Annotated in this window: 45 protein-coding genes; 38 read left to right on the forward strand and 7 right to left on the reverse strand. The window is 29.5% G+C overall.

Annotated features, from left to right (window positions below; translation table 11 throughout):
• The coding region (locus tag ACHZC3_RS03350) for a peptidase domain-containing ABC transporter (protein WP_394758463.1) at positions 1-2,073 on the reverse strand (2,073 nt) is incomplete at its 3' end.
• A gap of 38 nt (positions 2,074-2,111) precedes the next feature.
• On the opposite strand from ACHZC3_RS03350, the gene ACHZC3_RS03355 reads away from it, so the two are divergent.
• From ACHZC3_RS03355 to ACHZC3_RS03390, 8 genes are all read left to right on the forward strand, one after another.
• Entirely contained in the window at positions 2,112-3,428 is a 1,317-nt protein-coding gene (locus ACHZC3_RS03355; RefSeq protein ID WP_394758464.1) for a radical SAM protein, read from the forward strand.
• Positions 3,428-4,399 (forward strand): hypothetical protein, encoded by a 972-nt coding sequence (locus ACHZC3_RS03360; RefSeq protein ID WP_394758465.1) that lies wholly within the window; start codon positions 3,428-3,430, stop codon positions 4,397-4,399. The genes ACHZC3_RS03355 and ACHZC3_RS03360 overlap by 1 nt, the downstream gene beginning before the upstream one ends.
• 235 nt (positions 4,400-4,634) lie before the next feature.
• Positions 4,635-4,877 carry a hypothetical protein gene (locus tag ACHZC3_RS03365; RefSeq protein WP_394758466.1) on the forward strand — a complete coding sequence of 81 codons (243 nt, stop codon included), beginning with the start codon at positions 4,635-4,637 and terminating at the stop codon, positions 4,875-4,877.
• A gap of 137 nt (positions 4,878-5,014) precedes the next feature.
• The gene (locus tag ACHZC3_RS03370) at positions 5,015-6,775 is read left to right on the forward strand and encodes a hypothetical protein (protein ID WP_394758467.1); all 1,761 of its coding nucleotides are present in this window, start codon (positions 5,015-5,017) and stop codon (positions 6,773-6,775) included.
• Between the two features lie 5 nt (positions 6,776-6,780).
• Positions 6,781-8,550: a M1 family aminopeptidase gene (locus ACHZC3_RS03375; RefSeq protein ID WP_394758468.1), complete on the forward strand. Its 1,770-nt coding sequence runs from the start codon at positions 6,781-6,783 to the stop codon at positions 8,548-8,550.
• 577 nt (positions 8,551-9,127) lie between these two features.
• Positions 9,128-10,243, forward strand: a complete 1,116-nt coding sequence (locus tag ACHZC3_RS03380; protein WP_394758469.1) for an RNA ligase — start codon at positions 9,128-9,130, stop codon at positions 10,241-10,243.
• A gap of 995 nt (positions 10,244-11,238) precedes the next feature.
• Positions 11,239-11,661 carry a DUF6943 family protein gene (locus tag ACHZC3_RS03385; protein ID WP_394758470.1) on the forward strand — a complete coding sequence of 141 codons (423 nt, stop codon included), beginning with the start codon at positions 11,239-11,241 and terminating at the stop codon, positions 11,659-11,661.
• A 16-nt stretch (positions 11,662-11,677) separates the two neighbouring features.
• Complete coding sequence (locus ACHZC3_RS03390) at positions 11,678-11,857, forward strand: hypothetical protein (RefSeq protein WP_394758471.1); 180 nt, start codon at positions 11,678-11,680, stop codon at positions 11,855-11,857.
• Between the two features lie 237 nt (positions 11,858-12,094).
• Here ACHZC3_RS03390 and ACHZC3_RS03395 read toward each other — a convergent pair whose 3' ends face one another.
• Genes ACHZC3_RS03395 through ACHZC3_RS03405 form a run of 3 tightly spaced genes read right to left on the reverse strand, consistent with a single transcriptional unit; the run spans position 12,095 to position 13,483 of the window.
• Entirely contained in the window at positions 12,095-12,319 is a 225-nt protein-coding gene (locus tag ACHZC3_RS03395; RefSeq protein WP_394758472.1) for a hypothetical protein, read from the reverse strand.
• An 11-nt stretch (positions 12,320-12,330) separates the two neighbouring features.
• Positions 12,331-12,726, reverse strand: a complete 396-nt coding sequence (locus ACHZC3_RS03400; protein WP_394758473.1) for a DUF5675 family protein — start codon at positions 12,724-12,726, stop codon at positions 12,331-12,333.
• A 1-nt stretch (position 12,727) separates the two neighbouring features.
• The gene (locus ACHZC3_RS03405) at positions 12,728-13,483 is read right to left on the reverse strand and encodes a hypothetical protein (RefSeq protein WP_394758474.1); all 756 of its coding nucleotides are present in this window, start codon (positions 13,481-13,483) and stop codon (positions 12,728-12,730) included.
• 298 nt (positions 13,484-13,781) lie between these two features.
• On the opposite strand from ACHZC3_RS03405, the gene ACHZC3_RS03410 reads away from it, so the two are divergent.
• The 17 genes from ACHZC3_RS03410 (at position 13,782) to ACHZC3_RS03490 (ending at position 30,771) form a co-directional block, all read left to right on the forward strand.
• On the forward strand, positions 13,782-13,985 hold the full coding sequence (locus ACHZC3_RS03410) for a hypothetical protein (protein WP_394758475.1): 204 nt from the start codon (positions 13,782-13,784) through the stop codon (positions 13,983-13,985).
• Positions 13,986-14,512: 527 nt separating this feature from the next.
• Positions 14,513-15,052: a helix-turn-helix domain-containing protein gene (locus ACHZC3_RS03415; RefSeq protein ID WP_394758507.1), complete on the forward strand. Its 540-nt coding sequence runs from the start codon at positions 14,513-14,515 to the stop codon at positions 15,050-15,052.
• Positions 15,053-15,076: 24 nt separating this feature from the next.
• Entirely contained in the window at positions 15,077-15,271 is a 195-nt protein-coding gene (locus tag ACHZC3_RS03420; protein WP_394758476.1) for a hypothetical protein, read from the forward strand.
• Positions 15,272-15,288: 17 nt separating this feature from the next.
• Positions 15,289-18,555, forward strand: coding sequence for a CHASE3 domain-containing protein (locus ACHZC3_RS03425; RefSeq protein ID WP_394758477.1), 3,267 nt, complete (start codon positions 15,289-15,291; stop codon positions 18,553-18,555).
• A gap of 4 nt (positions 18,556-18,559) precedes the next feature.
• Entirely contained in the window at positions 18,560-18,994 is a 435-nt protein-coding gene (locus ACHZC3_RS03430) for a response regulator (protein ID WP_394758478.1), read from the forward strand.
• Between the two features lie 258 nt (positions 18,995-19,252).
• Positions 19,253-20,509, forward strand: coding sequence for an NAD(P)/FAD-dependent oxidoreductase (locus tag ACHZC3_RS03435; protein WP_394758479.1), 1,257 nt, complete (start codon positions 19,253-19,255; stop codon positions 20,507-20,509).
• A gap of 10 nt (positions 20,510-20,519) precedes the next feature.
• Entirely contained in the window at positions 20,520-23,021 is a 2,502-nt protein-coding gene (locus tag ACHZC3_RS03440) for a cation-translocating P-type ATPase (RefSeq protein WP_394758480.1), read from the forward strand.
• A 49-nt stretch (positions 23,022-23,070) separates the two neighbouring features.
• Positions 23,071-23,997: a 1-phosphofructokinase family hexose kinase gene (locus ACHZC3_RS03445; RefSeq protein ID WP_394758481.1), complete on the forward strand. Its 927-nt coding sequence runs from the start codon at positions 23,071-23,073 to the stop codon at positions 23,995-23,997.
• A gap of 5 nt (positions 23,998-24,002) precedes the next feature.
• Positions 24,003-25,088: an AI-2E family transporter gene (locus ACHZC3_RS03450; RefSeq protein ID WP_394758482.1), complete on the forward strand. Its 1,086-nt coding sequence runs from the start codon at positions 24,003-24,005 to the stop codon at positions 25,086-25,088.
• Positions 25,085-25,993, forward strand: a complete 909-nt coding sequence (locus ACHZC3_RS03455) for a YihY/virulence factor BrkB family protein (protein ID WP_394758483.1) — start codon at positions 25,085-25,087, stop codon at positions 25,991-25,993. Before ACHZC3_RS03450 ends, ACHZC3_RS03455 begins: the two co-directional genes overlap by 4 nt.
• A 115-nt stretch (positions 25,994-26,108) precedes the next feature.
• Positions 26,109-26,879: a hypothetical protein gene (locus ACHZC3_RS03460; protein ID WP_394758484.1), complete on the forward strand. Its 771-nt coding sequence runs from the start codon at positions 26,109-26,111 to the stop codon at positions 26,877-26,879.
• A 25-nt stretch (positions 26,880-26,904) separates the two neighbouring features.
• Positions 26,905-27,744, forward strand: a complete 840-nt coding sequence (locus tag ACHZC3_RS03465; protein WP_394758485.1) for an NAD(P)H-hydrate dehydratase — start codon at positions 26,905-26,907, stop codon at positions 27,742-27,744.
• Between the two features lie 136 nt (positions 27,745-27,880).
• A complete protein-coding gene (locus tag ACHZC3_RS03470) occupies positions 27,881-28,063 on the forward strand; it encodes a DUF6496 domain-containing protein (RefSeq protein ID WP_394758486.1) in 183 nt (60 codons plus the stop codon).
• Positions 28,064-28,069: 6 nt separating this feature from the next.
• The gene (locus tag ACHZC3_RS03475) at positions 28,070-28,963 is read left to right on the forward strand and encodes an alpha/beta fold hydrolase (RefSeq protein WP_394758487.1); all 894 of its coding nucleotides are present in this window, start codon (positions 28,070-28,072) and stop codon (positions 28,961-28,963) included.
• Positions 28,964-29,001: 38 nt separating this feature from the next.
• A complete protein-coding gene (locus ACHZC3_RS03480; RefSeq protein ID WP_394758488.1) occupies positions 29,002-29,238 on the forward strand; it encodes a 4a-hydroxytetrahydrobiopterin dehydratase in 237 nt (78 codons plus the stop codon).
• Positions 29,239-29,261: 23 nt separating this feature from the next.
• On the forward strand, positions 29,262-29,753 hold the full coding sequence (locus ACHZC3_RS03485) for a VOC family protein (protein WP_394758489.1): 492 nt from the start codon (positions 29,262-29,264) through the stop codon (positions 29,751-29,753).
• A gap of 7 nt (positions 29,754-29,760) precedes the next feature.
• Positions 29,761-30,771 carry a metal-dependent hydrolase gene (locus tag ACHZC3_RS03490; RefSeq protein WP_394758490.1) on the forward strand — a complete coding sequence of 337 codons (1,011 nt, stop codon included), beginning with the start codon at positions 29,761-29,763 and terminating at the stop codon, positions 30,769-30,771.
• A gap of 14 nt (positions 30,772-30,785) precedes the next feature.
• Here the strand turns inward: ACHZC3_RS03490 and ACHZC3_RS03495 are convergent, their stop codons facing one another.
• The 3 genes from ACHZC3_RS03495 to ACHZC3_RS03505 are packed head-to-tail and all read right to left on the reverse strand — an operon-like array spanning position 30,786 to position 32,349.
• On the reverse strand, positions 30,786-31,955 hold the full coding sequence (locus tag ACHZC3_RS03495; protein ID WP_394758491.1) for a phosphatidylserine/phosphatidylglycerophosphate/cardiolipin synthase family protein: 1,170 nt from the start codon (positions 31,953-31,955) through the stop codon (positions 30,786-30,788).
• A 19-nt stretch (positions 31,956-31,974) separates the two neighbouring features.
• Positions 31,975-32,142 (reverse strand): hypothetical protein, encoded by a 168-nt coding sequence (locus tag ACHZC3_RS03500; RefSeq protein ID WP_394758492.1) that lies wholly within the window; start codon positions 32,140-32,142, stop codon positions 31,975-31,977.
• A 33-nt stretch (positions 32,143-32,175) separates the two neighbouring features.
• The gene (locus ACHZC3_RS03505; protein WP_394758493.1) at positions 32,176-32,349 is read right to left on the reverse strand and encodes a hypothetical protein; all 174 of its coding nucleotides are present in this window, start codon (positions 32,347-32,349) and stop codon (positions 32,176-32,178) included.
• Positions 32,350-32,558: 209 nt separating this feature from the next.
• Between ACHZC3_RS03505 and ACHZC3_RS03510 the strand changes: the two genes are divergently transcribed.
• The 13 genes from ACHZC3_RS03510 to ACHZC3_RS03570 form a co-directional block, all read left to right on the forward strand.
• On the forward strand, positions 32,559-33,368 hold the full coding sequence (locus ACHZC3_RS03510) for a DUF6544 family protein (RefSeq protein WP_394758494.1): 810 nt from the start codon (positions 32,559-32,561) through the stop codon (positions 33,366-33,368).
• A 218-nt stretch (positions 33,369-33,586) separates the two neighbouring features.
• Positions 33,587-35,059 (forward strand): thrombospondin type 3 repeat-containing protein, encoded by a 1,473-nt coding sequence (locus tag ACHZC3_RS03515; protein WP_394758495.1) that lies wholly within the window; start codon positions 33,587-33,589, stop codon positions 35,057-35,059.
• 183 nt (positions 35,060-35,242) lie between these two features.
• Positions 35,243-35,941, forward strand: coding sequence for a hypothetical protein (locus ACHZC3_RS03520; RefSeq protein ID WP_394758496.1), 699 nt, complete (start codon positions 35,243-35,245; stop codon positions 35,939-35,941).
• 185 nt (positions 35,942-36,126) lie between these two features.
• Positions 36,127-37,158: a pesticidal protein Cry7Aa gene (locus tag ACHZC3_RS03525; protein WP_394758497.1), complete on the forward strand. Its 1,032-nt coding sequence runs from the start codon at positions 36,127-36,129 to the stop codon at positions 37,156-37,158.
• 9 nt (positions 37,159-37,167) lie between these two features.
• Positions 37,168-39,465: a glycosyltransferase gene (locus tag ACHZC3_RS03530; protein ID WP_394758498.1), complete on the forward strand. Its 2,298-nt coding sequence runs from the start codon at positions 37,168-37,170 to the stop codon at positions 39,463-39,465.
• A gap of 11 nt (positions 39,466-39,476) precedes the next feature.
• Positions 39,477-39,626, forward strand: coding sequence for a hypothetical protein (locus tag ACHZC3_RS03535; protein ID WP_394758499.1), 150 nt, complete (start codon positions 39,477-39,479; stop codon positions 39,624-39,626).
• An 11-nt stretch (positions 39,627-39,637) separates the two neighbouring features.
• Positions 39,638-40,132: a response regulator gene (locus tag ACHZC3_RS03540; RefSeq protein ID WP_394758500.1), complete on the forward strand. Its 495-nt coding sequence runs from the start codon at positions 39,638-39,640 to the stop codon at positions 40,130-40,132.
• A gap of 101 nt (positions 40,133-40,233) precedes the next feature.
• The gene (locus ACHZC3_RS03545; protein ID WP_394758501.1) at positions 40,234-40,446 is read left to right on the forward strand and encodes a BON domain-containing protein; all 213 of its coding nucleotides are present in this window, start codon (positions 40,234-40,236) and stop codon (positions 40,444-40,446) included.
• A 5-nt stretch (positions 40,447-40,451) separates the two neighbouring features.
• Positions 40,452-40,706, forward strand: coding sequence for a DUF892 family protein (locus ACHZC3_RS03550; protein ID WP_394758502.1), 255 nt, complete (start codon positions 40,452-40,454; stop codon positions 40,704-40,706).
• A gap of 4 nt (positions 40,707-40,710) precedes the next feature.
• A complete protein-coding gene (locus ACHZC3_RS03555) occupies positions 40,711-41,184 on the forward strand; it encodes a Dps family protein (protein ID WP_394758503.1) in 474 nt (157 codons plus the stop codon).
• 32 nt (positions 41,185-41,216) lie between these two features.
• Positions 41,217-41,444, forward strand: a complete 228-nt coding sequence (locus ACHZC3_RS03560; protein ID WP_394758504.1) for a hypothetical protein — start codon at positions 41,217-41,219, stop codon at positions 41,442-41,444.
• Between the two features lie 13 nt (positions 41,445-41,457).
• Positions 41,458-41,802, forward strand: coding sequence for a hypothetical protein (locus tag ACHZC3_RS03565; RefSeq protein ID WP_394758505.1), 345 nt, complete (start codon positions 41,458-41,460; stop codon positions 41,800-41,802).
• A gap of 12 nt (positions 41,803-41,814) precedes the next feature.
• A partial coding sequence (locus tag ACHZC3_RS03570; RefSeq protein WP_394758506.1) for an OsmC family peroxiredoxin occupies positions 41,815-42,144 on the forward strand: 330 nt, incomplete at its 3' end.

Genomic DNA, 42,144 nt, shown 5'->3' on the forward strand with positions numbered 1-42,144 from the left:
ATTTAGCAACTCATCATGGCTACCTTGTTGAATAATTTTCCCATTGCTAATTAAAATAATTTTATCAGTATTAATAACTCTATTTAATTTATGTGTAATTATGACCACAGTTTTATCAATAAAAAACTCTTTTAAATTTTTTAGTATTTCGTACTCATTTGTAACATCTAAAGAACTTGTGGCTTCATCTAAAAACACAAATTTTGGATTCTTGTAAACTAATCGTGCTAATAATATTCTTTGTTTCTGTCCAGCACTTAAACCTTTGCCATTACCGTTAATAATTGTTTTAAGCCCATTCGGTAACGAGTCAATATAATCATGTATGTTCGTTATGTTAATTGAATAAACTAATCGTTCCATGTCAATATCAGTAGTTTCACCTACGATGTTTCGCAATATACTTTTATTAAAAAGATTACTATCTTGTAAGATAACTCCACAATTAGATCTCCACCATCTTGTGCTAATATTTTTTAGATTCATACCACCAATAGAAATTTTTCCATTATTTGGGTTTTGCAGTTTTAAAATTAATTTTAATATTGATGTTTTCCCACTTCCGCTACTTCCTATTATTGCAGTAACACTATTCTCAGAAATTTCAAAGCTAAGTTTGTCTAATCCAAATGTTTTTTTCCCATTGTCAGAATATCTATAACTGACATCATCAAAAATTATATTATTCTTTTCAGGAATTGAGGTAATAATTTCATGAATTTTTTCATGTTCATTATTTTCATCATGAATGGAAGTTAACCTTTTTACACTTATCAATGCCATTTGATAGTCTATGATAAATTTCGAGAAGTCTGAGATTGGTTTGTTAGTTTGCCCTATAATATATTGTATTGCAACCATTGATCCGAGGGTGATGTCCCCATTAATAACTGCTATTGCAGAAAAATACAGTATCAGTATATTCTTAAATTCATTAATAAAAACGGAACCTAAGGTATTAACCTGCTCATAAAATAAATTTTTTTTCTTTTCGTCAAATAATTTTACTTGTGTTCTTTCCCATTTCCAACGTTCTTGTTTTTCTAAATTTTCAAGCTTTATATCTTGCATATTTTGCAATATCTGAATCAGTACATTTTTATTAGTCGTAGTCAGTTTAAAAATATTAAAATCAAGCTTTTTCCTGGCATTCATGAAAAAAATATTCCATATCACATATAAAATACTTGATGATAAAAATATTAAGGAAATAGTATTGTCATAAAAGAACAGAATTATGGAAAATACAATAAATGTTAGTCCTGAAAATAAAACGTTTATCATAGACATCGTTAGAAAATTTTCAATTCTTCTTTGATCGTCTATTCTCTGAATGATGTCTCCTATTGATCTTGAGTTAAAAAAGCCAAGTGGAAGCTTGAATAATTTAGATAAAAAATCAGAAACTAAGGAAAGATTAATTCGAGAGCTTATATGTAAATAAATCCAGTTTCTTATAAACTCTGATATAACCTTACTCAATTGTAATACAATTAATGCAATCAAAATTACATGAACTAAGTCTAAATCTTTTCCGTTCACACCATTATCAATTAACATTTGTGTTAAAAATGGAGCAATAACTTGCAGTGTGGTAATTATTAATACACCTAAGAGTAGTTGAAAGAAATATTTTTTATAAGGCTTTAAATAAGAAATTAAAAATTTTAGTCCATCTTTTTTTTTGTCGCTTTTGGAAAAGAAAGTTGGTGTGGGTTCTAACGATAATATTCTAATTTTAAAATTATTAAAATCTAAACTGTTCCAGTTTTGAGAAGTTTCAACACCATTTTCAAACAATATAACATGGTTGTCTTTTTTTAAAACACCTATTAATCGATTATCTATTTCAATAACAAATGGTTTTTCAATATTTATTTTTTTGAAATCTTTGAAATCAATTCTATTTACTATTGTTCTAAATCCAAATGATTCTGAAACATCACTTATAAGCAATAGTGGTTCATCGTATGGAGAAGTTGTAAACTGCTCATTTAAATATTCATAAGTATATATTTTTTCATAATGCTTACATATCCATTTTAAAATAAGTATCTTCTCGTCGTTAATCATATTATTATATATATTTGCTCCAAATATAAATCAGTTTTATGAGATTTTTGAAATTAATTGAATTTGAGGGGGATTATTTTGTATATGATGTTGAAAATGTAAATTTGTATAAAATTGAGGAATCATTATTTCAATCAATCATAACAAATGAGATTTCTATAAATGATATAATTCCTTTAAAGGAAAATCTGGTATCTATCTCAAATGAAAGATTCTTGACTAATATTCACTTAAATGTTGCGCAAGTATGTAATTTAAGTTGTGGATATTGTTATGGAGTAGATGGAGAATATGGTTTAAAAGGGAAAATGAAGGAAGGGAATGCTCTAAAAGCAATTGATTATTTAATTGAAAATTCAGGCAGCGAGAGAACTCTTGAGGTAATCTTTTTTGGCGGTGAACCTTTACTAAATATCCCTATGATTAAAATTGTAGTAGATTATTGTAAGGAAAAAGAAAAAATAAATTCAAAAAAAATTAAGTTTGGTATTGTAACAAATGGTACTTTATTCAATAAGGAAATCAACAAATATTTAAACGATTATAATTTTAATGTTGTCATTAGTTTTGATGGTGATAAAGAAACCCAAGATAAAAATAGACCTTTTAGAGGCGGAAAAGGTTCTTATGACAGTATTTTGCCTAAAATCAAAACTTTTTTAGACAGCAGAGATGGTAATGCAACAGCAAGAGCTACAATAACCAATCATTCAAAAGAGCTATTGCATTACAGAAATAACTTAAAGGAAATGGGGTTTAAAAGTAGTTTTGTTCAACCAGTAACGTTATCTGATTACTCTAAAGAAAATTATGATATTGATGAAGTATCCGAAGAACAGAACCTAAAGCTAATAGAATATGATAAGAATGAGATTAAAGAGTTACTTTCTAAAGTTAAAAAAAGAGAGAATTTGGATGATTTTAAAGGTTCAAAATATGTTTTGTATTTAAAACAATTTTTAAGTAAAACTAAAAATACACAATATTGTGGAGTTTCAAGAAGTATGAGAGGAATTGCGGTCAATGGTGATATTTATCCTTGCCACAGGTTTGTCGGGGATAATAAATTTAAAATTGGACGAGTCGATACTAAAAATGATGGTGCCGAAGAAGAGTTCGATATTGATTTTGTAAATAATCATCCTCAATGTAAAGGTTGTTTTGCGAAATATTATTGTGGTGGTGGTGGCTGTATTCACAATAATTATGTTAAAAATGGAAATATAAAAGAGCTGGATCAGGAACATTGTATAAAAATGCATCATAAAATTAAATCGTTATTTAAATTTTATAGTGATTTAGACATTAATGATCGATTATATCTGGTAAACGAATTAAATTTTAAGTTTAGTTAATGAAAGTTATAGAATTAATACAAAAAGGCGAAATTTATGCTTTTGAAGAAGAAAAAAATTGTTTTTTGTTTTCAAGGTTTGATAATAATCTTTACAACATCAGTAATGAAACATATGAATATTTAAGCCAAAAATTAGATGATTTTGTTTTAAATAAGAACAATGAAGAAATAATATTTAAGCCTTTAAATACTACAAATAAAAAAATAAATAATAATCTTACTATTAATTTTTCAGTATATCAAAAAGACACATTATCTCTTGTTATCAAAAATATTTTGGATAATTATAACTTTTACAATATTGTTTATTTAGTCATTGAAATAAATAATGAGACAATTAATTTAATTGAGGAAATTATTAAATGGTTTAATGGTTATGAAAGAATAGTTATTGTTTGTAGAGTGAATATGGAAGAAAATTATTTTTTGAATGTTTTAAAATCTAATTTAAATAGACTTTCCAAAATAACGACTATAAAATTTATAATTGATAGTTACCATGTTTTATATAATCTTGACAATAATAATTCAGAAAATAAATCAATAAAAATTAGTCCTTTGCTATCTTCTAGAATACTAAATGATATTGAAAAGAAAATTGTTGTTGATTTAATGTTTAACACACCTGGAATAAAACAATATAATAAATCGTTACAATCTAATTTAAAAATAAGGCCTTTAGTAATACAAAGTATAAACGATAAAGAGTTACTAAGAACATGTAATGATACTAATAATTGCAACAGTTGTTGGGCAAAGAATGCTTGCTTTTCTAATAACCTTTATAATACATTTTCTTCTCACCCATATAGTTGTTCTTTAAACAAACAAAACTGTGATATTATAAAAGAAACATTAGAAAAAGTTTTTAATATTAACATTAGTAATAAAAAGAATCAACTAGAGGAAAAATTATCTAATAAAAGTATTATTTTTCAAAAATTTTCAATAATTCACTTAAATACTTAAAATAAATACTTTTATAACGACAACACTTAAAAAAGATTAAAAATAACATTCAAATTAACGTAAAAGCTAAAAATTCTCTTTTTGAAAAAAAAGATTTTTGTTTTTTCAAATAAGATTATTATGTTTGTAAAAAAAAGATATGAAAAAAATAAATTTAAATTTTAAAAAACCAAATTTAAAAGAGCTTGATTTAGTAAAGGGTTGTCCTCCCGATACCGACTTTAATCACAATGGGGTGGATGATGATGATTTTAATGGTGATGGTGAATATAATTCATTAGATGAAGCATATTGGGAGGGGTATGATGATGGATATAATGACGATGACAATATGATCGACATGGAAGGTTATTCCGAGGCTAATCCAGATTCTCCATATATAGAACATGATAATCCTTATGAACCTGGAACAATTGAGCACTTAATGTGGGAAGGTGGTCATAGAGAGGGTAGCAGAGATTGTGAAGGAGGATATTAAGACTGATTGTATTTAGGTATTATTAAAAAGGCAAAGAATATATTTTAGGAAAAATTTATAATAATTAAAAACACTTTTTTTAAAACAAAATATTTCTAACAAATTTAAGGTGATTATTTCACCTTTTTTTATTTACTATGAAAGCGATTATAAAATCATTTTTTATTTTTTTGTTTATTAACAATTCTTATTCACAATCTAAGGTTAAAGCGAGTATAATTGTTGATTCTTCAGGGAATATGTATGTTTCACAAAATTTAGTAAAAAAAGTAAATGATACTATTTTATTTAATGAAAAAATTAAACTTTATAATGAAAAAGTAACAAAGTTAGCTAAGCCTGTAAAAGTATTAGATAGGACTTTTTATCAGTTTTTAATAAATGATACTATAATTGAATATCCTTTTACCACTACTAAAAATAAATATGATGATTATACAATAGGAAAGAATTTTTTCTATACATCCTTAAATTATTTAGGATTGCACAAAAGTTTGTTAAATGAAAAGAAAAGATTTGATTTACATTTTGCATTCTCAAGAAGTTTTAGATTAGTCTACCCTACAAAAAAAGATTTAGAGGGCGATTTTAATTATATACCTATAATTATTGCTGGTAAGTACAAGGAAAACTTAATTAAAGGTTTTAAAATTTATAGCTTTGAAAACGAAAATATATATGATAGGAAAATTAAAAAAATCGCTCTTATTTTAGATAAATCATTTCAATTTTATAGAAGATATTATGGCGATAAAGTTAGGAAGCCGAAAATTGTTTTTCTCCCATTTGTAACTAGTTTACAAGGGAAAGTTGGAGAAAATATTATTTTACTAGATTATGAATTACTTAAAAAAAAAGAAATAAATACTCATGTAATTGTCCAAAATTTAGCAAGTTTATGGTGGAGTATAAATTCTACAAAATTCAAAAATTTTGTTTATAACGAATCAATTACTGAATTCATGAGTTTGCAATTTTTAAAAAGTAGTAACAATAAGAATGAACTACTTAATTCTCTAAATGTCAAAAACTATAATTGTGAAGGATTATTTAATTCTATGGGCGAACTTAAAAAAGATAGTTATTTGTTGTCTCATAATATACTACCATTGCTTTTTGTAAATGAGCAAAATAAGAATTCAGATTATTTTAAAGAAATTGCTAGTTTCCATAAGTTGAATGAAAATCGTATGGATATAGACAAGAAAGATTTGGATTTTTTCCTAAAAGCACATAAATTAGATTCTGTATTTGAAAATCTTGAGTTTATGGACTTTTCAATTGAGAAAAATATTGATAAACCAGAAATCATTATAAAATATGATAAAAATATTGAGGGATTGGTTACAGTGCCTCTGCAAATAATGGATTCAAATAATAAAGTTTATATTGAAAATTTAATCTTTTCAAATGAAAAACAGACTTTCACTAAATCGATTAAGAATATTAAAAAAATTATAATTGATCCTGAATTTACAATTCTACAATCTTCAAATTTAAATGATGTATGGATTGCTACTTCGGATTCTTATTTTTCAAAAAATAAGTATTTTGATTTTGAAAAACTTAACGCCAAAGCTTTACAAATAGGTAATATACTGATTGAGTATTTAATGAATCAAAATAATGATATATTTGGTTTAATAAATGATAATATTTCAAAAAATAAGGAAATAGTTTTAAATATTAAAAACGATTTGAAGTTGTCAGATGTTTCAAAAATAGAAGGAGCTTCAATTTTTCATGAAGAAGGAAAAAAAATTATAGAATTTAAAATACTAAAAAAAATAAATTCAAAAAATAAATTATTTGTTATTAGGTTATTTGTAAACGAAAGTCTAACCTCAATAACTAAAATAGTTTATAATGAACCTTTATTTGACTATAGGAAAAATTAATAATTATGATGAATTTTATATCAGATTTATTAGCCAAACTATTTAAAATTTTATTTTTATTTTTATCTAATTATTGTATTTCTCAAAGTACTATAAAAGCAGATATTAAAATAGATTATATGGGAGATATGTATGTTTCCCAAAAGTTAGATTTTGAAACATCTGATACTATTCTCTATAATCCAAGGGTTGATTTATTTGGTAAAAAAGCTAAAAAAATTGCCACTTCTATTAAATTTTCTAATCGTAATTATAATCAGTTTATAATTAAGGATAGTATTGTTAATTATGTTTTTAGTTCTGTCAAGAATAAATATGATGATTATACTATAACTAAGGACTTCTTTTATACTTCCTTAAATTACCTCGGAATAAACAAGAATATATTAAAAAAAAGAAAAATATTTCAACTTCAATTTAATCTACCTAAAAATTTCGAATTAGTTTATCCTACAAATAGTGATTTAGAAAACTCGTTTAGTACGACTCCATTTATCATTGCTGGAAAGTTTACAGAAAGTAAGATTAATGATTTTGAAGTGTATTACAATCCAAAAGATAGTATTTATATAACGAGAATTAATGAAATTATGGATTTTGTTAATAAATCCTTTGAATACTATAACAAATTGCAGAATACTAAATCAGTAAAACCTAAAATTATTTTCCTCCCTTTTGGAACTAATTTAGCTGGTAGAACAAGTCAATCTCTCATTATGTTTGATACTGGTTTGCTTCAAGATAAAGTATTAAATAAAAGATTGATTGCTCATGAAGTAGCTCATTCTTGGTGGGGACTTGATTGTGCGAAATTTAAAAACTTAGTTTATACAGAAGCTATTGCAGAGTTTATGGCTATGCAATTATTAGAAGATTTTAAAGATGTTGACTATTTAAATCAATTGTTAAACATGAAAAATTATAATTGTGAAGGTTTGATACAAATGGGTAAAGAGATCAAAACTGAACAAAACAATCATTCATTATCGTATAATCTATATCCTTTATTTTTTTATTATCAACAAAGTAATAATTCTAATCTTCTAAATAAAATTGTCGATTTCAATAAAGAGTATATTGACCAACAAGAAATCGAAATTCAAGAACTAAACCATTATTTAGAGAAGTTTAAATTAAAAAAAGTTATAGACAAATATGATTTAATAGATATATCAATTGAGGAGAATAATAAAAAAAATCAAGTTTTAATAAAATATAATGGAAACATAGAAAAGTTAGTTACAGTTCCAATTGAAATAATTGACATTAATGGAGGAAAAAGTATTGACTATTTAAATTTTTCAAAAGAAAAACTAGTTTTTAATAAATCCGTTGAAAATATTAAAAAAATAGTGATTGATCCAAAATTTACTGTTTTTCAATTAACTAATCTGAATGACGTTTGGCTTAATAATTCAGAATCATATTTTTCAAAAAATAAATATTCAGATTTTGAAAAAATAGAGCCTAGAATTATAGAAATTTCAACCATGTTTGTAGACTATTTAATCGATAGAAATAGAACAATATTATCATTTATTAATGATAATATTGAAATTAATAAATCAGTACTTTTAAAAATAAAGAAAGATTTGAATTATAATGTAAATACAAAAATTAATGGTGCTGTAACTTCTTATAATAAAGAAAGAAAGAATGTTGAAATAAAATTGCTTTCAGGAGATAAGGTACTTGTTTTTAATTTGAGTGTAAACGAAATGATAAATTCAATAAATTCAATAAATTATAAATCCTCTTTTAAAGAAGACGAATGAGATTTACATTTAAAGGGGTGTTTATTAAACTTTTAGAATTCTTAAAAAGCACTATTAATTTCAACACATCAATAGTACTGTTTTCATGCCTTTTATTGTGTGAAATCTTTTGTTTTAATCGTCTCTTTTATATTGAACTAGTAACTATTCCTTTCTCTATCTTTATATCATATTTTTACATAATCCTTTTTTATTTTATTTTAAATTCCAAAAAGGCTAAACAGCTATTAAAGTACAAAAAAATATTTAAGTATTATAAAACTAAGAACACCAACTATTTTGAAAAACAATTTAAAGATGTGTTTGTAGAAGAAATTGTTATACGGTATATGCCTTATTTAATGATGTTATACATCTATCCTTTTAATATATATTTAACCATTATTATAATAATTGTAATTACTTTTTTATTTACAATTATTCATGAATTTAATCATTGGTTTTTATTAATAGAATTCTTCTTGTTTTTTATATTTATTTTTATTCTTTTTGCCATCACAAAAAGTTTTAGTATTTTATTTTTCCCTCATTTAATAAGAAACTTACTTATACAGTATTTATTAAAAAACCAAAGAGCATGATTAAAAGCGGACATATAGATATTCCAGAATATAAAAAATATATAAAAAATGGTTATTTTACGATAGAAAAGCATCCTGATGCTGATTTATATATATATGGTTATTCAACAGGTCCATTGGCTTCTAAAAATTTAAAGTGGAATGTAGTTACTAGACAAATGCGTGGGCTGATAACTAACTCAAACGGTAAAATTTTATCAAGATCATTTGAAAAATTTTTTACATTTAACCAATATTTAAGCGAAAACAAAGTGCTTTTAAGCGATGGTCAAGTAACTAGCTTGCCATATTTACCTTACAAAATATATGAAAAATTAGATGGATCCTTAGCCGTATTATACTGGATTGAAGATACTCCTTATCTAGCTACACAAAGATCTTTTACAAGCTTGAAGGCTAAAAAAGCAACTGAAATTCTTCACAACAAATACTATAATCTATTTGATAAATTAAAAAAAGATAGAACATATATTTTTGAAGCTATTTATGCTGAATCTAAAGTACTTATTGACTATGGTAATGCTGAGGATTTAATTCTTCTTGGAATTATTGATAATGAAACGGGGAAAGATTATCCGTTAGAAGATATTGGTTTTCCAATTGCTAAGGACTGGACAGATGATTTGTCAAATATAAAATCACTTGAGGATTTAAAAGCTTTAAACATAGAGAATAAAGAAGGTTTAGTTATTGTTTATGAAAATGGTTTTAGAGTTAAAATTAAGTTTCCATGGTATAAAGAATCTCATTTACTTGTTAATAAAATTATTCAGTATGAATATTACATTGATCTTATTCAAAAACAATTAAAAGGATTATTAAATCTACCTGAAAATATCCCAAATACTGTCGATTTGTGGAAAAGATTTCAAAAAGAGGAGTCCATTTTTGAAATTTTAAAAGATTTCCCAAATCAATATAAATTTTTTGGAATTGATAATTGGGTTGAACAGGAGTATAATAAGTATATTGAAAAGGCTAAAAATTTAAATGATAAATTTGTTAATCCAGATGAAAATACGATTTTAGATATTAAGCAACTAATATTTAATCCCTCCAGTGAAAATATTATGTGGAATAGATGGAAACAGCTAGAAGATAAATATGATTAATAAAATATTAATTTCTAGATTTTTCCACCCAAAATAAATTTAAAAATACACAGAGCAATTTAGCGGTCTCTCTTCGGTCGTTCCCTTTGTTTCGTTCGGCTGTTTCAGTCGGTCGTACCTTCCTCCATTCCACAGGCACTCCAACAGCACAGAGAAATAACAGCTTTGAAAAAAAGCAGTTATTTCTCTGCGCCGTTTTCGTTCCTCATCTTCACACGGTCACTTCCTACGTTCGTCGGGACTACTACATCCACAATACAGCCTCATTTGTTACGCTCCGTAAACTACGCTTCTCGCCATTCGGCAGTATTGTGTCTGCCGTCCCTTGTTGTTTCAGCGGTTGCTCTTTCGCCCAGCCATTGGGGTTGGCTCCGTTAGCACTTTGCCCTAAATCAAGGAACGTCTCGTCCCAAAAGACGAGACTGACTTTTATTTTTCCCCCACCGTTTCACGCTCGCAGTGCTACTCTCCACTTCGTCTCGTCAAAAAAGACGAGACTACGTTTCGTTCCCACCCTGCGGTGGCTGTTCGATTGCCGCAACACCGCCACTTCGCTCCTCGCAAAAAAAAATCCGTAAAAACTCCATTTTTTTACTGCGGTGCTTGGGGGTGTTCTTTAACCCAGAACATTAGCTTTTAAAATCAACATTTTTCAGATCACATTTCATAAGAAATTTTTCGAAAGCGAGAAAAAATAAAAAATAAAAAATAAATAAAAAGAAAGTAAAGGTAAGTTCCAGTTTCAAGAAAAGAAAGTTCAAGCCCTTCGGGTTTTCAAAAAAATCTCCACCCTACATTTTCGTTCACATCAACATTTGACTAAAATCAAAATCTCACTTCTGCGCAATAGTATCTTAAAATTCCGGGTAGTATTTTTTTGAAAAAACTTGCTTTTCTTGAAACCTTCACTTGAAGTACGACTTTCTTTTTTTTTCTTTTTTCTTTTAAAAAAAATTAATAAAAAGTAGGTTATCGGAAATTTTAAATCTAAATATATGCCAAACTTTATCATTAATACTCACAGGAAAGACACTCATTATCAACAACCTCATCTGTTTATTTTGAACAAAGGATTGAATAGCGGAAAACCTAAAAAAGAGCCATTTACAAACAGTTTTGTTTTAATTTTTGAAAATGAAAACGATTGTGAGAATTACTTCTTTGTTGCTTATAGTTTATGGCAAACTAAATTTTGGCATTCCTTTTTGTATGGTTCGGTTATTCCGTTTTTACGAATTGATGATTTTAGAAAAGAGTTTAATAAAAAAGCGAATGTTATGATGGAAGAATATGAAACGCATCAAAAAAACATAACTGCTTTAAAACTTTTGGAGCAAAAAGAAAAATATTTAAATCAAAACTTGCTATTAATAAACGATTTACGAAAAGTAATTATTCATAACTATTGTAAAATATAATTTTAAAAACCATCATATGAAACTATTTATTTTATACCAAACTGACAATTGGAAATCCAAAGCATCAAGAGTATGTTTTGGTATTTTCGACACTAGAGCCAAAGCCATTGATAGTGCAAAATGGCAAGAATTGTACACTTATAACTCTGAAGTGATAGTTTTAGAAGTTACACTAAATCTTTTTGAAGAAATCTAAAAAAAAATGCCCAATCCTAGTAGGAGAGGGCATTTCTAAAATCTAATCCAAAGGTCACCACGACTAGAATTAGACTATTTTTTGTGCTTTCTTATTAAAATTTTGAGTAGTAAAGAAATTAAAAAACTGACTATCGCTCCAAGTGAAGCAAGAATTATAGTTTTCAACACATCTTCCGAATGTAAATTTGGTAAAATACTCAAAAATGTACCGCCAGCGGTACCAACTAACGTTGTGTTACTGTGTTGTAATTGCATCGTCTTTTGTAGTTGTTAGTTGGCTTACAGCCGATAAAACGCCACCAGCAACGGCTACATAACCGCCAACAGTAACAACAATTGCGGGCAAAGCAACTGGAGCTGCTAAAATTGTTCCGCCTACTGCTGCCAAAACCAATCCAATGTTTCGAAGCACTTTAAAAAACTTCGGAGTGGAGGACTTTACTCTTTTTATGATATTCATAATCAATGAATTTAAGATTTGATAATTAATTCAACACTTTCGTTTTTATCTAAAATTGGATAAACTAAATTTTTCAATTTAGTAAATGCTTTTCGAGACATTAGACCCAAACCTGGTCCAGAAAGTTTTGTTACTGGAGCAATACAACCGTTTAATTCTTGCAAAGCATTGTTAGCAGGATGAAACAAAATTAAACTTCTGTTTTTTACATCTAAAACCTCCAAATGCCATTGAAATTTCTTGCTGTATCTCTTTTTTATAAAATATTTCCCTTCAGGAATACAGGAAACTTTCGTTTCGTTATTCTTGTATGGCAATTCAATTGTCGAACAAATAAGTTTGCCTTCGCATTCGAGTTTTCCGTTTGTTCCATCGGGGAAATAAGTTCGGGATAATGTCAAAACCATCTTACACACCACTAACTTTTACCAATGCTAAAGGGTTGTAAGCACCGTTTTTAAGCGCATACATTTGACCATTTACCAATTGGTAAAACTCAACTCCAAGAGCTAAAAACAAAGGTTTTGTACTTGCTGGTGTTACCGTATTGGTTTGCGTAATAATTGCTGTTGCTAACGAATCCCAAGGTAAAATTGCTGTTTCAGAATTTTCAACTACAAAAGTTTCCGCTTCAAAATCTACCTCAGCACCAGCAGAAATGATTTTAAAATGCGTTGTTCCGCTTGGAGCTGCAATCATATTAGCAGGAATAAATGAAGCCAATTTAACTTCGATTACTCCTGTTGGACGGTCAATTGTTGCTACAAACGGTGCAAATAAACTCGTTCCAAGTTTCCCACGAATATTGAATTCAAAACCTGTTAAAAGTTCCGCTTCACCATCAATGATGTTTCGCAAACCTCTTTCGCTAACTAAATCGGCTTGTAAAACCTTAACCATCGATTGTGTTAATCGGCTAACCATTCTACCATCGGCAGAATTTAAAAGCAACGCTCTTAAAGACGTTCTCAAAATTTTCCCTGCTTTCCCAGCTCGACCAAACTCTGAACCATTTTCACGTGTTCTTTGAAACGCTGGATCGCTCGCAATTCTGTTCGCATCGATTCCGCCTTTTTCGCGAGCCAAATGTCCGTCTTGGGTTTTGTAAAAAGTAATATCTCCAATAGTACCTTTCAATTTAATTATGCCTTTCTGTCTTGCCATAATTTCTAAAATTTAGATTAATAATTACTCTAAATCATCTTTCTGTTGCAACATTTTTCGATTGATTTCTAGACAAATTTTGGTCAATTAAAGCAAATAAAAAAGGTGTGACTATTCCAAATGTCACAGTGTGGTAATAATGTCACAAATAGGTATAAATGTCATTCAAAAAAGGAATAGAATTTCCATTAAATCGATTGTTTTAGTATTCAAATTTTTACTAAATTTAAACATTGAAAATTATTTTGAACTAGTAATCAGAAGTTAGTTAAAGCCTAGTCATAGGCATAGATAAAGTATGAAAATCGAAAATAAGAGAGTATGTATTTACCCAAAGGACATACAGCTCATTACGGGCAAGAGTTATCGACAAAGTATTAGATTGTCGCAAAAGGTTAGAAAAGACCTCAACAAGCTTGAAAATGAGTTTTTAACCATTGATGAGTTTTGTTTGTATGCAGGTTTAAAATATGAACAAGTGGCTCACTTGATTTTTGGATAAAATATGATAATTTAAAATTCAAATTTTACATCAAACAGGAAAAAAGTATCTTTAAATAACTAGTTCAAATTTTGAACTTTACTAATGATTTTCTCAAGTATTTTTTGTAAATTTGTATGTCTTCACAAGTGATAAACTATATCAAAATAGGAGGGGCACAATTAGGGGCATAGTAAAATTTAAACATTTTAAATGTCATATAATCAGTATGTTGAGTGAATAATCCAAATCCCTCTTTCTCCGCGGATTAAAAATCAAATTAAACTAAACCCTTTAAACTCAATGTTTAAAGGGTTTTTTTATAGGATAATCCTCATTACTTTTGATAGAAATAGCAAAGACAAACTATAACCAATTATAAAATCATACCTTACAAAAATATAATTTACTAAAAATCAATAAATTATATTTTAAAACCTGTGAATTATATAACTTTTAGTTAACCTTATATAACCTTTTTAGTTTTTATTGAATCAACTTTGACAAATCATTAAAACAACAACAATTTGAAACTTTACATAAAATATATGGTTAGCAATCGCTGTAAACTAGCGGTGCGAGACGAACTTAAAAAACTGGGGCTGCATTTTATTGTGGTCGATTTAGGCGAAGTCGAGATTATGGAAAATCTAACTTCTGAAAAAAGAGAACTACTAAAACGTGGTTTACTAGATTCTGGTTTAGAATTAATGGATGACAAAAAAGCCATTTTGATTGAGAAAATCAAGAATATTATCATTCAAATGATTCATCATTCGGAAGATGTTATTAAAGTAAATTTTTCTGATTATTTGAGTGAGAAATTAGAACATAACTACACGTATCTCGCCAATATGTTTTCGGAAGTACAAGGCACAACTATTGAGCATTTTATTATTTCGCACAAAATAGAGCGCATCAAAGAACTCATTATTTACGGCGAACATAATGTAACGGAAATTGCTTGGAAAATGGGTTACAGCAGTGTGGCACATTTGTCGAGTCAGTTCAAAAAAGTAACGGGATTGTCTCCATCGCATTTCAAACAACTCAAAGACAAACGCAGAACATCTATTGAAGAAATATAATACCAACAATTAAAAATAAAAATCATGAACATTAAAAGAATTTTTGGAGCTATACTCACATTGTTAGGAATAGCAGGACTTATTTATACTGCACAATTATTTATGAATACTTCCGGTGGTAACAACGATATTAAATCATTAATCATCTACGGAGTTTTAGGATTACTTTTTTTTATAACTGGAATTAGTTTGGTTCGCACTACAAAAGACGAATCTTAATTGTTAAAAAAAGCACTATGACTTACACTTTAAATAGAAAGAACTCTCTCTTTTACTACATTGCAATTGCCTTGATTGCAATGTTATTGACTCTTTTTTATTATAATTCTATCAAAGTCAAATCTACCGGAAAATGGGTGGAACATACTCAAGAAATTATTGATAAAAACAATGAAATTCTTTTAGATATAATTAATATTGAAACTGGAGCTAGAGGTTTTTTATTAACAAATGAAGAAAGCTTTTTAGTACATTATAATGTTAGTCAAAAAAAAATATTTAAAAATTTAGAGTCACTTTTAACATTAACAAAAGAAAATCCCGATCAACAAGTAAGAGTAAAACAATTAAAAAAATCTATTACCGAACGAATTGAGATATCCAAATCTTTGATTGATAATAATAATAATAATAATAATAATAAAGAACTTGAATTAGCTACTATTATTAAAGGAAAAGCAAAAATGGAAGCCATTCGGCTAAACATCAAAGCAATCAATTTGGAAGAATTAGCTTTATTAAAACATCGAAAAAGCGAAAATGCGGTTAGTACTGAATTGTCTAAATATTTACTTTATGCCTTGTTTTTTTTATTATTCGTTTTGGTATTTTTTATTTACTATTTATTTAAAAATCACAAGAAACAAAGTTTAGAATTAGAATCGTTTAACACCTACCAAAAAGAAGCTTCCCAATATTCGTTAAGTTTAATTGAAGCCAGTTTAGATCCGTTAGTCACCATCAATAACGAAGGTAAAATAACCGATTTAAACCAAGCAACCGTAAGAGTAACAGGAATTGAAAAGAACAATTTAATAGGTTCCGATTTTTTTGGCTATTTTACAGATCATCAAAAAGCACGCGAAGTTTATCAAAAAGTTTTTACGAATGGTTTGGTTACAGATGCACCATTAACAATTCGACATAAAGAAGGAAAATTAACCGATGTGCTGTTTAATGGTTCGGTTTATAAAGATGAATTAGGTGACATTAAAGGTGTTGTAATTGTTGCTCGAGATATTGCGGAACAAAAATGGGCGTTGGATTTGCGTAAAGCTTATAAAGAATTAGAACTACAGAATGAAGAAAAAGAATATCGTGCCAACGAATTACTAATTGCCAACGAAGAGTTAGCATTTCAAAATCAGGAAAAAGAAAATCGTGCCAATGAATTATTAATTGCTAACCAAGAATTAGAATATCAAAGCAAATTAAAAGAGAAAAAAGCACAAGAATTAATCATCGCCGACATCGAACTTGATTTTCAAAACCAAGAAAAAGAAAAACGCGCTATTGAAAATAAAGAATTAGAAGCCTATAGCTATTCCTTAAAATTGGCGTCGCAATATTCCTTAAGTTTAATTGAAGCCAGTCGTGATCCATTGTTTACAATTAGTCCAGATGGCAAAATTACTGATACCAATCAAGCTTCTGTTAGAGTTACCGATGTAGTAAAAGAAAATTTAATTGGTTCAGATTTTATAAAGTATTTCACTGAACCCGAAAAAGCAAAAAGTGGATATGAAGAAGTGTTTTCCAAAGGTTTTGTTGTTGATTATCCTTTAACTATAAAAGACGGAAAACTAACGCCAGTATTGTTTAATGGTTCCGTTTATAAAGACACGAACAACAATGTAATTGGAGCCGTTGTAGTGGCACGTGATATTACCGAACAAAAGAAAGCCGAAAAAGAACTAACCGAAGCCAAAGTTTTTGCCGAATTGGCTACAACTATTGCCGAAAAAGCTACATATAAAGCCGAAGAATCGGTAAAATCTAAGCAACAGTTCTTGTCAAACATGAGCCACGAAATTCGTACACCAATGAATGCTATTATTGGTTTTACAAAAGTGGTACTCAAAACCGAACTTACTGCCAAACAAAAAGAATATCTCACAGCTATAAAAATGAGTGGCGATGCGCTGATTGTATTAATAAACGACATTCTAGATCTCGCCAAAGTTGATGCTGGTAAAATGACTTTCGAGAAAACACCTTTCAAACTTAATTTGTCTATTAAGGCAATGTTGCATCTTTTTGAAACCAAAATTCAAGAAAAAAACTTGAAATTAGTAACCATTTACGACAAAAACATTCCCGATATTTTGATTGGTGATCCAGTACGTTTGCATCAAATAATTCTGAATTTGGTAAGTAATGCCGTCAAGTTTACCAACAAAGGAGAAATTACAGTAAGTATTAATTTGCTGTCTGAAAATGAAGATAAAGTAACCCTAAAAATTGCTGTTGCCGATACAGGAATAGGAATAAAAGACACCAAATTAGAAAGGGTTTTCGATAATTTTCAGCAAGCTACCAGCGGAACATCAAGATTGTTTGGCGGAACAGGATTGGGATTAGCTATTGTAAAACAACTAGTTGAAGGACAAAATGGCAAAATAGAAGTAGAAAGTGAATTTGGCAAAGGTTCTACCTTTAGTTTTATTTTAGATTTTAATAAAACAACCAAAGAAGCTGTGTTAGAACCAGAAATTATGGAATTAAATTCAGATATAAAAAACATTAAAATCCTGGTAGTTGAAGATATGGAACTTAATCAATTACTGATGAAAACGCTCTTGGACGATTTTGGTTTTGAATGTGAAATAGCAGGAAACGGAAAAATTGCCGTCGAAAAACTAGAAACTAAAACCTTCGATATTATTTTGATGGATTTACAAATGCCCGAAATGAATGGATTTGAAGCAACAGAATATATTAGAAAAACAATGAAATTAGACATTCCAATTATTGCGCTAACCGCAGATGTCACTACCGTTGACGTTGCTAAATGCAAGGAAGTAGGTATGGATGATTATATCTCTAAACCAGTTGACGAACGATTATTGTACAGCAAATTGACTAGTGTTATAAAAAAACCAGTGGTAATTATAGAACATATAAAAGGGCTAAATGCAGCAAAGGATACGGTAAAATATGTAGATATGAATTATTTGCTAAAACTTACCAAATCCAACCCAATACTAATGACCGAAATGATTGGTGTTTATTTAAAACAAACACCACCACTTGTCCGCTCAATGAAACAAAGTTACTTGGACAAAGAATGGCAATTGTTACAAGCAACCGTTCACAAAATGATACCATCATTTACCATAATGGGAATGAGTCCTGAAATTACTGAAGTAGCTCAAAAAATTCAAGAATTTGCTAACAAACTCGAACTTTCTGATGATTTGGATAAATTAATTTCCCAACTCGAAAATGTGTGCAATCAGAGTTTTACTGAACTCGAAATAGAACTTACTAATTTAAAAAACTAAAATCGTGAAAAACGAAAACAAAATAAAATTATTCCTAGTCGATGATGATGCTTTATTCTTGAAATCGCTAGAAATTCACTTTCTAGAACACGCTGATTTCGAAATAGAAACCTTTGCCACTGGCGAATTATGTCTAGAGAGCATTTCTAAAAAACCTGATGTTGTCATTCTTGATTTTCATCTTGATGGAATTATCATTAATGCAATGAATGGATTGCAAACACTAGATAAAATTAAAAAATTTGATAGTGAAATTCCAGTAATAATGCTATCTAGTCAAGATAAAATTGATGTTGCCGTGCAATGTATTCACCACGAAGCGTTTGATTATGTGGTAAAAAGTGAAACGGCATTTGTACGATTACAAAAAATAATTACATCTATTTTTCAATATAAAAAAATGAAAAAAGAATTGAATTGGTATATGGATAGAATGTGAGGATTTAAGATTACAGATTAACGATTGCTGATTTTTTGAAATTGATTTTTTGAAATTGATATTGAAAAATAGGAATATTACAACTTTTTATAAAAATTGTATAATACTTTTTCTTCATTACAATCTCAACTTTGTAAAACAATTTAAAGAATAGAAAAAAGTGAATAAATTAGTATTTAGAGAATTATTTAAAAAGCGAGAATAAAATCTCGCTTTTTTTAATCTGTGGAAATCTGAGAAATCTGTGTTAAAAAAATTATGCAAGCAAAACAAAAAATAATAGTCATAGGTGCTGGTTTTGCTGGTATTCAACTCGTACGCCACCTTGACTCCAACTTATTTGATGTTTTGCTTATTGATAAAATAAACCATCATCAATTTCAACCACTGTTTTACCAAGTAGCTACTTCACAATTAGAGCCTTCCAGTATTTCTTTTCCACTACGAAATGTTTTTAAAGGGAAGAAAAACCTCCAAATTAGATTAGCAGAAGTTTTAAATATTGATGAATCGAAAAATACAATTTCAACAACAATTGGACATTTTAGTTACGATTATTTAGTAATTGCAATAGGTTGTAAAACCAATTTTTTTGGCAATCAAGAAATCGAAAAATGTGCTTTTACGCTAAAAACAACTTATGAAGCGATTACCATCAGAAATCATATTTTGCAAACATTCGAAAATATTATTTCTGCCGAAGACGAAGTTAAAGAAAGTTTATTAAATCTTGTTATTGTAGGTGCTGGACCAACTGGAGTAGAATTGGCAGGTTCATTTGCCGAAATTAGAAAAAATATATTACCTAAAGATTATCCAGGAATCGATTTCTCTAAATTCAAAATTATTCTGGTAGAAGGAAGCAAAAACACTTTGAATTCAATGAGTAATGAATCAAAAAAAGCTTCTCAAAAATACCTCGAAGAAATGGGTGTTATTATTTTAACCGAAACAATCGTAGCTAATTATGACGGCAAGATATTGACTTTAAAAAATGGTGATATTATAAAAACCAAAACTGTTATTTGGGCGGCTGGCGTAACAGGAAATAAAATTTTAGGATTACCAGAATCGTATTATACAAATTCAAATAGATTCAAAGTAAATCAACTTAATAAAGTGATAGATTCTGCAACTATATTTGCTTTAGGCGATATTGCTTTAATGGAAACTGATAAATATCCGAAAGGTCATCCACAATTGGCAAATGTTGCGATTAATCAAGCGAAAAATTTAGCCACTAATTTAAAAAAAATAGTTCAAAACAAGCCGACAAAAAATTTCGAATACAAAGATTTGGGTTCGATGGCAACAATTGGAAGGAACAAAGCCGTTGTTGATTTGCCTTTTTTCAAATTTCAAGGCTATTTTGCTTGGCTAATTTGGATGTTTTTGCATTTAATGTTGATTGTGAGTGTCCGAAATAAACTGATTATTTTCATTAATTGGGCTTGGGCATATTTCACAAAAGATACTTCGCTTCGATTGATTTTAAAACAGAAAACGAAGAAATAAAGATACTATCATGACAACAAACAACTTTAATATTAAAGGTTTATCAAATCAAGAAGTGATTGCATCAAGAAATAAACACGGCGAAAATTCTGTTGTTTTCAAAGAAGAAAATCATTTTTTTAATTCAATTCTAAAATTTCTAAAAGACCCAATGATTTTGCTGTTATTGGTCGCTTCGATTATTTATTTTATAAGCGGAAAAACTGCTGACGCACTATTTTTGGCATCGGCAATTGTATTGGTTTCTTTAATTTCTTCGTATCAAAATGCTAGAAGTCGCAACGCTTTATCCAAACTAAAAGATTTTACAAAACCCAACTGCAAAGTAATCAGAAATGGAAAAATTATCGAAATAAAAACCGAACAATTAGTTATTGGAGACAGTTTGTTAGTTGAAGAAGGTACATCGATTTCGGCAGACGGAACGATTGAACATTCAAACGATTTTTCGGTAAATGAATCGATTTTAACTGGTGAATCTATGTCGGTTGCCAAAGATAAAGCCACAAAAGACAATCTTATTTTTCAAGGTACAAGTGTCGCAAGCGGATTGGCAATTGCAACAATCACAGCTATTGGAAGCCAAACAAAATTGGGTAAAATAGGCAAAAGTCTGGAAAGTATTAAAGAAGAAAAAACACCATTAGAAATTCAGATTGGAAATTTTGTAAAGAAAATGGCGATTGCTGGCGCAATAGTTTTCGGGATAGTTTGGGCAATTAATTATTTTCATTCGTACAATTTATTTGACAGTTTACTCAAAGCATTAACCTTGGCAATGAGTATTTTACCTGAAGAAATTCCAATTGCTTTTACCACATTTATGGCACTTGGTGCTTGGCGAATGATGAAAAAAGGCATCATTGTCAAGCAAATGAAAACTGTAGAAACACTAGGAAGTGCCACCGTAATTTGTATTGATAAAACAGGTACAATTACAGAAAACACAATGAGTTTAGCAAAAATTTTCACTTTGGAAGCTAATAAAATTACCAATTTAGAAAGTGATTTATCTGATGTTGAAATGCAATTAATTACAATTTCAATGTTTGCAAGCGAATCCATTCCGTTCGATCCAATGGAATTAGCGTTACACGAAACCTATTCAAAAATTATCAAAAAAGACGAACGTTCGCATTTCAAAATGATACACGAATATCCGTTATCTGGCAAACCTCCAATGATGACGCATATTTTCGAGAACAAATCTGGAAATCGAATTGTTGCCGCAAAAGGTGGTTCGGAAGCTATAATGGCAATTGCTAAACTTTCGGCAAGCGAGAAAAAACAAATTTTAGAAGCTATAAAATCATTATCTACAGAAGGTTATAGAATTTTGGCAGTTGGAGAAACTATTTTTGAAGGCAAAAATTATCCAAAAACACAACAAGAATTCAAATTAAAATTTAAAGGATTACTGGCATTTTATGATCCACCAAAAAAGAATATTCATTCGGTTTTACAAAATTTTTATAAAGCAGGAATTGCAGTAAAAATAATTACGGGTGACAATGCCGAAACGACTTCGTCTATTGCCAGACAAATAGGATTTATTGGATATGAAAATAGTATTTCTGGAGATGAACTAATAAAATTATCTGATAAGGAACTTAAAAAGAAAGTTTCAGAAATCAATTTATTTACCAGAATGTTCCCAGAAGCCAAACTAAAAATCATCAATGCACTCAAGGCAAATAAAGAAATTGTAGCCATGACGGGCGATGGTGTAAATGATGGTCCAGCATTAAAAGCAGCACATATCGGAATTGCTATGGGCAAAAAAGGAACAGAAATTGCCAAGCAAGCGGCATCGTTAATTATTGTAAACGACGATTTGTCCAAAATGGTTTTTGCCGTTTCGATGGGTCGAAAAATTTATGCCAACCTCAAAAAAGCCATTCAATTTGTAATTTCTATTCACATTCCAATAATTCTCACTGTATTTATTCCGTTGGCTTTGGGTTGGTTGTATCCTAATATTTTTTCGCCAATTCACATCATATTTTTAGAATTGGTTATGGGGCCAACTTGTTCAATTGTGTATGAAAACGAACCTATCGAAAAAAATACCATGTTACAAAAACCACGACCATTTACGACCACTTTTTTCAATTGGAAAGAACTCTCAACAAGTATTATTCAAGGATTGATTATTACAGTTGGAACATTATTCTGTTATAAATATGCTATTTATCAAGGATTTAATGAAGCAACAACACGAACAATGATTTTTGTGGTTTTAGTAACTGCCAATATATTTTTAACTTTAGTCAATCGTTCTTTTTACTATTCTATTTTTACCACTTTATGGTATAAAAACAACTTGGTTCCAATCATTATTGGAATTACAATAGCTGTAACTGGATTACTACTTTATGTAAAACCATTTACAAGTTTCTTTGAATTTGAACATTTAAATTTGGCTCAATTATCAATTGCAATTGGCGTTGGTTTTACATCTGTAATTTGGTATGAATTGGTGAAATTATGGAAGCGAAATTTTGTTAAATAAAACATTTAGATACAATTAGCATTTCGAAACTCAATTAAAACTTTCAAAAATGTCAAAAATAATAACCATAACATTCAATCCAAGTATAGACAAAAGTGCTTCGATTTCTGCAATGCAACCAGATATAAAAATGCACTGTTCGGCAGCAAATATTGAACCTGGAGGCGGAGGCATAAATGTGGCAAGAGTTATCAGCAGATTGGGTGGCGATGTTAAAGCAATTTTCCCGTCAGGAGGGTATACTGGAATGTTTTTTAATCATTTATTAGAAAACGAAAAAGTGCCATTTGTAAGCATTCAATCCAAAAACGAAACCAGAGAAAATTTTGTAATTCTTGATGAATCAACAAACAAGCAATTTCGATTTGGAATGCCAAGTAACGAAATTTTCGAAAACGAATGGAAAGATTGCTTAAAAACAATTGAAAATAGTAAAGATGTTGATTATATTATTGCTAGCGGTAGTTTACCACCCGGAATTCCGTTAGATATTTATGCAGAATTATCTAAAATAGCAAAATTAAATAATGCAAAATTTATTGCTGATACTTCGGGAGAGGCTCTTAAAAATGCTGTTAATGAAGGTGTCTATTTGCTAAAACCCAATCTCGAAGAGTTAGGGATTTTATTAGAAATTGAAGATTTAAAAATTGAAAATATTGAAGTTGCAGCTAAAGAATTAATTCAAAAAGAGAGCTGCGAGGTTATAGTTATTTCGCTTGGAGCAAATGGAGCAATGTTGGTAACAAAAGACGAAACTATTACAATAAAACCACCAAAAGTTAAAGTAAAAAGCACTGTTGGCGCAGGCGATAGTATGGTGGCAGGAATCGTTTTTGGATTATCGAATAATTTGAGTTTACAGGAATGTTTGCAATATGGGATTGCTTGCGGAACAGCTACAACTATGAATTTAGGATCAGCGTTGTGTGAAAAAAAAGACGTTGAAAAATTATTGAAACTACTAAAAAAATAGAAACTATGACAACTTCATTATCATTAGTTATAAAAAAAATATTGTTGCTTTTTCTGGTGTTTTCAGGATTGTATTTTGCACAAGAATTTTTGATTCCATTGTGCATTGGTGCTATTTTGGCTACTTTATTTTTGCCTTTTTGCAATTGGATGGAAAAGAAAAAAATTCCAAAAGGAATAGCCGTTTTTATTTCTCTTTTAGGGTTACTGCTATTAATTTTTATGATAATTACGCTTTTAGGTTACAAAATTTCGGAACTCATTAGCGACATCGAAGTTTTAAAACAAAAAGCAATCGAGGCTGGAACCAAAATTCAAAAATATATTTTTGACACGCTCAATTTGACCATTGCTGAACAGGACAAAATTTTAAAAAGCGAACAACCATCTTATGGAAATATGGTACAAGTAATGCTGGGTTCCATGACCAGCTTTTTGTCAAGTAGTATTTTGTTATTAGTATATTTTATTTTCCTGTTGTATTATCGCAATCACATTAAAAACTTTTTGGTAAAAATAACTCCAAAAGTACAGCAAGCAGAAATGCAAGAAATTATTCAAAAAGTGGCTACTGTTTCTCAACAATATTTAATTGGACTTTCAAAAATGATTTTTTTACTTTGGGTAATGTACGGCATTGGTTTTAGTATTATAGGAGTAGAAAATGCTATTTTCTTTGCCATTCTTTGCGGATTGTTAGAAATTATACCCTTTGTAGGAAACATTACGGGTACCACTTTAACGGTTTTAATTGCCGCTATGAACGGTGCAGATACTCAATTATTATTTGGAATTGTGATTGTTTACGGTATCGTACAATTCATTCAAGGTTGGGTTTTAGAACCCTTAATTGTAGGCTCACAAGTAAAAATCAATTCATTATTTACAATCATAGCATTGGTTTTGGGCGAATTACTTTGGGGAATTCCGGGTATTATTCTGGCTATTCCGCTTACGGCTATGTTCAAAATTGTTTGTGACCATATCGAACCAATGAAACCTTACGGATTTTTAATAGGTGAAATTGTTGTTCCTAAAAAAGAAATTGAGTTTGTTGAGAAAATAAAAAAAATCATAAAAATTAAAAAATGAAACATAATTTAAAAAATTTAGGCAAACTTTTTAAAACTACTTTCAAAGAATGGTGGGACAAAGATCCGTTCAGGCAAAGTGCCATTATCGCCTATTATGCCATATTTGGAATTCCAGGATTATTAGTTTTAATTATCGCCGTTGCAGGATATTTTTTTGGTACTGAAACTGTAAATCAAAATTTAATGGCACAAATTTCTGAAACAATTGGCTCAGAAACTGCTTTGGAAATTCAAGAAATTTTATCTAAATCGACAGCAGAAAAATCGACTATATGGGGTTCAATTGTAGGAATAACTATTTTATTACTTGGTGCAACAGGAGTTTTTGTTGAACTTCAAAAAACATTAAACCTAATTTGGAATGTAAAAGTAAAACCACAAAACGGAATTTGGCTCATCATAAAAGCCAGACTTTTTTCATTCGGATTAATATTGGCTATCGCTTTTTTATTGACCATTTCGTTGGTAATTTCAACAGCGTTGGTAGCCATTAGCAATTACATTCAATTTGAAAGTACTCAATTGATGATGACTATTTATGGAATCTTGAATTTTATAATCTCACTTTTAGTAATTTCTGCATTATTTGCTATGATTTTCAAGATTTTACCCGATGCAAAAATCCAATGGAAACACGTTTGGTTGGGTTCTTTGGTTACAGGAATATTATTTACATTGGGAAAAATGGCTTTGGCCTATTATTTTGGAAAAGCAGAGCCAGCCTCGATTTATGGTGCAGCTAGTTCCATAATTCTAATTTTGCTTTGGGTTTCCTATTCGTCAATGATTCTGTTTTTTGGTGCTGAATTTACTGCGGCTTACGCCAAAATGTATTCTGGAATAATTCCGCCAACTGCTATTGCAAAAGTTGAAGTTCCTACTGCAACAGAAAAAACGATGTGATTTTTTGGAATTAAAAACATCATAATCTTAAAACTTAAACAAATAATTATGAAACTATTATTGGTTGTTTAAATCTAATTTTATAACTATTTAACTACTAGAAAAAACAAAGAAAATGAAAAAACAAATTTTCTCAACAACTATGGTGTTACTACTCTGTATAGTTTTATCAAATGCGAAAGCTCAGGCTTTAATTGATTTTGAAACAGGCATTGTTTCTACAGGTTATAATGATGTTCGTGTTCCGGGTAATCAAGGTACGCTCTTTTCATTAAAAGACGATTTGACCACAAAATCAGAATTATTTTACAGAATAAGATTGAGTTACACTTTAAAATCCCGTCATACAATTTCCCTATTGTATGCGCCTCTCGAAACAAAATCTGAGGGTCGTGTAACAAAAGATATTTTCTTTGAAGGCGCAGTATTCCCAGCCAATACTGAAATTATTGGAACCTATAAATTCAATTCATACAGGCTGACATACCGATACGATATTATTCAAAAATCTAGGCTTGAGTTTGGCTTAGGACTCACGGCAAAAATCAGAGATGCTAAAATTGCAATTTCTTCTTCTGAATTAGTAGCTGAGAAAACCAACGTGGGATTTGTATCACTTATAAATTTCAGACTATTATGGAATATTAATAACAAATTAGGGATATTGCTTGATGGAGATGCACTTGCTGCACCTCAAGGCAGAGCCGAAGATGTTCTGATTGCTACAACCTATAAGTTGTCAGACAACATAAGAGTTCGTGCAGGGTATCGGATTCTGGAAGGAGGTGCAGAAAATGATCAAGTTTACAATTTTGCTTTATTCCATTATGCTTCTGTTGGGTTGTCTTATACTTTTAAGAATAAGAAGGAGTCAAATTTAAAATAAATCTTTAACGGATAATTTTTACGGCATGAATAAATTAAAAATAAAATACATTAATTCCATATTAAATAAACAAGATGCGTTTTCTAATAAAGGAGATCATGGTCATGCACTAATGATAGCTGGACATAAAGGAAATATTGGTGCTGCAGTAATTGTTTCAAAAGCAGGATTAAGAACAGGTGTGGGACTGCTTACGGTAAGTGTGCCAGCAGAAGAACGTTGTATCTTGCAAACTACAGTTCCAGAAGTCATGGTCATAATGAGAGAGGAAAACCTACACAATATTGATAAATTTTCGGCTGTTGGAATTGGACCTGCAATGGGTATTGATATTTTCTCCGAAGAGTTACTGATTTATGCTTTGACACATTTTAAAAAACCATTATTGCTAGATGCAGATGCGCTAACCATCATTTCAAATAATAAAAAAATAATGAGTGAAATTCCAATTGGAACAATCATAACGCCTCATATTGGGGAGTTTGATAGACTTTTTGGTATCCATAAAAACAAAGCTGACAGATTAAATACCGCAATTCTAAAAGCAAAAGAACACAATATTATTATTGTTTTAAAAGACCATTGTACTGCAATCGTATCAGCCGAAAAATTGTTTTTTAACACAACTGGTAATGCTGGTCTCGCAAAAGGTGGTTCAGGCGATGCGTTAACTGGCGTAATCACTTCATTTTTAGCACAAGGATATACATCGCTACATGCGGCAAATCTGGGTGTTTGTATTCATGGATTGGCTGTAGATATTACCTTAAAAAAACAATCAATAGAATCTATGACCATTATAGATGTTATAGAAAATTTTGGAAAAGCCTTTAAAAAAATTAGAAATAAATGTAACACTCAATAATGTCGGTTTTGTATTTTTTCTCATCAATAATTAGTTTGTCTATTTATGCAATTATGATAGAAATTTTAAAGGCATAGCGAAAAACCAATTTGCCAGATTAGATTTAAGAATTTAAAATTTGAAATAAATAGAAATTATGAAGCAATCAAAACAAAAAAAACTATCACCTCATCAAAAAAAAGTTGGCGAAGTAATGCACGAATTTAAGGAAGGCGACTTGCATTCTGGTAAAACGGAAACGATAGTCACTAATCCAAAACAAGCTATCGCCATTGCACTGAGCGAAGCAGAAGGATTGGATAAAAAAACTAAAAAATAACTTATTATGGAAAACAAACAATTAAATAAAAATGAATCAATCAATAATCTCGTTTTTTCAATAAAAGAACAATTCACTGATAAATTTATAGAAACAGCACCAAACGTAAACTTGTATGTCAAGGATTATGGAAATGGAAATCCTGTAATTTTAATACACGGTTGGCCACTTAGTAACGAAATGTGGGAATATCAAATTGAAAATTTGGTAGCCAATAATTTCAGAGTAATAACCTATGATCGTCGAGGTTTTGGAAAGTCTTCTCAACCTTGGAATGGCTATGATTACGACACTTTAACAGATGATTTAAAATCAATAATCGACCAATTGGAGTTAACAAATGTAACTCTCGTTGGCTTTTCTATGGGCGGTGGCGAAGTAGTTCGCTATTTTAGTCGACACGCTGGTCAAAATGTTTCTAAAGCAATACTTGTCTCTTCAATAATCCCCTATTTGGCGCAAAGCGAAGACAATCCACAAGGTCGTACAAAAGAAAAAAATGAGGCTACACAGCAGGCAATTATTGAAGACAGGATAGCGTTTTTAGATCAATTTGGTAAAAACTTTTTTGGAATAAGTGATATTAATGCCGTTTTAAGTAAGCCATTATTGGAATATTATAGAATGCTCGCCTCTTTTGCTTCGCCATATGCAACAACAGAATGTGCCAAATCTTTTTCTAGTGCCGATTTTCGTCAAGAAGTACTTTCAATGAAAGTGCCCACTTTAATAATCCATGGAAATGCAGACAAGATTGTGCCCATTGAAATTTCGTCTGAAAAAACAGCACAATTAATTAAAAACAGTAAATTTATTATCTATGAAGATGCTCCACATGGATTATTTTATACAGATAAGGATAAATTAAACGTTGATTTACTTGAATTTTTAAATTCATAATAATATCATTGCAATGTGATTTGGTAATAAATAAAATTATGTGGAAAGAAGAAAACAATCAATTAAAACGCAGTTTTGAATTTAAAGACTTTATAGAAGCTTTTACCTTTATGACTCAGGTAGCGTTTGCAGCAGAAAAAATGAATCATCATCCCAATTGGAGTAATGTGTATAATAAAGTTGAAATAACACTATTTACGCACGATGCTAAAGACAGCATTACAGAAAAAGACAGAAAATTATCTAAAGAAATAGACAGGATTTATAAAAGTTAATTTTATATAAATATATATGATAAATGAGTACAAATTATAAAATCCCAACCCAAACCCAAATAGGTCATGTTCACTTAAAAGTTTCTAATATCAAACGGTCACTAGAATTTTACTGTGATTTGTTGGGTTTTGAACTCATGACTATGTATGGCACTGAAGCGGCATTTATTTCGGCTGGTGGTTACCATCATCATATTGGGCTTAATACATGGTATAGTGAAGATCATCCAATGGCAAGCAAAGATGGTGTTGGCTTATTTCACACTGCAATTTTATATCCAACTCGCAAAGATTTAGCCACAATTTATAATCGATTATTGCAAGAAAACTATCCCATAACAGGTTCAGCAGATCACGGCGTCTCACAAGCCATTTACCTCAATGATCCCGACAATAATGGCGTCGAATTGTATTGGGATAGACCCAAAGAACTTTGGAATTACAATCCTGATGGAACAATTATAATGTTCAGTCACGTTTTGGATTTAGATGATTTATTGAAAGAAATTATATAAAAACACAATGGACTCAATCACACATATAGCTCTCGGTGCCTGCATGGGCGAAGCATTTGCGGGTAAAACGCTTGGCAAAAAAGCTATGTTGTGGGGAGCTCTAGCACAAAGCATTCCTGATATAGATTTCATCGCTTCTTTTTGGATGGATACTTCGTCTAACTTGTTGGCTCATCGCGGATTTACACATTCTTTTTTATTTTGCCTTATCATTGCACCTTTATTTGCTTTGGCTGCAGAATATTGGCACAGACCACATAACATCAGTTTAAAACATTGGATGCTATTTTTTGGTACAGTTATTTTTGGACATATTTTTTTAGATGCATTCAATAATTATGGTGTAGGTTGGCTAGAACCGTTTAGTCATAAACGCTTTTCATTCAATATGATTTATGTGGCAGATCCATTATTTTCTATATGGTCTGGTTTGGCTTGTTTGGCATTTATTTATTTTAGAAAAAACACTATTTATCGAAAAAAAATATGGAGACTTGGACTGGGTTTTACAGGCATTTATTTATTGATTTGCATTGCAATAAAAATTAAAATTGATGCTGATGTAAAACAATCATTACAACAACAAAATATTAATTACACACAATATTTAACAACTCCAGCACCTTTTCAAAATAGTTTATGGTATGTAGTTGCAGGAAATGATAAGGGTTTTTACGTTGGTTTTAAATCAATTTTTGACACTACAAAGAAAATGAACTTTACCTATTTTGCTCGTAACAATGATTTGTTAGAAACGATAGAAAACAAAGAAAATTTATATAAATTAAAACGTTTTTCTCAAAACTTTTATACCATAGAAAAATGGAACGACACGCTTGTTTTCAATGATTTACGGTTTGGACAAATGAAAGGTTGGGAAAATCCAAAAGGAAAATTTGTATTTCATTATTTTTTGCAAGAGCCTTATGATAATACCCTGGTAGTACAGCGTGGTAGATTTGTAGGCTGGAATGAAAAAACAGTTGAGTCACTTTTTGAAAGAATGAAAGGCAATTGAATTAATAATTGAAATTATTCTCGTTGTTTGAAATAAAAAGTAAATAAGAAAAATGTTATTCTAAAAATTTTAAAGCAAGTCCAATGATATAACTGTTTAAAAATAGTATTTGTTTTGTGATGAATTGCAGCAGTTACATGGATGCAATCTTCTTTGATAATTGTATCTAAATTTTGAGTAACTTTTTTGGCAAATGTACGATCATCAATGTCAATATTTAATTCAATACTGGCATAAGCACTGATGTCATTAATATTGAAGGAACCAATGGTTACAAAACTTTCATCGACCACACACATTTTTGCATGTAAAACAGTGGGTTGATATTCATATATTTCAATATTTTTTCTAAGCATCCAATCGTACATCCAACGCTCTGCCGACTTAGCAATTTTCATATCAGATTGGCTGGCTAATATTAATCTAACTTTTACACCTTTTTTTATTGCATATCGCAATTGCTTTCTTATAGTTCTACCAGCTATAAAATAACTACAAATAATGGTAATTTGTTGCTCTGCATTTTCAAATATTTCTTTATAAGTGGTTGATATTTCATTCTTTGTTCTTACCCAATCATTTCGACTAATTTTGCATAATGAACTTTCATTTTCTTTAAATTCAAAAGTTATATTTTCCTCTTCGGATGGTTTTAAATTTCGTTTGACTTTAAAACCATTCCAAGTTTTCAAACACAACACATAAAGCTCTTTTACGATTGGACCTTCTAGAAATACTGCATAATCTAACCAAGCCTTAATATTTGGACAATCGTTGTATCTATCGGCGATATTCATTCCGCCAACTATAGCATATTTTGCATCTACTACTATCATTTTGTGATGTAATCTTCGTCCAAAATAGAAATTATTATTTTTAAAAAATGGTTCGAAAAAGTGAAAATGGATATTTTGCTTTTTTAAGTTTTTAATGAAAATTGACGATAGATTTCTAGAGGCATATCCATCAACTAATACATAGATTTTCACTTTTTTAGCAGCCGCAATTTTTAGTGCATCTACAATTAAGTTTCCTGTTTCATCATCATCAAAAATATAAGTTTGTATGTGTATGCTTTCGGTAGCTTGTATTATAAGTTTTATTAGTAAATCAAAATAGGATTTACCACTTTGTATGAGTTGTATTTTGTTTTTGGTAAATGTTCTGCCTACTATACTTTTCATTTAGTCATATAATTGGTGTTTATAAATCTTCTTCTTCATCTATATCTCCCTTTTCATCAATTGTCTTTGGGTAATCATTATTCATTTTTTGTTCCAAATTCATTTTATCTTTTAGGTTACGAATAATTGTAAATAGCACTAAACCAAGTGCAAAAATGCCTAAGATTATTATTACAGTATAATTCATTTTTTAAGATTTAGAAGTTAGCAAATATTTTAATCATTTTTTACATGCTTTTTCAAAAAGTTTTATCTTTTGTTCTTGTTGAATTGGATTATCTTTTTTTTGCACTGGGTCAAGTGGATCTAGTTTTTCTTTATTAAAATCTTCGTTGGTTTTTTGGTACAGCATACCATCTATTTCTATTGGTTGTATTTTATTTTTCTTTTTCATAATTTAGGATTGAATGTTATAGTAAAGGTTCATTATTTTATTCTTAAAAATTGTTATACAACTAATTCTAATTATTACATAATTCACACTAAAATAAGATCAATATAAAAAAGATAAAACAGGAATTTTACAACTTTAAAATAAAATTTCACAACCAACAGTTCACAAAAAGCAACAAACTTTGTTTTCACTTTTTGATATAAGAATAGATGAAAACTACATTAATAATTTTGGCAATAATTGTCTTGATCTTACTAATCGGAAAAATCTATTTTTCAATACGATTCAAAAATCAAGTTGAAAAATTATTTTCTAATGTCGAAAAATCCAATAGAAGTTTTTCAATCAAGCAATTGGAAGGTTTGCCAGAACCTGTGCAACGTTATTTCAACTATGTTTTAAAACAGGGACAACCTTACATAAATTTTGTTCGATTGACTCATGATGGATTCTTTAAAACGGATTTAAAAAAAGACTTCATCAAAATTACGGGTGAGCAATATTTTTCGACAAAAAAACCACAATTCATCTGGAAAGGAGTAACTTCAATGTTCACCGCTCGTGATTTTTTTATTGATGAAAAAGGTGGATTAATTGCAACGTTATTCAATATTTATAATGTTGTAGATGCAAAAGGCACCAATTATGACAATGGTGAATTGCAACGTTGGTTAGCCGAGAGTGTTTGGTTTCCAACTAATTTATTACCATCGGATAAAGTTTCTTGGACAGCAATCGATGAAAATTCCGCAAAATTATTATTCCATTCTAAGGCTGTTTCGTTTGAGTTTATTGTCAGTTTTAATGCAATTGGCGAAATCACCACAATGGAAAGCTATCGATTCATGACCAAGACTAGAAAAGAAAAATGGATTTGCAGAATGTCAAATTATAAAGAGATTAATAATATAAAAATTCCGTTTTCTGATCAAGCACTTTGGAAATTAAATGATGTTGAATATTGTTATGCAAAATTTGAAATTCAAAAAATAGAATACAATATTCCAGAAAAATTTTAAAGTTCTAATATTGGATTTATACAAATTTATGATAAAATTATACAACCAGTATTTTGAATAAAAAGATAAACTTGATGGTTTTGTAAGTGCCGTAAATATTTGATTAATTGATAACAATCCTATTTATGTGAATATTACAACTTTTATCAATAGTTATATAACACAAAACTTTTATACCTGACTGTACTTTGTACCGAACAATTAAATATAAAAAGAAAATGAAAAAATTACTATTTCTATGTATATGTATCGGATTTACATTTGCATCAAGGGCACAAACAGAAGATAAAAAATGGAATATTGGTCTACATGGTGGCGTAACACAATATAACGGAGATTTAGGTCGCGATTGGTACGAAACTGGCAATACTATGTATGGTTTTGGAGGATTATCAATATCCCGATATTTAGGTAAATTATTTGATGCCAACTTATTATTATCTAAAGGAACAATAGGATATAATAACGGAACAACAGCAGGTTTTAAATCCGATTTTAATGCGGCTTCGATAAACCTACGTTTCAATATCGTAGCACCAGAATATGTAATCAGACCTTATGTATTTGCAGGAGTTGGCGCTATCTTGTTTGATAATCAGCTTAATTTTCATCAAGAAAAATATGATTATGTTTTGCCATCAGCTGGTGCAGGTATCAATTTTAGATTGTCTCCAGAAATTATGCTGAATTTACAAGAAACATTTTTATTTTCTAACAAAGATAGACGTGACGGAGTAGATAATGGTACAACTGATTTCAAAAGTAAAGACTCCTATCTAACACATATGGTTGGATTAACTTATAATATTGGCCATTCAAAAGATTCTGATAATGATGGTGTTTCTGACAAAATAGACAATTGTCCCGAAACTCCAGCTGGAGTAATAGTCGATAAAAAAGGTTGCCCATTAGATAAAGACAACGATGGTGTTTATGATTATTTAGACAATTGTCCAGATCAAGCTGGTCCACAAGCGTTAAACGGTTGTCCAGATGCTGATGGAGATGGAATTGCAGACGCTAGTGATAAATGTCCTAATCAAGCAGGAACAATTGCTTTAAACGGTTGTCCAGATGCTGATAATGATGGCGTTGCCGATATCGATGATAAATGTGCGAATACTAAATCTGGTACAAAAGTAGACACTAAAGGCTGTCCAATAGATAGCGATAATGATGGTGTTATGGATGATATGGATCGTTGTCCCGATGTTGCTGGAGTTATAGCTCTTAAAGGTTGTCCAGATACAGATGGCGATGGTATTGCTAATCTAGATGATAAATGTCCAAACGTTAAAGGAACTGCAGAAAACAAAGGTTGTCCCGAAATCGCAAAAGCTGATATTGTTAGAATAACATATATTGGAAGTAAAATTTTCTTCGAAAATAATTCTGACAAACTAAAAGTAGCGTCATTATCACAATTAGATGAGTTGTCAAAAATATTATACAAATATGAAGGAGCAAATTTAACAATTGCAGGACACACAGATAGCGTTGGCGCAGATGATTTTAATATGACTTTATCTCAAAAACGCTCAGAATCTGTTAGACAATATTTAATTGGAAAAGGCATTTCAGATGCTCGATTAATTTCTATTGGATATGGCGAAACCCAACCAGTTGCTACTAACAATACATCTTTAGGTAAAGCAAAAAATAGAAGAGTAGAATTGAAAACAAATTATTAAAAATAAAGGTTATAATTAGTTTTGTTTTTGGTTAAGATGGCTGTCAATTTTGACAGCCATCTTTTGTATTCCATCATAATTATACAACTAAAAAAATAAATTATATAACAACTTGCGCTCGTTATGAGATTAGATTTACATTAAATATTTAAACTTAATTAAATATATTTAAACTTAATTATTATGAAAAAAAGTGTATTAAAATTTGGATTATTTTCAATGATTCTATTAGGAATGGTTTCTTGTAAAAACAAAGAAAAAGAATTAGCTGATAAACGAATTAGCGAATTAGAAAGTTATGTAGATTCTTTAAAAACTGTTTCTGCTGAAGATAGAGAAGCAAATTGGGATATGATTTCTGAAGATTTTGAAATTAAGAAAACAAATGCAAATGATGCATTGTCAAACCTTGATGAAGATGTTAAGTCAACATCTCAGGCAAAAATAGATGCCTCAAATGCTAAATATGATGAGTACAAAGTTATTGTATTAACCAAATCGGAAGCAGAACCAACTTCAGGAGAAGTTGCAAAAACAGTTAATGCCAATCCTTCACAATTGTTAAGAGACAGATTATTTGGAGCAGGTAAGATAGGTAGCGATATGAGTTTTGCTTGGGTAAACAAAGATAATATTCTTTTAGTATATAGCAATTTTTATGATTCATATAAAAAGAATAAAGGCGACTTTACCAGAGAAGATTATGATGAAATAAAATTAATGTATGAAGCTTTAGATGCTAGAAAAAATACAGTTGAAAAAGAAGGATTATCATCTGAAGATAATGGGAAAATTGCTTCTATTAAATTTAAATTAGCACCAATGTTTAAAACAAACAGAATGGGAGCAAAAAGCAGAGAAAATTCAGAAGCTAAAGAATAAATTTTTATAAAATTATTTTGTAGTAATACATAAAAATGTCAATCAGAAATGGTTGGCATTTTTTATTACTCAAAAATAAAAATATCGGAATTATATAAGATAATATCATAGTTATATAACTTTTTTAACGCTAACAAATCGACCTTTAAACAATTGATAATAATAGAAATATTAATACATATATCATGATACAAGTTAAAAAAGAAGGAATTGTTCTTGAAAAATTACCATTAGGTTTTGAATGGGAAGGTGTACTAAATCCTGCCGTAATTCATTATGGAGATTTTATTCATGTTTTTTATCGTGCAGTTGCAAAAGGCAATTATTCTAGTATTGGATATGCAAAATTTAAAACACCATTACAGGTTGCGGAGCGTATGGATATGCCTATAATTTTTCCTCAATTTGATTACGAAGAACACGGAGTAGAAGATGGTAGAATTGTCAGAATAAATGATCTATTTTATTTGTCATATTGTGCTTTTGATGGTGTAAATGCATTGGGTGCATTGGCTACTTCTTCGGATTTAATCAATTGGGAAAAACACGGAATTATTGTTCCTCAAATGATGTTCGATGAGTTTAAACGTTTGGCAGAAACCAAAGGAAAACTAAACGAGAAATATTTACGCTATAATGAACACGACAGGGTTCGAGAACGAAAAGGTAAAAAGGTTTTAGTATGGGATAAAAATGTGGTCTTTTTTCCAAGAAAGATTAATGGAAAATTGCATTTTTTACATCGTATAAAACCAGATATTCAAATAGTTTGTGTAAACGAAATTAGTGAACTAACAACAGATTTTTGGCAAAATTATTTACTGAAATTTAAAGATTATATCGTGTTGGCTCCAAAATACGAACATGAAATAAGTTATTTAGGAGCAGGTTGTCCACCAATAGAAACTAAAGAAGGTTGGTTAATTATTTATCATGGTGTTCATGATACCGTAAAAGGATATGTTTATTGTGCTTGTGTGGCATTATTAGATTTAGAAAACCCACAAAAAGAAATTGCTAGATTACCATATCCACTATTTAAACCAGAGCTCGATTGGGAAATAAAAGGAGAAGTAAACAATGTTTGTTTTCCATCTGGAGCAATAGTTCAAGATGACACTTTATATATTTATTATGGCGCTGCCGATACTCGAATTGGTTGTGCATCTGTTTCTTTATCCGAATTGTTGTCAAAATTAATGCTCAATTTAAAATAATATCAAATTATGAAGAATAAAAATATTTTACCCGAAATTTTAATTATCACGTCTTATCCACCTCGCGAGTGCGGGATTGCCACGTATTCTCAAGATTTAATTTTTGCACTGAATAATAAATTTACAAAGTCTTTTGATATTAAAATTTGTGCTTTAGAATCGGAGTTCGAAAAACATAAATACACTAATGATGTGAACTATGTTTTAGAAACCGACAATTCAAAATCATATATAGAATTGGCTAAAAACATCAATGACAACTCCAATATTTCGATGGTTTTAATTCAGCATGAATTTGGACTTTTCAGAACAAATGAAAATGATTTTATTCAATTACTGCAAACTATAAATAAACCTATAATTGTTGTTTTTCATACGGTTTTACCTAATCCTGATGAAGCGTTGTTAAAAATGGTTCAAAGTATAAATCATTGTACGAATTCGTTTATTGTAATGACGAATAACTCTTCAAAAATACTACAAGAAGATTATCAAATTGATGCAAGTAAAATCTCGGTCATTCCACACGGAACACATTTGGTAGAACATTCAAATAAAGATGTTTTAAAAGAAAAATACAATGTAGCTGACAGAAAAGTGATTTCAACTTTCGGATTATTAAGTTCAGGTAAATGTATTGAAACTTCCATTAATGCATTAAGAACAATTGTGAAAAAACATCCGGAAGTTTTGTTTTTAGTCATTGGGAAAACACATCCAAATGTTGTGAAAATTGAAGGAGAAAAATATCGTAAAAATCTTGAAGACAGAATTAATGCTTTGCAATTGAATAAATATGTACAATTTGTTAATCAATATTTACCGTTGCACGAATTGTTAGAATATTTACAATTGACGGATATTTATTTATTCACATCAAAAGACAGAAATCAAGCAGTTTCTGGTACTTTTTCGTATGCCATTAGTTGTGGCTGCCCCATAATTTCAACTCCAATTCCGCATGCTATTGAGGTTTTAAATGATGGAACGGGTATAATTATTGATTTTGAAAATGCACAACAATTAGCCGAACAGGTTAATAATTTGCTAGACGATGAACAACTACGAAAAAACATTTCTTCTAATGGAATTCACAAATTGGCTCCAACTGCTTGGGAAAACTCAGCCATTTCTCATGCCATTTTGTTTGAACAAATTAGTAATCAAAAGTTTGAATTGCATTATAAAATTCCAGAAATAAATTTGAATCACATAAAAAATTTGACTACTGATTTTGCCATGATTCAGTTTTCAATTATCAATCAACCAGATATTAATTCTGGCTATACTTTAGATGATAATGCAAGAGCTTTAGTTTCCATTTGTCAACATTTAGAACTTAAAAAAGATAAAAATGATATAGACTATATTACCAAATATTTCAATTTCATAAAATATTGTTTACAACCAGAAGGTTATTTTTTGAATTATGTAGATGTGCATAAAAAGTTCACAAAACAGAATTCTGAAAATCTTGCTGATTCTAACGGTAGGGCCATTTGGGCTTTGGGATATTTGGTTTCAATAAGTGATTTATTACCAGCTGAATTAGCTGAGAATGCTAAAAAAACATTGCAATTATCATTAGGGAATGTTTGTAAAATTCATTCTCCACGAGCCATGGCATTTATTATAAAAGGAATTTATTACAATAATATTAAAAATCATTCTGAAGATAATGTAAATATTTTGAAGCATTTAGCTGATAAACTAGTTCAAATGTATAAACACGAAGATAAAGAAAACTGGCATTGGTTTGAAAGTTATTTAACCTACGGAAATAGCATTTTGCCTGAAGCTATGTTATGTGCTTTTCTAGCAACTAACAACCAAATTTACAAAGAAATTGCTAAAACTTCATTCGATTTTTTATTGTCTAAAATATTCAAAAACAATATTATAAAAGTAGTTTCTAATAAAGGTTGGCTGCAAAATAATAATGAATCATCTAATGAACAAATTGGAGGAGAACAACCTATTGACGTGTCATATTCAATAATTGCTTTAAGTAAATTTTATGATGCTTTTCAGGAAGAAGATTTTCTGCAAAAAATGGAAATAGCTTTCAATTGGTTTTTGGGGAAAAATCATTTGAAGCAAATTATATATAATCCTTGCACGGGTGGTTGTTATGATGGTTTAGAAGATACTTATATCAATTTAAATCAAGGTGCAGAATCAACAGTAAGTTATTTAATGGCAAGGTTAACAATGGAGAAATATTTCGTTAAAAATGAAAAAACAACTAAGTTATTAAAAATTAATTACTCTAAAAAATCAAATAAAAATCAAAGTATTAAAATTTAAAAATCAAAGTTATGACAGCTAAAAAAACACAAATAATAGCGCCTAAAAAAAGTGATGCTAAGAAAAAAAAAGAGGAATTAAACTCTAAAACAAAAACTTCAAATTCTAAACATACAATTAAAAAAAAGCTGAATGAATTTGGCGATAATGATTCATTATAAAAAACAATAACATGGAAACACAAACTCAAAATTTATTTCTTTTAGAAGACAACCCATTATCATCAAATAGAATTGTTGCTTTTTTAGAAAACAGATTCAAAAATTCACTTAGAATTTCAATTTTTGATAATAGCGAAACCCTTCTGAATAAAGTTGATGCTAATACGGCAATCGCAATTCTTGATTATGATTTAAAAGGAGAAAAAGCTGATGTATTAGTACTCGAAATTAAAAAAATAAATCCAAAAACAGAAGTCATTATTCTTTCCTCTGATGAGGATATTGGTATTGCAATTGATGCATTTAGAAATGGCGCAAAGAGCTTTATTATAAAGGGAGAGCAATCTAAAAGAGAACTGTTTTTAGTCATTTATAAAATACTAAACTATCCTGTAAAAATATTAACCGAGCGATTTGGAATTAATAAAATACTAGCCATTTTTGTTTCCTATTTTATCATAATTGGCATTGTAGTTTATATAGGTATGCGTTTGTTAAATTATTAGAAATAAAAACACTATGAATTTTGCAACTTATTCAAAAAGTTGTACAACACATTTATCGCTAATATGAAACAACTTTGTAATAAGTTTTAAAATTCATAAAGATGACAACCGATGATATTCTAAAAGAAATAGTTTCTAATTCTATCGATACAAATTTTAACAATAATATATCAATTAGTGTTTTAGGACAAGAAGTTACACTTAAAGGTATTGTAAAATCATACGATGAAAAAGACAAAATTGAGCAAATTACTTGGAACACGTTTGGAGTTGTTTCGGTAAATAATGAATTAGCAATTAACAACGAAAACTAGAACAAATGATTTTAAACAACCATATTTTTAAAAGTCTAGATAATGATTCTTCTGACGAACATTGTAATATTTTTATCAATGAATTAATGACTATATACAATTCAGAAAAAGAACTCAACGAGACATTACCTACAATGATTAAAAATGCTAAAACGTCTGAAATAGTTACAGCATTGACCAAGCATTTAAGATTTACTCAAGAACATCTTTTGCGTTTAGAAACATTTTTCAAATCAATAAATCAACCCTTAATATCTTAAAATTATGATACCAAAAATTGGAATATCCGAAATTCACTTAAAAAAAATCATCGATTTATTGTCTGTAGTCTTATCAGATGAAATGACATTGTACATCAAAACCAGAAAATTTCACTGGAATGTTGCAGGAGAAAGTTTTATGGAGTTGCACAAACTTTTTGAAAAACAATATACTGAATCAGAAATTATTATCGACGAAGTTGCCGAGAGAATCAACAAACTTGGAAGCAAAACCATCGGTACAATGAACGAGTTTACATTACTATCTAGAATTGTCGAACATCCAAACAAATACCCCGTTCAAAAAGTAATGATATCGGAACTGTTGTCAGATCACGAAATGATAATTGCCGAATTACGCAAAGATATTGATGTTTGTTCAGACGAATGTCACGATGCAGGAAGTGCCGATTTGCTGACTAAAATCTTACAACAACACGAAAGCACTGCTTGGATATTGCGAAGATATTTGAGTTAGAAAAATTATACTAATTAATTAAAACAAATTTTATGTATTACGAAAACTATCATTTGGGAATTAATATTATTTGGTGGGCTTTATGGGTAATCTTATTAATTTGGATTTTGGGATTTCCTTACAATACCTCTCGAAGACATAAAAGATACACAGCTTCTGATATTTTGCAAAAAAGATATTTTAGCGGAGATATCACTATATATGAATACTACGACAAACAAAAAAATCTAAATGAAGAAGGAGAATTAAAAAAAACTTAAAATTTTTATAACAATGAAAAATAAAGAAAAATTTCCGAAAGCAGCAAACGAACAATTAGAAAACAAAGATGGTTATCCTAAATATCCAGAAAGCGAAGATATTTATAAAAAATTTGATAAAGAATTTGATATCGATCCAGAAAATATTTCTAAAAAGAAAGAAATTATCAAAATTGATAAAAACCTAACTTGGAACGAAAAGAATTTCAAACAAGACAAATCGGGTAATGATCTTGATGTTCCCGGTTCTGAACTCGATGATGAACAAGAAAATATTGGAAGCGAGGACGAAGAAAATAACTCTTATAGCATTGGAGGAGATAATCACAATGACTTAGAAGAAGATAAAGGACAATAATTAAAAAAAATCATGATAAGAACAGCAAAAGCACATTGGGAAGGAAATCTCAAAGAAGGAAAAGGAGCATTGTCTACACAAAGTGGTGTTCTTGAAAATACAAATTACAGTTTCAAAACCCGTTTTGAAGAAGGAGAAGAAGGCACAAATCCTGAAGAATTATTAGCAGCAGCACACGCAGGGTGTTTTACAATGGCAGTTACATCTATGCTTAATGCAAAAGGAATTACCGCTAATAAATTAGATACTGAAGCAACTCTAACAATGGAAGGATTAAGTATTACTGGAATTCATTTGAATATTACTGGCTCGATTCCGGGCATAAATGCAGAGGAATTTGCA

The sequence above is a fragment of the Flavobacterium sp. genome (assembly GCF_043720215.1).
Classification (GTDB): Bacteria; Bacteroidota; Bacteroidia; order Flavobacteriales; family Flavobacteriaceae; genus Flavobacterium.

Coding starts and splice junctions, on each gene's coding strand:
- ACHZC3_RS03355 (WP_394758464.1), top strand. CDS start 2,112: ATGAGATTTTTGAAATTAATTGAATTTGAGGGGGATTATTTTGTATAT.
- ACHZC3_RS03360 (WP_394758465.1), top strand. CDS start 3,428: ATGAAAGTTATAGAATTAATACAAAAAGGCGAAATTTATGCTTTTGAA.
- ACHZC3_RS03370 (WP_394758467.1), top strand. CDS start 5,015: ATGAAAGCGATTATAAAATCATTTTTTATTTTTTTGTTTATTAACAAT.
- ACHZC3_RS03375 (WP_394758468.1), top strand. CDS start 6,781: ATGATGAATTTTATATCAGATTTATTAGCCAAACTATTTAAAATTTTA.
- ACHZC3_RS03380 (WP_394758469.1), top strand. CDS start 9,128: ATGATTAAAAGCGGACATATAGATATTCCAGAATATAAAAAATATATA.
- ACHZC3_RS03385 (WP_394758470.1), top strand. CDS start 11,239: ATGCCAAACTTTATCATTAATACTCACAGGAAAGACACTCATTATCAA.
- ACHZC3_RS03390 (WP_394758471.1), top strand. CDS start 11,678: ATGAAACTATTTATTTTATACCAAACTGACAATTGGAAATCCAAAGCA.
- ACHZC3_RS03395 (WP_394758472.1), bottom strand. CDS start 12,319: ATGAATATCATAAAAAGAGTAAAGTCCTCCACTCCGAAGTTTTTTAAA.
- ACHZC3_RS03400 (WP_394758473.1), bottom strand. CDS start 12,726: ATGGTTTTGACATTATCCCGAACTTATTTCCCCGATGGAACAAACGGA.
- ACHZC3_RS03405 (WP_394758474.1), bottom strand. CDS start 13,483: ATGGCAAGACAGAAAGGCATAATTAAATTGAAAGGTACTATTGGAGAT.
- ACHZC3_RS03410 (WP_394758475.1), top strand. CDS start 13,782: ATGAAAATCGAAAATAAGAGAGTATGTATTTACCCAAAGGACATACAG.
- ACHZC3_RS03415 (WP_394758507.1), top strand. CDS start 14,513: ATGGTTAGCAATCGCTGTAAACTAGCGGTGCGAGACGAACTTAAAAAA.
- ACHZC3_RS03420 (WP_394758476.1), top strand. CDS start 15,077: ATGAACATTAAAAGAATTTTTGGAGCTATACTCACATTGTTAGGAATA.
- ACHZC3_RS03425 (WP_394758477.1), top strand. CDS start 15,289: ATGACTTACACTTTAAATAGAAAGAACTCTCTCTTTTACTACATTGCA.
- ACHZC3_RS03435 (WP_394758479.1), top strand. CDS start 19,253: ATGCAAGCAAAACAAAAAATAATAGTCATAGGTGCTGGTTTTGCTGGT.
- ACHZC3_RS03440 (WP_394758480.1), top strand. CDS start 20,520: ATGACAACAAACAACTTTAATATTAAAGGTTTATCAAATCAAGAAGTG.
- ACHZC3_RS03445 (WP_394758481.1), top strand. CDS start 23,071: ATGTCAAAAATAATAACCATAACATTCAATCCAAGTATAGACAAAAGT.
- ACHZC3_RS03450 (WP_394758482.1), top strand. CDS start 24,003: ATGACAACTTCATTATCATTAGTTATAAAAAAAATATTGTTGCTTTTT.
- ACHZC3_RS03455 (WP_394758483.1), top strand. CDS start 25,085: ATGAAACATAATTTAAAAAATTTAGGCAAACTTTTTAAAACTACTTTC.
- ACHZC3_RS03460 (WP_394758484.1), top strand. CDS start 26,109: ATGAAAAAACAAATTTTCTCAACAACTATGGTGTTACTACTCTGTATA.
- ACHZC3_RS03465 (WP_394758485.1), top strand. CDS start 26,905: ATGAATAAATTAAAAATAAAATACATTAATTCCATATTAAATAAACAA.
- ACHZC3_RS03470 (WP_394758486.1), top strand. CDS start 27,881: ATGAAGCAATCAAAACAAAAAAAACTATCACCTCATCAAAAAAAAGTT.
- ACHZC3_RS03475 (WP_394758487.1), top strand. CDS start 28,070: ATGGAAAACAAACAATTAAATAAAAATGAATCAATCAATAATCTCGTT.
- ACHZC3_RS03480 (WP_394758488.1), top strand. CDS start 29,002: ATGTGGAAAGAAGAAAACAATCAATTAAAACGCAGTTTTGAATTTAAA.
- ACHZC3_RS03485 (WP_394758489.1), top strand. CDS start 29,262: ATGAGTACAAATTATAAAATCCCAACCCAAACCCAAATAGGTCATGTT.
- ACHZC3_RS03490 (WP_394758490.1), top strand. CDS start 29,761: ATGGACTCAATCACACATATAGCTCTCGGTGCCTGCATGGGCGAAGCA.
- ACHZC3_RS03495 (WP_394758491.1), bottom strand. CDS start 31,955: ATGAAAAGTATAGTAGGCAGAACATTTACCAAAAACAAAATACAACTC.
- ACHZC3_RS03500 (WP_394758492.1), bottom strand. CDS start 32,142: ATGAATTATACTGTAATAATAATCTTAGGCATTTTTGCACTTGGTTTA.
- ACHZC3_RS03505 (WP_394758493.1), bottom strand. CDS start 32,349: ATGAAAAAGAAAAATAAAATACAACCAATAGAAATAGATGGTATGCTG.
- ACHZC3_RS03510 (WP_394758494.1), top strand. CDS start 32,559: ATGAAAACTACATTAATAATTTTGGCAATAATTGTCTTGATCTTACTA.
- ACHZC3_RS03515 (WP_394758495.1), top strand. CDS start 33,587: ATGAAAAAATTACTATTTCTATGTATATGTATCGGATTTACATTTGCA.
- ACHZC3_RS03520 (WP_394758496.1), top strand. CDS start 35,243: ATGAAAAAAAGTGTATTAAAATTTGGATTATTTTCAATGATTCTATTA.
- ACHZC3_RS03525 (WP_394758497.1), top strand. CDS start 36,127: ATGATACAAGTTAAAAAAGAAGGAATTGTTCTTGAAAAATTACCATTA.
- ACHZC3_RS03530 (WP_394758498.1), top strand. CDS start 37,168: ATGAAGAATAAAAATATTTTACCCGAAATTTTAATTATCACGTCTTAT.
- ACHZC3_RS03535 (WP_394758499.1), top strand. CDS start 39,477: ATGACAGCTAAAAAAACACAAATAATAGCGCCTAAAAAAAGTGATGCT.
- ACHZC3_RS03540 (WP_394758500.1), top strand. CDS start 39,638: ATGGAAACACAAACTCAAAATTTATTTCTTTTAGAAGACAACCCATTA.
- ACHZC3_RS03545 (WP_394758501.1), top strand. CDS start 40,234: ATGACAACCGATGATATTCTAAAAGAAATAGTTTCTAATTCTATCGAT.
- ACHZC3_RS03550 (WP_394758502.1), top strand. CDS start 40,452: ATGATTTTAAACAACCATATTTTTAAAAGTCTAGATAATGATTCTTCT.
- ACHZC3_RS03555 (WP_394758503.1), top strand. CDS start 40,711: ATGATACCAAAAATTGGAATATCCGAAATTCACTTAAAAAAAATCATC.
- ACHZC3_RS03560 (WP_394758504.1), top strand. CDS start 41,217: ATGTATTACGAAAACTATCATTTGGGAATTAATATTATTTGGTGGGCT.
- ACHZC3_RS03565 (WP_394758505.1), top strand. CDS start 41,458: ATGAAAAATAAAGAAAAATTTCCGAAAGCAGCAAACGAACAATTAGAA.